Source organism: Microbispora sp. ATCC PTA-5024 (assembly GCF_000511135.2).
GTDB classification, from domain to species: domain Bacteria; phylum Actinomycetota; class Actinomycetes; order Streptosporangiales; family Streptosporangiaceae; genus Microbispora; species Microbispora corallina.
In genome coordinates, this window is sequence record NZ_KI866522.1 from 204,180 (window position 1) to 260,299 (window position 56,120).

Below are 56,120 nucleotides of genomic sequence, written 5' to 3' on the forward strand. Positions count from 1 at the left end.
AGTAGGCTCCGACGCGGGCCTCGACGGCCCGGTGCACGCCGACTGACCGCGGGCCGCGCCAGCCCGAGCGCGCCCACCCCGGCCGCACCCAGCCGGCCGCACCGGCCCGTGCGCAGCGACTCCGCACCCCACCCGCGGGGCCGCGCCGGCCCCCACGAAGCGCCAGCCGCCACCGGCCCCTATCGACCCCTATCGACGCCCACCGAGCCTCCGCGCCCCTCGCGGACGCCGACCTGTAGACGGGAGCATCCCCATGTCCCTCGACGCCTCCTTGCGGGCCCGCGCGGCCAAGGTCGTCCCCGGAGGGATGTACGGCCATCTCAACGCCGCCCTGCACGGCGAGCGCTACCCCCAGTTCTTCGCCAGGGCGGAGGGCGCCCGGCAGTGGGACGTCGACGGCCGGGAGTACGTCGACCTCATGTGCAGCTGGGGTCCGATGATCGTGGGCCACCGCAACCCGCGGGTGGAGGAGGCCGCCGCCGCGCAGCAGGCGCTCGGCGACTGCCTCAACGGCCCCGGCGCCGTGATGGTCGAGCTGGCCGAGTTGCTGGTCGACCTCATCCCCTCGGCCGACTGGGCCATGTTCTCCAAGAACGGCACCGACGCGACGACCCAGGCCCTCATGGTCGCCAGGGCCGCCACCGGCAGGACCAAGGTCCTGGTGGCGCACGGCGCCTACCACGGCGCCGACCCCTGGTGCACGCCCGGCCTGTCCGGTGTCACGCCCAACCAGCGGGCCGACACGATCGAGTTCGCCTACAACGACCTGGCGAGCGCGGAGGCGGCCGCCGCGCAGGCCGAGGGCGACGTGGCCGCCATTCTCGTCACGCCGTTCAAGCACGACTCGTTCGAGGACCAGGAGCCGGCCGACGAGGCGTTCGCGCGCGGCGTGCGCGCCCTGGCCGACCGCCTGGGCGCCGCCCTCGTCATCGACGACGTACGGGCGGGGTGGCGGCTCGACCTGCGGGGCTCGTGGGAGCCGCTGGGAGTCCGCCCCGACCTCACGGCGTGGAGCAAGGCCATGGCGAACGGCTTCCCCATCGCCGCGGTCACCGGTGTGGACGCGCTGCGGGGGGCGGCGCAGACCCTCTACTCGACCGGCTCGTTCTGGTTCTCCGCCGCGGCGATGGCGGCGGCGATCGCGACCATCGAGATCCTGCGGGAGACCGGCGGCCCGGCGCTCATGCACCGCGCGGGGACGCGCCTGCGCGAGGGCCTGGCGGCGCAGGCGGCCTCACACGGCTTCGTGATCCGCCAGACGGGCCCGGTGCAGATCCCGTGGCTGTCCTTCGAGGGCGACGCGACCCTGGAGAAGGGCATCGCGTGGGCCGGGCACTGCCTGGACGAGGGCGTGTACCTCCACCCCTGGCACAACTGGTTCCTGTCGGCGGCTCACACGGACGAGGAGATCGACCGCGCCCTCCAGGGGACCGACGCCGCCTTCGGCAAGCTCCGGGCGGCGTACGGCGCCGACTGAGGCCCCCGCCGGGGTCAGCGCGAGCGGGCCCACTGGAGGACGTCGGCCCGGGTGCCGTCCGGGCCGGGCAGCAGCCCCCTCACGAGGAGCTCGCGGGTGAACCCGGTCCGCTCCAGCACCCGGTGGGACGCCGTGTTGCCCGGGGCCGTGCCGGCGACCAGCCTCCTGAGGGGCGTGCTCGCGAAGGCCCAGTCGGCGAGCAGCCGCACGGCCCGGACGGTGAGGCCGCGCCCGCGGAACTCCGGGTGCAGGCTGTAGCCCACCATGGCCTGGTCCAGCGGGGGGACGACGTTGCTCAATTGGACTTCCCCGGCGAGCGCGCCGGTACGGGCGTCCCTGATCGCCATCTCGGCCCGCCGGCCCGCCAGCCACAGGTGCCCGTTGCGGCGGCACACGTCCAGGGTCGCGGCGTACGTGACGGGCGTGGGCGGGACCCGCGAGGCGGCGACGTCCGGCACGGTCCGCAGCCGGTGGCACTCCTCGGCATCGTCCGTCGTCAGCGGTGTGAGCCGCACGACGCCGTCGCTGAGCTCCCCGCCGGGGAATCCGCCGGGGAGGAACGGCAGGTACGGCGTGACGGGCTCGCCCGGGTCGCCCGCGAGCCGGGCGTAGGCCGCCAGGTCCACCCGCCGGCCGTCCCGGCCGCCGGCGGCCTCGCGCTGCACGCCCTCCAGGGTGAAGCCGGAGCGCATCGCCACCCGCTGGCTGGGGACGTTCTCCACGTCGGCCAGCAGCGTGATCCGCGGCAGCCCGTGGGCGAAGCCCCACGCGGACAGGGCCCGCACGGCCTCGGTCGCCACGCCGCGCCCGCGCGCCCAGGGGGCGAGCCAGTAGCCGACCTCGCTGTTGCCGAAGCGGTCCGGCGGCTTGAGGCCCACCGTGCCCAGCGTCCCGCCGGTCGCCCCGTCCGCGATCAGGAAGTCCGCTCCGCCCGCCTCCCAGGTCGCCGGCACGGCCTTGGTGATCCAGTACAGCGCGTCGTCCCGCGAGTACGGCGACGGGACCAGCGGGATGAACCGGACGACGTCGGGGTCGGCGCACGCCCGCGCCACGTCGCCGGCGTCCCCCTCGTTCGGCAGGCGGAGGACGGCGGATCCGGCGGGGATGGTCTCGAGGGGCAACATGTCCCATTGTTACCAGGGGCCCCGCCGCCGCGACCATCGGGTTTCCCACCGGCCCCCGTCGCCCGGGCGGGGGACCGGGGCGATGCCACTAGCCTTTCCAGCATGGGTTTTCGCAGGCACGGCCCGTTCCAGGCCGGAGATCAGGTTCAGCTCACCGACCCGAAGAACAAGCGGCACACGGTGACGCTGAAAGAGGGCGGCGTCTTCCACACGCACAAGGGGTCGATCCCGCACGACGACCTGATCGGGCAGCCCGAGGGCTCCGTCGTCCGCTCCTCGGGCGGCACCGTCTACCTGGCGTTCCGTCACCTGCTGGCCGACTACGCCGTGTCGATGCCGCGCGGCGCGGCCGTCGTCTACCCGAAGGACGCGGCCCAGATCGTCGCCATGGCCGACATCTTCCCGGGGGCGCGGGTCGTGGAGGCCGGCGTCGGGTCGGGCGCGCTCACCTGCTTCCTGCTCCGCGCGGTCGGCCCCGAGGGCTCGGTCACCTCCTACGAGCGCCGGGCCGACTTCGCCGAGATCGCGACCAAGAACGTGGAGAAGTTCTTCGGCGGCCCGGTGGGGCAGTGGCGGCTCGTGGTGGGAGACCTCGTGGCCGCGCTCGACGAGGCCGACGTCGACCGCGTCATCCTCGACATGCTGGCGCCGTGGGAGTGCGTCGACGCCGCCGCCAAGGCCCTCACACCCGGCGGAGTTATTTGCTGTTATGTCGCTACAACGACGCAAATGTCCCGAACGGTGGAGACCCTGCGCGAGCACGGGAGTTTCACCGAGCCCCACGCGTGGGAGACCCTGGTTCGCGACTGGCATGTCGAGGGCCTCGCCGTACGGCCGGACCACCGGATGGTCGGCCACACCGGGTTTCTCGTCACCGCCCGTCGCATGGCGGACGGCGTGACGCCCCCGCCCCGGCGCAGGCGCCCGGCCAAGGGGGCGTATGGAGAGGGGATCGAAGCAGTGTGACAATTCAGCCACAACCCGGCAAAGCCACGTGACACGGGAACATATGGGTGTGTTCCTAATGCTGACCCGAAGAAACGGTCCATAAGGTATCAAACGCCGAACACCCAACGTAACTACACGAACACTGCCCGGCCAGGTTACGTACAGCGCCAAGATAGGTAGGGTCTTGAGTAGTCGTTCTCGACGGGGAAGGAGGTGACGGGGCGTGGCAGCTCGCGACGATGCCGAGGCTCGAGCCGCGCAGCGCGAACGGGAGGTCGCCGATCTCACAACACAGGTCTCCTTCCTGCAGGAGGAGATCACCGCGTTGCGGCGGAAGCTGGCCGAGTCCCCCCGGCAGGCCAGGGTCATCGAAGAGCGTCTGCATGAGGCGCAAGCCCAGGTGGCCGCCCTCACCAGCCAGAACGAGCGGCTGGTTTCCACCCTCAAGGAGGCCAGGGATCAGATTGTCGCGCTCAAGGAGGAGGTCGACCGGCTGGCGCAGCCGCCGTCCGGTTTCGGCGTCTTCCTGGAGGCCAGGGACGACGGCACGATCGAGGTGTTCACCGGGGGCCGCAAGCTCCGGGTGAACGTCAGCCCGGCCGTGGACGTCGACTCGCTCAAGCGTGGCCAGGAGGTCATGCTCAACGAGGCGCTCAACGTGGTCGAGGCTCTGGGCTACGAGGACGTCGGCGAGATCGTCATGCTCAAGGAGCTGCTGGAGACGGGGGACCGCGCCCTCGTCATCTCCCACGCGGACGAGGAGCGGGTCGTCAAGCTCGCCCACTCGCTGCTCGACCAGCCGCTCCGCGCGGGCGACTCCCTCCTGCTCGAACCCCGTTCCAACTACGTGTACGAGCGGATCCCGAAGTCGGAGGTGGAGGAGCTCGTCCTCGAGGAGGTCCCCGACATCTCCTACGAGGAGATCGGCGGCCTCAGCCGGCAGATCGAGCAGATCAGGGACGCGATCGAGCTGCCGTACCTGCACGCCGACCTGTTCCGCGAGCACAAGCTGCGCCCGCCGAAGGGCGTCCTGCTGTACGGCCCGCCCGGCTGCGGCAAGACGCTCATCGCCAAGGCCGTCGCCAACTCCCTGGCCAAGCAGGTCGCGGAGAAGACCGGTCAGTCCGGCAAGAGCTTCTTCCTCAACATCAAGGGCCCCGAGCTGCTGAACAAGTACGTCGGCGAGACCGAGCGGCACATCCGCCTGGTCTTCCAGCGGGCCCGGGAGAAGGCCTCCGAGGGCACCCCGGTGATCGTGTTCTTCGACGAGATGGACTCGATCTTCCGCACCCGCGGCTCGGGCGTCTCCTCCGACGTCGAGAACACCATCGTCCCCCAGCTGCTGTCGGAGATCGACGGCGTGGAGGGCCTGGAGAACGTCATCGTCATCGGCGCCTCCAACCGCGAGGACATGATCGACCCGGCGATCCTGCGGCCCGGCCGCCTGGACGTCAAGATCAAGATCGAGCGGCCGGACGCCGAGGCGGCCAAGGACATCTTCTCGAAGTACCTGGTCAGTGAGCTCCCGCTGCACGGCGACGATCTGACCGAGCACGGCGACAGCCGCGAGGGCACGATCTCCGCGATGATCCAGCGGGTGGTCGAGCGGATGTACGCCGAGAGCGAGGAGAACCGCTTCCTCGAGGTGACCTACGCCAACGGCGACAAGGAGGTCCTGTACTTCAAGGACTTCAACTCCGGCGCCATGATCCAGAACATCGTGGACCGGGGCAAGAAGATGGCCATCAAGGAGTTCCTGGAGACCGGGCAGAAGGGTCTGCGGATCGCCCACCTGCTGGCCGCCTGCGTGGACGAGTTCTCCGAGAACGAGGACCTGCCCAACACCACCAACCCCGACGACTGGGCCCGCATCTCCGGCAAGAAGGGCGAGCGGATCGTCTACATCCGCACGCTCGTCCAGGGCAAGCAGGGCACCGAGGCCGGCCGGTCGATCGACACGGTCGCCAACACCGGCCAGTACCTGTAAGCGGCGCCTCCGGGAGCCGGCACGGCGTCACCTGGAGCGGCGCGATCTCCGGATCGCGCCGCTCTGGCATGTCCGGGCCCAAGCCGTTTTGTCCCGTTCCCGTCCCCGGGGCTCGTACGACCGGCGCACAGAGCGGTTGAAAAGGGTGGAACCGGGAGGGAAGCGATCGCGTCAAAGGTGCGTGATCTACCTAGGCGTGCCAGGGTGACCCCTGTGCCCTCCCCAGGTTCCCCGGCCGCCGAGCCGGGTGCCCCGGTCGTCGAGACGGCGAAGGGACCCCGTCTCGTCGAGCTGGACGCCCTGCGGTTCGTGGCCGCGTTCGCGGTGATGTCGTTCCACTTCATGGCGGCGAGCCGGTCCCTGTGGGACGAGTACCCGACCACCCTGTTCGCCCCCGTCAGCCGGCTGTCGTCGCTCGGCATCCTGGGCGTCGAGCTGTTCTTCCTCATCAGCGGGTTCGTGATCCTGATGAGCGTGTGGGGGCACACGGTCGGGCAGTTCGCCGTCTCCCGGGTGTCCCGGCTGTTCCCGGCGTACTGGTTCGCCGTGGTCGTGATCTTCATCATGTACCGCTTCAGCGGGGTCACCGCCTTCGACCCGAAGCTGTCCACCGGGGAGTACCTGCTCAACCTGAGCATGCTCCAGGGCGCGTTCGGCGTCGGGCACGCGGGCGGTGTGTTCTGGTCGCTGTGGGTGGAGCTGCGGTTCTACGTCCTCATCGGGGTGTTCGCCCTGTTCGGGATCACCCTGCGGCGGTGCCTGGCGTTCCTCGGGGCGTGGTTCGCGCTGGCCCTGGCCGCCGAGCTCACCCAGAACGACGTGCTCGTGTTCGTGTTCCAGCCGCGCCAGGCGCCGTACTTCATCGCGGGCATGGCCTTCTTCCTGATCCACCGGTTCGGGCCGCGGGCCGGGTGGCTGCTGCCGTGGGCGTTCGTCGCGGGGGGCTACGCCATGTCCCTGTACGCCGCCACCGAGCGCGTGGGGGAGCGCGTCCGGCTGATCGGGCTCAAGCACTACCCGGCGCCGCCGGAGAACGTCGTCGTCGCGATTTCGGTGATCTTCCTGCTGATGGCCGCGGTCTCGCTCGGCTGGCTGCGGTGGCTGCGCTGGAGGCCCCTCATGACCCTCGGGGCGCTCACCTATCCGCTGTACCTGCTGCATCAGACGGTCTCCGCGGTTCTCATCCCCACATATCGGGACATCGTTGATCCCTGGCTGCTCGTCGCGATCACGATGGCGGTCTCGATCGCGATCGCGTACCTCGCGTACCGGATGGTCGACAGACCAGGTCAGCGGTGGCTCAGGGCCCGTCTGGGCGCTCTGGTGGCCCGTACGGGGGGACGCCGCGGGGCCGGCGGAGCCCCTGCTTCCCCTCTCCCGCAGGCCCTCGCCGCGCAAAGTCACGAGGCATCTGTGCCGTAACTGTCTGGTAGCAGGGCATAGAGAAGGGGCTAGGCTCGGATATGACGACGACAGCCTGAAACAGGCGGGGTGCGAATGACGGTTCGGCGGGTGATGGGCATCGAGACCGAGTACGGCATCGCCGTACCAGGTCAACCGGGAGCGAACGCGATGGTGACCTCGTCGCAGGTCGTCAACGCGTACCTGGCGGCGTCGGCCGCCCGGGCTCGCCGGGCCCGGTGGGACTTCGAGGAGGAGAACCCGCTCCGCGACGCCCGAGGGTTCGACCTGGCCCGCGAGGTGGCCGACCAGAGTCAGCTCACCGACGAGGACCTGGGCCTCGCCAACGTGATCCTCACCAACGGCGCGCGCCTGTACGTCGACCACGCCCACCCGGAGTACTCCACGCCGGAGACCACGAACCCGCGGGCGTCGGTGATCTGGGACAAGGCGGGCGAGCGGGTCATGTACGACGCGGCCGTCCGGGCCTCGTCCATGCCCGGCAACGCGCCGATCCAGCTCTACAAGAACAACACCGACGCCAAGGGCGCCTCCTACGGCTGCCACGAGAACTACCTCATGCGCCGGGCCACGCCGTTCGCCGACATCGTGCGGCACCTGACGCCGTTCTTCGTGTCGCGGCAGGTCGTGTGCGGGGCGGGCAAGGTCGGCATCGGGCAGGACTCGCGCGGCGAGGGCTTCCAGATCAGCCAGCGGGCCGACTTCTTCGAGGTCGAGGTCGGCCTGGAGACCACGCTCAAGCGGCCCATCATCAACACCCGCGACGAGCCGCACGCCGACCCGGAGAAGTACCGCCGGCTGCACGTGATCATCGGCGACGCCAATATGTCGGAAATTTCGACATATTTGAAGCTAGGGACCACGGCACTCGTCCTCGCGATGATCGAGGAGGGCTTCCTCACGGCCGACCTCACGCCGGAGTCCCCGGTCGCCGCGCTCCGGGCGGTGTCCCACGACCCCACCTGCCGGTATGAGATCGCGCTGCGCAGCGGGCGCAAGATGACGGCCGTCCAGCTCCAGATGGAGTACCTGGAGCAGGCGCGCAAGTACGTCGAGGACCGGTTCGGGTCCGGCGCCGACGACATGACCAAGGACGTGCTCAACCGCTGGGAGTCCGTGCTCACCCGGCTCGCCGAGGACCCGATGCAGCTGTCCCGCGAGCTCGACTGGGTGGCGAAGCTGGAGCTCCTCGAGGGCTATCGGACCCGGGACGGCCTGCCGTGGTCGCACCCGCGCCTTCAGCTGGTCGACCTCCAGTACTCCGACATCCGTCCGGAGCGCGGCCTGTACAACCGGCTGGTCGCCCGGGGGCGGATGCAGCGGCTCGTGAGCGACGAGGAGATCGACCGCGCGGTCGAGCTGCCGCCGACCGACACCCGCGCGTACTTCCGCGGGCGATGCCTGCGGCAGTACAGCGACTCGGTCGCCGCCGCCTCCTGGGACTCGGTGATCTTCGACATCCCCGGCAGGGAGTCGCTGCAGCGCGTGCCCACGCTGGAGCCGCTGCGCGGGACCAAGGCCCACGTCGGGGAGCTGCTCGACCGCTGCCGGACCGCCGCCGACCTGGTCGCCGCACTCACCGGCGAAGGCTGAACCGCCTCCTCAGAGGGCGGGGTGGTCGGGGACGGGCCAGCCGGTCCCGGACCGGCGTGAATCTACGTTGTAAGGGCGGGCGGCCGGGAGCTCGCCCTGGCTGCGGCCGGGCGCGGCGGCCGGGATGCCCTGCCGCCGCAGCACGTCGGCCAGCAGGCGGGTCGCCGCCTCGGCGCTCAGCCGCTCCTCGGGCTCGCGCCGCAGCAGGCCGTCCAGGACCGCGCGCAGGGGTCCGGCGCGGTGCGCCGGGTCGGGCTCCCGGGTGAGCGCCAGACCGGCCGCCAGCGGGCCCACGCTCGGGTACGGCGGCCTCCCCTCGACGCCGCAGTACAGGGTGGCCCCGAAGGACCACAGGTCCGCGGCGGGTGCCGGCGCGCCTCCGCGCATGCGCTCGGGGGCGAGGTACGCCCCGGACCGCGTGAGCGGCACGGTGGTCGAGGAGCCGGGGTCCCGTTCGAAGGCCGCGATGCCGAAGTCGGTCAGCACCACGCGGTCCTCGGTCAGGACCACGTTGCCGGGGCGGATGTCGCCGTGGATGACCCCCAGGGAGTGGGCGTGCCGGACCCCCGTGAGGAGCTGGAAGCCCACCCAGGCCGCCCAGTGCACCGGGAGCCGTCCGAGGTGCCGTACGGTCTCGCTGAGCGTGAGGCCCTGGAGGAGCTCTGTCACGATCCAGAGCCTGCCCCGGTCCTCCAGCAAATCGTGCACGGTGATCACGGCCGGGTGGCTCAGCCGGGCGGCCGACCGGGCCTCGCGCAGCGCCTGCCGCCGCGCGGCCTGCAGGTCCGCCGCGTCCACCCGGTACGGCGGCTGGACCTCCTTGATCGCCACGTCGCGCTTGAGGCGCAGATCGTGGGCGTGCCACATGATCCCCCCGCCGTCACGGCGGAGGGGCGACAGCAGCCGGTAGCGATCCGCCAGCAGTTGCCGTGCACCCGTTCCCATCAGCCACCCGTGTGCTCGAAACCGCTCGACTGTACCGAGATCCTCAACATTGTGATCCGAACGGTCGCCGCCCCGCGCCGATTGGCCGTCACCAAGAGTGTGACATCGATAACGATCCGGTCTACAGCAGCCCGATGCCGAGGATCAGCGTGCCGGCCGCGAGCGCGGCGCCGCCCAGGACGGTGAGCAGGATGAGCCGGTTCGGCCGGGTGTCGGACGGCCGGGCGACCGACAGGAAGAAGCCGAGCGGCATGAGGATGGGCGCCGCGACGATCAGCAGCCGGGCGAGCGTGCGCAGGGCGTCCGGCAGGTCGGCCTGGTCGAGGTAGAGCAGCGCGACGAGGGAGAACAGGACGAGCACGCCGGCGTGGGCGTGGCCGGCCCGCCACAGCCCCCGCCGCACGGGGTTGTCCAGGTATCCGGGGACCTTGCGGAGGATGGCGGTCAGCAGCGTGAGGCCGCCGTAGCCCACCCCGGTGACGGTGATCAGCAGGATTCCGGCGGTGGTCGCGGACGCGGGGGACATCGGGTGCTCCTCCATTGGACAGCAGTGCTATCCAATTATTGGATAGCGGAGCTATCCGTCAAGTGGGTTTGCGTTGTGGCCGGTCGGAGGGTTGGCTGGCAGGGCGCGATGAGGCCCGGCAAAGATCGCGGCTCCATTCGCGCGCAATGTCGTCCGGTTCGGGGAAGATATGGGGGAGAGGCGTCCCCCCGAGCAGCGGAGGTACAGGGATGGCGACCAAGGACACGGGCGGGCAGAAGCAGGCCGGCCGCCAGGACCACGAGGTCGAGGAGACCGAGGCGCAGGCGTCCCCGGACGTCCAGGAGCGCAACGAGAAGCTCACCGACGACGTCGACGCGATCCTCGACGAGATCGACGAGGTCCTCGAGGAGAACGCGGAGGAGTTCGTCCGGTCGTACGTCCAGAAGGGCGGCGAGTAGGCCGGGCCCGACGGCCCGCGGCCGGACCGGCCGGCCACGGCGCGGTCCGGACCGCCGGTGACCGGCGGCGCCACGGGCGCGTGCCGGGAGCGGGAGCGGCGGACGTGCCGGGCCCCGGCGCGCCGGATCACCGGCTCCTCGCCGCCCGGCCCGGGGCGCACGACCGTTCTCGCGCGGCCAGAGCGCGCCGGCAGATCCGCACGGCCTTGAGGGACGACCGGTCCCGCGCGGCCGGTGCCCATGACGACTCCGGGGCACGACGGGCCGCACCGCCCAGGGCGTGAGAACGCGCGCTGGGCCCCGCATGGACCGGAATGACCGTCCGGACGACGGTCAGGCCGGCGAGGCGTCCAGCAGCGCGGTGACCCGCCGCAGGTCGGCGCCTGTCGCCGGGACCTGCAGCACCATCAGCAGATCGGGCCGCTCCACCGGGCGGAGCTGGTACATCACGAGGTCGACCCGCCCGGCCTCCGGGTGGTCGACGCCGATGGTCGCGGGCCGGAAGTACCGGTCCGGATACTCGGCCCACCACCGGCGGAACTCGGGGCTCTCCTCCGCCAGCTCGGCGACGAGACCCGCGAGCCGGGGGTCCTCCGGCCGCTCGCCCACCGCGACCCTGACCTGGTTCAGCACCGCCCGCGCGGCCGCCTCCCACCGCACCATCCGGGCGCGGGCCACGTCGTCGGCGAACATGATCCACAGCAGGTTCCGCCGGCTCTCCGGCAGGAGCGCCGGGTCGTGGCGGAGCCGCGCGTAGGCCGAGTTCCACACCACGAAGTCGAAGCGCGCGTCGTACACCGACGCGCAGTTGGGGACGGCGGCGTCCACCAGCCGCTGCAACCGGAGCAGGCCGTCCGCCCCCGCCGCGTCCGGCTCGGGCGCGGCCAGGCCGGCCAGGCGGCACAGGTGCCGGTACTGGTCGGGGTCCAGCCGCAGCGCCCGCGCCAGCGCGCCGACCACCTGGGCCGACGCCGCGATGTCGCGGCCCTGCTCCAGCCACGTGTACCAGGTGAGGCTGAGCCCCGCCAGCTCGGCGACCTCCTCGCGCCGCAGGCCGGGGGTCCGCCGCAGGCCCGGCCGGAGGTCCTCAGGGAGCCCCACGTCGGCCGGGCGCAGCCGCCCGCGCTGGGCGCGCAGGAACGCGCCGAGCTCCACGCGGCGGGACCGGTCACCGCCCATCTGGCCTGACTCCCCGTGTCGGTGGCTCCCGCGCCGACCGCCTGCCTGGCACCAACGCCACCAGGACGGGCGTCGTCGTCGTGTCTACCGTAATGATCGTAGCGATTCGGACACGACACGGAGGACACGATGAACGGGACAGAAGGGCCGGTGCTCGTCATCGGCGCGACCGGGCAGCAGGGCGGCGCGGCCGCGCGGCACCTGCTCGACGGCGGCCGCAGGGTGCGGGCGCTGGTGCGCGACGCCGGCGCCCCCGCCGCCGCGGCGCTGCGCGAGGCGGGCGCCGAACTGGTGACCGGCGACCTCGACGACGCCGCCTCGCTGGAGGCCGCCATGAAGGACGTCCACGGCGTCTTCCTGGTCCTGACCATGATGGAGGGGCCGCGGATCACGGCGGCGGGGGTGGAGGCCGAGGAACGGCGCGGCCTGCTCGTGGCGGACCTCGCCGCGCGGCTCGGCGTCCGGCACCTCGTCTACAGCTCCCTGAACGGCGCGGGGGCCGGCTCCGGCATCCCCTACTACGAGAGCAAGGAACGGATCGAGGACCGCATCCGGACGCTCGGCGTGCCGGCGACCGTCCTGCGGCCCGTGTCCTTCATGGACAACTTCGCCACCTACAACCGCCCGGTCGTCGAGGACGGTCATCTGGTGGTCGGCCTCGCCATGCCGCCGGACGTCCCGATGCCGCTGATCGCGGTGGACGACATCGGCGCGTTCGCCGCGCTGGCGTTCGAACGGCCCGGACGGTACCTGGGCAGGACGGTCTCGATCGCCGGCGACGTCCTCACCCCGCCGGAGATCGCCGAGGTGCTCGGCCGGGTGCGCGGCGTCCCCGCGCTGTTCCGGCGGGTGCCGATCGAGCGGGTGCGGGCGTTCGACGAGCAGCTCGCGATGATGTTCGCGTTCTTCTCCGAACAGCCGGCCCAGGTGCCCGACGTCGAGGCGCTGCGCGCCGACCATCCCGGCCTGATGACGCTGGAGACGTGGGCGCGGACGCGGGACCTGGCGGAGGCGGGCCGATGACCGACGGACTGCTGCTCCCGCCCGGCGGCGGACGGGCGATCCAGGCGATGACGCTGAAGACGGGCGCCGAGCGGAGCCCGGTGTGGTCGGTGTTCGAGGCCGAGGTCGCCCCCGGCTTCGACGTCGGAGCCCACCTGCACGAACAGGCGGAGGAGGTGTTCTACGTCCTCGACGGCGAGCTCGACCTGCTGGCCTTCCGGCCCGCCGGCGAGCCGGCCGGCGACTGGCGCACCTGGGAGTCGGAGGCGGGCACCCGGGTGTACCGCGGCGGGCCCGGAAGCTTCATGCACGTGCCTGCCGGCTGCCCCCACGCGTTCTTCAACCCGGGGCCGGCCCCGGCCCGGATGCTGTTCCTGGTGTCCCCCTCCGGCCACGAGCACTACCTCAGGGAGCTCACCGATCTGCTGGCCGCGCCCGGGGCGCCGGACCCCGCCGAGATCGCCGCGCTGCGCGCGCGGCACGACATCCACCAGCTCACCCCGCTGACGGTCCGGCCGCCCGCCTCGTGAGCGCCCGTCGTCGTGCCGCCGCGCGCACACGGCGGGGCCGGGGCGGGGTCAGGCCGGGTCGCCGTACGCCAGGTGCACGGTCGCGATCTCGAACGGGCGCATCGGCAGGCGCAGCGTCCCGTCCGCGACCGCCAGGGGACCGGCCGGCATCCCGAGGGCGCCGGCCCTGCGGGCGGCCGTGAAGTCCCCCCGCAGGACGGCCTCGGTCGCCGCCGGGCACTCGGCGACCAGACGGACCTCCAGCCACCCGTCTCGCTCGCGCAGCGCCGCCATCGTCACCCCCTCGCCGCTGAGGGAGAAGGCTCCGGGCGTGTCCGCCACCGCGGCCCTCGTGCCGTCCGAGGTGCCACCGGCAGCGCCGTCTTCCGCGGGGCCCGCGCCGGGGACGGCGAGCAGCCCGTGGCGGTACTCCTCGGCCAGCCGCACCAGCCCCGCCTCGTGCCACTCGCCCGCGAACGGCAGCACCGCGAACCTGGTCGCGAACGGGCCCTGGCACTGGGCGGCCGGGGTCGGCACCTGCGGACCGGCGGGCTCGTCCCGGTACGGGTTGCGGTTGCGGGACAGGTAGCCGACCGACCGCACGAGCGTCAGCGCCATCTCGGACGCCGCGGTCCCCTCCGGCCCGGCGGCCACCAGCTCGTACTCCGTCACGTGGTCGAGGAGCACCGCGAGCCCGCCCGCCGCGGCGAACGACTCGGCCGGGAACGTCGGGATCGGCCGCTCGCCGCAGCCGCCCTCGCCCGTCAGGCCGCGCCGCACCACGGCGAACTGCCCCTCGGCGTACGACTCCCGCGCCGGGCGCGCGAGCGGGGCGTGCCAGCGGATCCGATGGTCCCGGCAGCGCACGTCCATCTCCACTTGGCACCGGACGAACGGCTCCCCGGCCCGCAGCTCCACCCGCGTGACGACGGCCGTGCGCACGGTCTCCTCCGGCGCCCCGGACGGCTCCGCCCCGGCCGGCCAGTCGTAGGCCCGGGTGACCTCCAGCACGGCCGTGAGCGGCCCGTGACAGATCTCCTCCACCGTCACCGAGACGGGCGTGCCGGCGAGCCGGTCGGCGGGCGGGGGAGCGTGGTTGTAGGTGTCGCCGACGTCGCCGCCGTGCACCACGCGCCCGAAGCCGTGCGCCTCGGCGCCGTCGCGGCTCCGCAGCGACAGCGTGCCGTCGGGGGCGACCGACACCCGCAGCAGCCCGTTGTCCAGCACGCCGTCGCCGGCCTCGGGGTCGAGGGGGGCGACCGGGACGTACGGCACGGAGCCGTCGAAGACCGGCTCGCGGGCGGCGAGGACCGATCGGCCGAGCGGCGGCACGGTCACCAGCGCGGCCACGGTCACGACGGGCTCGGCCACGGTGCGGACCACCCACGGGCCGGGTCCGGCCGCCAGGATGTCCCGGCGCAGGTCCTCGTACGCGTAGGAGCCCGAGGCGTGCCGGCTGACGGTGACGGTGAAGACCCCGTCCTCCACGGCCCAGGAGACGATCTCATGGCCGAACAGCTCGCGTTCGTGGACCCGGCCGAGCAGTTGCGGCAGGTCGTCCATGACAGTCTCGTCGAGCAGCGTGGGCGCGAGCTCGAGACGCTGCACCGGCACGGGGCCCGCGGCCGCCGTCAGGCGGGCGCGGCTCTCCGGCAGGTCGGCCAGGACGAGCCCGGTCCGCTCGAACGGCGAGGGGTTCAGCACCACGAGCGACCCCCTGGGGGCGGCGGCGGCCAGCGAGGCGCTCACCAGGTCGACGACGGCCTGCCCGATCTGCTCGGCCTCGGCGATGCGGGCGGCCACCTGCTGGGCCGTCTCGTCCGAGCCGCAGCCGGTGACCGAGTCGTGCCCGCTGCACGCGACGATCCGCCGCCAGGCCGTCTCGACCATCCGCCGCGACGCGGACCGGTCGGCCGGCCACAGCGTCGACAGCGGTTCGGCGTACCGGGCCACGACCCGCTCCGCCCGCGCCATGGCCTGCTTGAGCCCGACGCGGGCCGAGATCACGCCCGGCAGGATGTTGGCCCGCGCGTGCGACCGCAGCTCGCCCTCCACGACAGGCAGCGGACCGTGGGCGTCATCCTCGGCCAGGAACTCCCCGAGCGTGGCCAGCCGCAGGCCCGACCGGGCGATGTCCGGGTCGGGGGCCGAGTGGTCCGCGCCGTACATGGCGAGCAGCCGCTCGCCCGACGCCCAGCCCTTCATCCCGGCGGCGAACGCGGCCACCCGGTCCGGCAGGCCCTCGGCGGGGCCGTTGAACAGCGCGACGGCGTTGCCGTACCCGCCGGGCAGGTAGCGGGTGCGGACCGTGGTGCCGTCCGCGCCGGTCCAGTCGAACGCGTCGAGGCCGACCGACGCCGGCACGCCCCGCCACAGGCAGGCGACGCGGAGCCCGGCCAGCGCCAGGATCTGGGGCATCTGGGCGCAGTGGCCGAACTGGTCGGGCAGGTAGCCGACCCGCATCGCGCCGCCGAGCGCCGCCGCGCCCCGCATGCCGTACTCCAGGTTGCGCAGCAGCGTCTCGCCCGAGCACAGGAACTCGTCGGCGAGGATCAGCCACGGCCCGGCCGCGAAGCGGCCCTCCGCGACGAACCGGGCGAGGTCCTCCCGCCGCTCCGGCCGGATCTCCAGGTAGTCCTCCACCGCGGCGAGCTGGCCGTCCATGGTGAACCGCTGGCGCGGGTCGGCGGCCATCGCGTCGAGGACGTCGTCGAGCATGCGGACCAGCCCCATCCGGAACCGCTGGAACGGCAGGTACCACTCCCGGTCCCAGTGGGTGTGCGGCACGACGACGATCTCGGGGGCGCCGCGTCCGGGCTCGTGTCCGGGTTCGTGTCCGGGCTCGCGGCCGGGCTCGCGGCCGGGCTCGCGGCCGGGCTCATCGTCCAATCAGGGTCTCCTCCTTCGGGGAACGGCCCGGGTCCTCCTCGGCGCACTCGCCGCTCACGGGGATCCCGGCCCATTGGGCGTACCGGCGGACCATGCGCTGGGCGGTGACGATGTCGCTGAGGCCGCCGGCGAGTCCGGTCAGCGGCGGCTCGCCCGCGGTGACGAAGCGGTGGAAGGCGACGAGCTGCCGTTCGAACGCCTCGGCCACGTCGCGGTAGACGGTGGTCCGCTCGGTGGTGCCCACCCGGCAGCGCACCGTGAGCTCGGTCGGGGCGTTCATCAGGTACGGCGAGGGGAAGACCAGCTCCAGCGAGCCGTGGTCGTGATGGAGCGTCACGGTCTCCCGGTAGGCCGGGTAGCCGGGCAGGTAGTGCCAGCGCAGCCCGTACCGGCCGCCCTGCGGCAGGGTCCCGCTCACCTCGACCGAGGGCGGGAAGACGTCCGCGGGCCACACGGCCACGTGGTCGACCGTGTCCGGCGCGCCCACGAGCAGCCGCATCAGCGACATGTCGTGGCAGACGCTGCCCAGCAGCACGTCGGCGTACAGCCGCCGCAGGCGCCGCGACGCCGGGCCGACCGCGGTGGTCAGCGCCGCCTCGTCCGCCTCCGCGTACGGCGCGACCGCCTCCGGCGACGGGCGGGACGCCCGGGCGCGCGCGAACAGCAGCTGCGACTCGCCGGAGGGGTGCAGCACGGTCACGTCCAGCTGGCGCACGTTTCCCGGCCCGCCAGCCTCGGGGAGCGTCTCCAGCAGCCGCTGGGTGGCGGGGTCGTACTGCTTCATGTAGCCGACCATGAGGCGGCCGTCGTCCGGGAGGCCCTCCAGCTCGGCGCGGCTGTAGGCGAGCGGCTTCTCGCACAGCACCCACAGGCCGCGCTCCAGCGCGGCCCGCACGAGCGGCCCGTGGGAGCCGGGGGTCAGCACGAGCAGCGCGTCGAGGCCGCCGGCGTCGAGCATCCGCCCGGGGTCGGCGAACGCGGGAGCGCCCAGCTCCCGGCCGAACCGGGCGGCGTGCTCCCCGTCCAGGTCGCACACGGCGGCGACGGTGAACATGTCCCGCCGCCTGGCCAGCAGGGGCAGGTAGACGACCTGCGCGACGACACCCAGTCCGGCGACCCCCACCCTCAGCGCGTCCACTCCATCACCCTCCCTCGATTCGGGCCGGAACGTCAGGCGATTCCGGTTTCAGGGGTTTTGTCCCTGTGACGCACATCCCCGCCGCCTCAGCCGGGCAACCCCGTTCAGCCGCACAGGGCCATCACCTGGTTGGCCGGCGTCTCCAGCCGGTGCAGGCCCGGCCGGGCGGGCAGCCGCACCCGGTCGCCCCGCACGACCGTCCGGGTGTCCGGGCCCCACAGGACGAGCCCGTCGGCGTCCACCGCCAGGAACTCGTCGCCGTGCCGCAGCAGCAGCGGCCCGTCCGGCGAGGCGGACACGGCCGTGCGGCCCTCGGCGACGGCCGCCACCACGGCGTCGGCCGCCTCGGGCCCGCGCCCGCCCGCGGTCTCGGCGAGCACCCAGGTGGTTGGGTCGCCGGGCGGGTGCCCCTCCTCGGGGCTGTGGTAGTCGCCGCCGCCCACGGGCACCAGATCGTCGGCCCAGGCCCGCCCCCAGGCGAGCGGCGCGCCCCAGGTGCGGTCCCACCAGCTCCAGTGCCACAGCTCGGCCACGCGCGGGCGGCCGGTCATCGGGTGCCGCCAGGCGCAGTCGCCGGCCACCGGGTGGTTGACCGACAGCACGCCGCCGGCCTCCCGCACCCGGTCCGCCCACTCGTCGGGCGGCCGGCGGAAGTCGACCCAGCCGATCCGGCCGAACGCGTTGGCGTGGCCGAGGTCGGTCGTCACCTCCTGCCCGGGCACGAGCAGGATCCCGGCCAGGGCGGAGGCGGCGGGCAGCTCGGCGTGGTGGCTGACCGTGTTGTGGTCGGTCACCGCCAGGTAGTCGAGCCCGCGGTCGGCCGCCACGCAGGCGAGCTCGTACACGTCGAGGGAGCCGTCCGAGTGGGTCGTGTGGGCGTGCAGGTCGCCCGCCAGCCACCGCATGCCGCCGACGCCCGGCAGCCCCCGCCGTACGGCCGCCGGGTCGCGGTGCGGCGAGCGGGGCGTGCGGACGCACCGGCTCGGATGCCGCCGCGGCACGGCCGGGGCCCGCCGGTGGCGGATCACCCGGACCTCGTACGGCAGGCCGGCGAGGGGCACGCGGTACAGGCCCAGCACCACCTTCCACACCCCGGGCTCCGGCTCGCCCGGCAGGTAGCCGGGGGTGGCCCAGGTGGGCGCGATCGTGTACTCGGAGCGGGCGCCGCCGGACCAGCCGCGGAAGCCGCCGGGGCCCTCGCAGCCGAGGTCGAGCACGCCCGCCGAGCGGTCGTAGGAGAGCCGGACGGTCACCGCGGCCGTGCCCGGCGGCACCTCGAACTCCAGCTCCTTCACCGGCCCGTCCAGCCGGTCGTCCAGCGTCCACACGCCTGTGATCGCGGCCATGGTCAGGCCGCCGTGAGGAGCGCGTCGTCCCGGTAGATCAGCGCGCGCCCCGGGCGGGGGACCACCCAGGCGAGCGCGCCGAGCGCCGGCTCCTCCCCCTCGGGCGCGACCGCCTGCACGAGGTGGTCGCCGCACTCCAGCGTGACGAGGTGGGCGGTGCCGAGGTTCTCCACGACCGCTACCTTCCCCGAGAACGCGTCCCCGTCCCCGGACGGCGGGGGCGACGCGGACAGGTCGGCGTACTCGGGCCGCAGGCCGTACACCACCGGCCCGTCGGGCACCTCGGACGGCAGGGGGAGCACGGCCCCGGCCACGCGGAGCCTGCCGCCCTCGGCCGTGCCGGGCAGCAGGTTCATCGGGGTGGAGCCGATGAAGCCGGCCACGAACGTGGTCGCCGGCCGCCGGAACACCTCGGCCGGCGTGCCGAGCTGGGTGATGCGCCCGGCCGACATGACGGCGATCCGGTCGGCCAGGGCCAGCGCCTCGCCCTGGTCGTGGGTGACGAAGACCGTGGTCACGGCCAGCTCACGCTGGAGGCGTTTGAGGAACGTCCGGGCCTCCAGCCGCAGCCGCGCGTCGAGGTTCGACAGCGGCTCGTCGAACAGGAACACCTTCGGGTGGCACGCGATGGCCCGCGCGAGCGCCACCCGCTGCTGCTGGCCGCCGGACAGCTGGCCGGGCCTGCGGGCGAGCAACTCCGTCAGGCTGAGCCGGGCCGCCGTCTCGGCCGCCTTCTCCTCCCGCCGGGCCCGGGGGACCTTCCGGATCCGCAGCGGGTAGGCGATGTTGGCGGTCACGTCCATGTGCGGGAACAGGGCGTAGTCCTGGAACACCATGGCCACGTCCCGGCGGCCCGGCGGCAGCCGGGTCACGTCGGCGCCGCCGATGGCGACCGTCCCGGACGTGGGGGTCTCCAGGCCGGCGATCGTCCGCAGCAGCGTCGTCTTGCCGCAGCCGGACGGCCCCAGCAGCGCGAAGAACTCCCCGTCGCCGATGTCCAGGTCGAGGGCGTCGACCGCCCGCACCCCGCCCGGGAACTCCTTGGTCAGGCCGCGTAGCGAGATCACCTCTTGATCCCTCCGTGGAAGCGGAAGCCGTACCTGCGGCTGACGAACACGTACATCACGACCACCGGCAGCGAGTAGAGCAGCGAGAACGTCGAGATCAGGTCGAGGCGCGGCGAGCCGCCCTCGGTGTAGAGCGTGTAGAGGATGACCGAGCCCGGCGCCTTGTCCGGGTCGCGGAGCAGGATGAACGGCTGCAGGAAGCTCCCCCACACGTTGGCCACGGCCCAGACGGCGATCGTCGCCAGCCCCGGCCGCACGAGCGGGATCACGATGTGGCCGAGGATCTGCAACGGCGACGCCCCGAACACCCGGGCCGACTCCTCGTACGACGTCGGCGTGGCGTCCATGAAGTCCTTCAGGATGAAGATCGCCGCCGGCAGCAGCCCGCCCGACAGCGTCAGCACCACCCCGAGATGGGTGTCGATCAGGTTCAGCCGGGTCGCCAGCTCGAACAGCGGCACCATCGCCGCCGTCCCGGTCACTACCGACGACAGCAGCAGCAGGACGTACAGCAGCGCGTCCCGCCCGGGCACCCGCACCCGCGACAGCGCGTACGCGGCGAGGGCGGCCAGCACCACCACGAGCGCGGCGCTGGCGGCCGCCTGGATCACGGAGTTGCGCAGCGAGCTGAGGACGTACGGGTTGTCCAGCAGCGACCGGAAGTTCGCCAAGGTGAGGCTCGGGACCGACGCCGTGATCGTGGGATGGGCGTCGAACGGCGCCGAGGCCAGCCACAGCAGCGGCAGCGAGAAGAACCCGAGCACGGCCGCCAGGAACGTCGCCCGCATGATCACGCCCACCGCGCGGCGCGCGTCGGTCATGGGACGACCACCTCGCGGCGGCCGCGGAGGATCCGCAGGTAGGCGAAGGCGAAGACCAGGTTGATCAGCAGCACGAGGAACGAGATGGCCGCGCCGAACCCGAGGCGGCCCCCGCTCAGCGCGACGTTGTAGATGTACATCGGCAGGATCTCCGAGCGCCCCTCCGGCCCGCCCGCGGTGATCTGGAAGGCCGTGAAGTCGTTGAACGTCCACAGGCTGATGAGCAGCAGGTTCGTCAGCACGTGTCCCCGGATCCGGGGCAGCACGACGTCTCTGAGCTGCTGAAACGTCGACGCCCCGGCGAGGCGGGCCGTCTCCAGGTGCGACGGGGGCACGTTCTCCAGCGCCGCGCCGTACAGCATCATCGAGAAGGCCGTGCCCCGCCAGACGTTGAACACGATGATCGACGACATGGGGTGGTCGAGCAGCCACGCCGTCCCGGGCGTGTGCAGGATCGCGTTGAGCGTCCCCTCGTCCCGGTCGAGCAGGGCGATCCACAGGAACGCCACGACAGAGGAGGGCAGGATCCACGCGAGCAGCACCAGCCCCTCGGTGATCCGCTTGACCGGCCCCGGCCGGTTCCGCAGGGCCCACGCGAGCGCGAACCCCAGCACCGCCTGGCCGACCACCGCCGAGCCGAGCACGTACTGGACGGTGAGCCACAGCGACGAGCGGAACCGGTCGTCACCGAGCGCCTCGGTGAAGTTGGCGGCGCCGACGACCTGCGGGTCGGCCGCCGCCAGGCCGGTGAGGCGGTAGTCGGTCAGCCCCAGGTAGATGGTCCACAGCGCCGGGAAGACCAGGAAGACCCCGATCAGCACCAGCGCCGGGAGCATGAACCCGACGGCGCGCCCCCGCCCCAGACCGGCCGGCGAGACGGCCGGGTCAGCCCGCGACATGCGCCGCGCCGCCGACAAGGGACTCCACCTTGCTCTGGTAGCCGGCCGCCGCCTCCTCCACGCTCCGGCCCGACACGATCGCCGCCGTCGCCTCCTGCAGCGCGACCGACACCTGCGGGTAGACCGCGAGCGGCGGCCGGTACGCCGTGATCGGCAGCACCTTGTCCGACACGAACTTCAGCATCGGGTCGGCGCCCAGCACCGCGTCGTTGACGTCCTTGCGGGAGGTGATGCGGGCGGCCCCGGCGAGCTGCGAGGTGGTCGCCTCGGCCGAGTGCATGAACGACAGCAGCTCCCACGCCAGGCCCGGGTTCTTCGAGTTCGGGTTCAGCACCCGGACCGCGCCGCCCGACATGCTGACGAAGTCCTGCCCGCGGATGCCGGCGCCGGGACGCTCGGCGGGGATGAGGGCGTACCCGACGACGGCGTCCCGGTTCTGCATGGGAGCGACGCCGGCCTTGGGCTCGACCACCGACCGCCAGAAGTAGTCGCTCTCCGCCAGGATCCCGATCTTGCCCTGGGCGAACTCCGCGAACGACTTGTCGCGGCCCTGGGCCTCCTGCTGGAGGCGGGGGTCGCCGAGCCCGGTCGTGTAGATCTGCCGGTAGAAGTCCAGCACGTCCTTGAGGGGTTGCGAGGCGCCCGTCCACTTGCCGCCGGCGTAGATCTCCGCCCCCGCGCCCGCGAGCAGCGGCAGGACGCCCTGCATGGTCGTCGCCTCGCCCATCGCGGTGCCCGCGTCGAGCTGGATCGGGATCTGGACGCCCGCCTTCTTCAGGGCGGTGCCCGCGTCGATGATCTCCTGCCAGCTCTTCGGCTGCCACGGGTCCGGCAGGCCGGCCTTCCTGAACAGGTCCTTGTTGTAGAACAGCACCCGGCCGTCGGTGCCCTGCGGCAGGCCGTACCGCTTGCCGTCGAACGTGCCGAGGCCCTGGACGGCCTGGGGGATCTGGTTCCAGCCCTCCCAGGAGTCCACGCCCGCGCCGGCCACGTCGGACAGCGGCTTGATGTACCCGGCCTGGGCGAACTCGCCGACCCAGATGCCGTCGAGGTCGATCACGTCGGCCCCGGCCCGGGACTTCAGGTCGAGCGCGATCTTCGTCTTGTACTGCTCGTCGTCGACGCCGCTCGGCTGGAACCGCACGTGGACGGTCCGGCCCTTGGCCTTCTGGGCGGCCTCGAACTTCGGGATCACCCACTTCGCGGTCCAGTCCGCGGTCTCCGCGTTCTTGCCGCCCGAGATGGCGTTGGAGGTGATGGTGAGGGTGACGCCGTCGTCCTGGGAACCGCCGCCGGTGCCGCACGCGGCGAGCGCCAGTACGGCCCCCGCCAGCACCGCGAGTGCAGGTCTCATGCCGACCTCCCCGTCAAGTCATGACGTACAGACAAAACGACACTCGCACGTGATAACTAACTCGTAAAGAAACGGTTTGGTGAAGGAGTTAGTGCGCCCGTGGCGGGTCCGGACGGATGTCCGGTTCGCGCTGAGCTGATCGGGAAGAGTGCAACCAGTGCGGAGACATGAGTAGGGTCGGGCGTAACAACGCACGCTTGGAGGGAGTCGCGTGGCATCTCAGCCAGCCTGGATGAACAGCCTCTTCACACATACGGGGTCGTCGTCGTTCACCGAGTTCCTCGGCGCGCACGCGCCGAACCTGCTGCCCACGCGTGCCGAGACGCTGGCGGCGCCGGTCGGCGACCAGATCCCGCACGCGACCACGATCGTCGCGGCGACCTGCGCCGGAGGCGTGGTGATGGCGGGCGACAGGCGTGCGACCTCCGGCAACATGATCTCCCAGCGGGACATGGAGAAGGTGTTCCGCGCCGACGACTACTCGTGCATGGGCATCGCGGGCACCGCGAGCACCGGCATCGAGGTGGCCCGGCTGTTCCGGGTCGAGCTTGAGCACTACGAGAAGACCGAGGGCCGCTCGCTGTCCACGGAGGGCAAGGCCCACCGGCTGGCCACCATGATCCGCGGCAACCTCGCGATGGCCATGCAGGGCCTGGTCGTCGTCCCGCTCTTCGCGGCCTACGACCCGGCCGCCGACGGCGGCCGCATCTTCAGCTACGACGTCGGCGGCGGGCCGTACGAGCAGCACGACTTCCACTCGATCGGCTCCGGCTCGATCTTCGCCCGCGGCGCGCTGAAGAAGCTCTACCGGCCCGGCGCCAGCCCGCAGGACATGGTGCTCGCCTGCCTGCAGTCGCTGTACGACGCGGCCGACGACGACTCGGCCACCGGCGGGCCGGACGTCACGCGGAAGATCTGGCCGGTGGTCGCCGTCATCACCGCCGACGGCTTCCGCCGCCTGCCCGACGAGGAGGTCGGCGAGTTCGTCCAGTCGTTGCTGGAGGCCCGCATGACCGACCCCGACGGCCCGACCGCCCCGCTGCGCTAACGGACAGAGAGGAACACCCCCGGTGTCCATGCCCTTTGGATATGCCTCACCCGAGCAGATCATGCGGGACAGGGCGGAGTATGCGCGTAAGGGCATCGCGCGAGGCCGCAGCGTGGTCGTCATGCAGTATGCCGACGGCATCCTGTTCGTGGCGCCCAACCCGTCGAAGGCGCTCCACAAGATCAGCGAGATCTACGACCGGATCGGCTTCGCGGCGGTCGGGCGGTACAACGAGTTCGAGTCGCTGCGCCTGGCCGGCATCCGGTACGCCGACATCAACGGCTACACCTTCAACCGGACCGACGTCACCGGCCGCGGGCTCGCCAACCTGTATGCCCAGCAGCTCGGCATGATCTTCACGGACTCGATCAAGGCGCTGGAGGTGGAGATCGTCGTCGCCGAGGTGGGCGACACCGCTCAGGACGACCAGATCTTCCGTCTCACCTTCGACGGCTCGGTCTTCGACGAGCAGGGCATGGCCGTGATCGGCGGCCAGGCCGAGGCCGTCGCGGGCCGGCTCAAGGAGCGCTACAGCGAGGGGCTGGAGCTGCCGCAGGCGCTCGACGCGGCGCTCAGCGCCCTCACCGAGCCCGGCGGGGAGCGGCCCCCGGCGGGGCAGCTCGAGGTCGCGGTGCTCGACCGCGGCCGGGAGCACCGCAAGTTCCTGCGTCTCGCCGGCCCCCGCCTGGAGCGGCTGCTGGAGAGCGCCGCGGCGCCCACGGAGACCCCGGCGGCGCCCGAGTCCGGCGAGGAGGGTGCGCCGCCCGCCCCCGAGACCGGCCCGCCGATCGCGCCCGAGGGCGACATCGACACCGGCTCCGCCGGCTGACGTCCCGCCCCGGACCCCCTCCAGGGTCCCTCTCGGATCGTCCACGACGCCGCCGCGGCCCTCACCGGGCCGCGGCGGCGTCGACGTGAGGGGCCCCTGCGGTGAAGATCACAGGTTCCGGGCCCAACCAAACCCCGGTTTCGCTAGTCTCATCCGGTTGTGACGACTTTCGACCTTTTCCGGCGCGCGGGGGTTCCCGCGGCGGCCGTCGCCCTCTTCTCCCTGGCCGCCTGCTCCGGCACGGCCGGCTCCGCGGCCGGCCCCACCGCCACGGTCACGGTGACCGCGACCCCGGCCGCCCCGGCCGAGTCCTCCGCCCCCGCCGCGCCGACCCCCTCCGTGAGCGCGGCGCCGTCCGTCCCGGTGGCCGACCCCACCGGCGACGACAAGTGGCCCCCGATCTCCGACAAGACGCCGCCCGTCTTCGGCGGCGTCTTCCAGTCCGACCCGGGGCACGACTTCACCCGGGGGATCAGCCCGAGCCGCGACGGCGTCCTCCGGGGCGAGCTGCGGACCATGCAGGACGCCAACGTCGTCGAGTACGTCCCCGTCCGGTTCGTCCGGGACGTCGGCGGCCAGACGACGGGCCACTTCGAGGGGCCGCCCGAGGGCGACGCGATGGCCTTCGCCGCCCAGATCGACAAGAACGTGGTGTTCCTCAGCGCGGTCGGCTGCGACGGCAACGACCAGACGATCAACGGCGACTACGTGGGCACCCAGCGGTGCTCCCGCAACAAGCTGATCCTGCGGGCCGACAAGGGCGAGCTGTACGCCCTCATCACCGTCAAGGGCGGCCACATCGTCAAGGTGGTGGAGATCTACACCCCCTGACCTCGTTTCCCCCGTATCGCCGGAGCAATAAGCCGCGTGATCCCTGTTGAGTTGTCGGTTTCGGGGAATAGGGTGAGGTGATGGATCGACGCATCTTCGGGCTTGAGAACGAGTACGGCGTCACCTGCACGTTCCGCGGGCAGCGGAGGCTGTCGCCGGACGAGGTGGCGCGGTACCTGTTCCGGCGAGTGGTGTCCTGGGGCCGATCGAGCAACGTCTTCCTCCGCAACGGCGCCCGGCTGTATCTGGACGTCGGCAGCCATCCCGAGTACGCCACCCCTGAATGCGACAACGTCGTGGAGCTGGTCACCCACGACAAGGCGGGGGAGCGGATTCTCGAGGGTCTCCTCGTGGACGCCGAGAAGCGGCTCCGCGAGGAGGGCATCGCGGGAGACATCTACCTGTTCAAGAACAACACCGACTCGGCCGGCAACTCCTACGGCTGCCACGAGAACTACCTCGTCGGCCGGCACGGGGAGTTCGGACGGCTGGCCGACGTCCTGATCCCGTACCTCGTGACCCGGCAGATCATCTGCGGCGCCGGCAAGGTGCTGCAGACGCCGCGCGGCGCCGTCTACTGCGTGTCCCAGCGGGCCGAGCACATCTGGGAGGGCGTCTCCTCGGCGACCACCCGCTCGCGCCCGATCATCAACACCAGGGACGAGCCGCACGCCGACGCCGAGCGGTTCCGCCGCCTGCACGTCATCGTCGGCGACTCGAACATGAGCGAGACGACGACGCTGCTCAAGGTGGGGGCCACCGACCTGGTCCTGCGCATGATCGAGGCGGGCGTCGTCATGCGCGACCTGTCCCTGGAGAACCCGATAAGGGCGATCCGCGAGGTGTCCCACGACATGACCGGCCGCCGCCGGGTCCGCCTCGCCAACGGGCGGGAGGCGTCCTCGCTGGAGATCCAGCAGGAGTACCTCACCAAGGCCCGCGACTTCGTCGACCGCCGCGGCGGCGACGAGACCAGCAAGCGGGTCTTGGAGCTGTGGGAGCGCACGCTCCGGGCGGTCGACACCGGCGACCTCGACCTCGTGGCGCGGGAGATCGACTGGGTCACCAAGTACCAGATGATTGAACGTTACAGGCAGAAGTACGACCTTCCGCTGTCGTCGCCGCGGGTCGCGCAGCTCGATCTGGCCTACCACGACGTCCACCGCAAGCGGGGCCTGTTCTACCTGCTGCAGCGGCGGGGGGCGGTCGAGCGGGTCGCCGGCGACGTCCGGATCTTCGAGGCGAAGTCGGTCCCGCCGCAGACCACGCGGGCGAAGCTGCGCGGCGAGTTCATCCGCAAGGCCCAGGAGAAGCGCCGCGACTTCACCGTCGACTGGGTCCACCTGAAGCTCAACGACCAGGCCCAGCGGACCGTCCTGTGCAAGGACCCGTTCCGGGCCGTGGACGAGAGGGTGGACAAGCTGATAGCGGGGATGTGATCGGCTTACACGGTTCTGACGGCGGGTTCGGGTAGGGTTACCCGGACCCGCTGTCTGTCTGAGGATTCCCACATGCGCCGCCGTACGGCCGTAGTCGCCGCCATACCGTTGTTGCTCGCCGCCGCCTGCGGAACCGCGCAGAAGAGCGCCCCCAGCGCGAGCCCCGGCCAGCAGGCCGCCGCCTCCGGAATCAAGGTGACCGGAGACGCGGGCAAGAAGCCCACGCTCACCTTCCCGGCCGGGAAGCCGTCGCTGACCTCCTCCGCGCAGAAGGTCGTCGAGGGCTCGGGCACGCCCGCCAAGGACGGCGACGTCCTCACCGCGAACGTGACGGTCTACAACTGGGACGGCAAGCAGAACAAGTCGCCGGGCTCCGACTACGACCAGGGCAAGTCGGAGTTCGTCACCGTCAGCCCGCAGCTGCCGAAGGCGCTGCACGAGGCCCTCGTCGGCGCCAAGCCGGGCGGCCGCGTCCTCGCGGTGATCGCCAAGGACAACCTGTCGGCCGACCAGATCAACCAGGCCAAGCAGCAGGGCACCGACTTCAACACGTCGTCGCAGGTGCTCGTCGTCGACATCGTCTCGGCCGCCGCCAAGGCCGCCCAGGGCGCGGCGGTCGACCCCGGCCTCAACGGCGTGAAGCTGGAGAACCCGGGCGGTGACAAGGCCCCCACGCTGACCACGAAGACGGCCGCCAAGCCGCCGAAGAAGCTCGTGGTCAAGACCGTGATCAAGGGCGACGGCCCGGCCGTGAAGGCCGACCAGACGGTGCTCGCGCACTACATCGGCAAGATCTGGGGCACCGACAAGAAGTTCGACTCCAGCTGGGACCGGGGCGAGCCGGCCTCGTTCGCCCTCAACCAGGTCGTCAAGGGCTGGGCCCAGGGCCTGACCGGCGTCCCCGTCGGCAGCCGCGTCCTGCTCACGATCCCGCCGGACCTCGGGTACGGCAAGGAGGGCAACTCGCAGGGCGGCATCAAGGGCACCGACACGCTCGTGTTCGTGGTCGACGTCCTCGGCGCCGCCTGATCGCGGCGCCGGCCGTCCCGAGCGCAGGCGCAGAGCTCCCAGGCACGACACGCGGAACGGCCTCTCCCGCCCTTGTCAGGGCGCGGAGAGGCCGTTCGTCTATCGGGGGCCCGGCTCAGCTCTTGATCTCGTAGCTGTCGCCGTAGACCTTCCACTTCAGCGGCGGGTTGAGGTCGAGGTTGCCGTTCTTGAGGAACACCCGCTGCTCGGTGTCGACCCGGCTGGTGTCGCTGTGCGCCTCCTCGGTCTTCATCGCGGCCTTGCGGGCGTCGAGGAACGCGTTGAGGTAGGCGACCTCGTCGCCGCCCTGCGCCGGGGTCTTCGCCTTCTTCATGGCCGTCTTGCGGATGCCGCCGAAGCTGACCGGGTCGGTGCCCGGGCCGTGCATGACGATGGCGTCGTAGTAGATGAACTGCCCGAGCGCCCGCAGGCCGTCGGCCTTCGCCTGCTTGACCGCCGGGTTGAAGTAGACCCGGTCCCGCTCGTCGTTCTGGGCCTGCTGGAAGACCTTGTCGGACGCCGCGGTGCGCCAGTCCTTCGGGAAGTTCGGGTCGAGGCCCTTGTGGGAGTCGGTGCCGTCGACCTTCCGCAGCGCGGGGAGGTACTTGGCGAGCACGTTGTCCGGCTTGCGCTGGGTGTAGAGCTCGACGAGGTCGAGCATGTCGCCGGTGCCCGAGCAGAACCCGATGATGCCGGCCGTGTAGCCGCGGCCGTCGTCGATGTCCTCGATGTACTTGTACTGGGCCTTCCAGTCGAGGGAGGAGTTCTCCGCGCTGGAGACGAGCTCCATCGCGATCTCCTTCTTCTTCGGGTCCGTGAGGTCCGCCGAGGCCCGGGCCGCCGAGGCGTGGGCCGCGCCGGCGGCGCTCGCCTGCGAGGCGAGCCCGGCCTGGGCCGACAGCGCGACCGCGCCCGCGGCCAGCAGAAGGACGGCGGCGCGCCGGGACGCGCGTCCGGGCAGCAGGTTCTTCACGTCGTGATCTCCGTTTCTCCGCCTGTCTCGCCGACGGGCGGCCCGCGTGGAGTGCCGCGGGCGATGGGGGTGCGCCGTCGAGGAGGGGGTGTGGCGGGTCACCCGAGGAGGGGGATCCCTTCGGGGTTAGTTAGGAAGGTTTCCTAATGAAAGCAGCTCGATCACGGCGGTGTCAACGCCCGGAATCCGGCGGTCCGCGTGCCCGTCTGGCCCTCGGCGGCGGTCCCCGCCGGGCGTGAGCGGGGCGGTTCTAGACTCCGGGCTGTGAAGAGCGACGACCTCGAGTCGATGAGCGTGCTCGCCGATCCCGTCCGCCGGGAGCTGTACCGCTTCGTGGCGTCCCAGGGGCGGGACGTGGGGCGCAACGAGGCGGCCGAGGCCGCCGGGGTGCAGCGCACGCTCGCGGCCTTCCACCTGGACAAGCTCGTCGGCGCGGGCCTGCTGGAGGCGGGCTTCCGCCGGCTCACCGACCGCACCGGGCCGGGCAGCGGACGGCCGGCGAAGGTCTACCGCAGGGCCGCCGGCGAGCGGGCCGTGAGCCTGCCGCCGCGCGACTACCGGACCCCGGCCCTCGTCCTGGCGGAGGTGGTCGGCCTGCTCGGCGGCGACGAGCAGGCCGAGGCGGCCGCCCGGCGGGCGGGCGAGCGGATGGCCGCCGGCACGGAGGGCGCGGACCTGGTCGAGGTGCTGGACGCGCGCGGCTACGAGCCGTACGAGGAGGGTGGGCGGATCCGGCTGCGCAACTGCCCCTTCCATCTGCTGGCCGAGGAGCACCCGCTGCTCGTGTGCTCGATGAACCTCGCGATGTGCGAGGGGCTGCTGGCCGCCCGCGACGAGCGCGGCGTCACGGCCGCGCTCGACCCACGGCCGGGGGAGTGCTGCGTCGCGTTCACCCGCGACGCCGGGTCTTCTAAAAATAATCAAGACTGACATAGAATCCGGGCATGCATCTCGCGCAGCTCAACGTCGCCCATCTCCTGGAGCCCATCGAGTCCGCACGGCTGGCGGGGTTCGTCGCCGCCCTCGAGCCGATCAACGCCGTCTCCGACGTCGCGCCCGGGTTCGTCTGGCGCATGAAGGGCGGAGACCTGCCGACCGACGTGGTCCGCCACGAGTACGGCGACCACCTGCTCATCAACCTGTCGGTGTGGGAGTCCCGCACGACGCTGTGGAACTTCGTCTACCGCAGCCCCCACCTGGGCGTGCTGAGGCGGCGCAGGGACTGGTTCCACCGGGCGGCCGAGCCGTACAGCGTGATGTGGTGGGTCCCCGAGGGGCACCGGCCGCCGCTGGACGAGGCGATGGGACGCCTCGGCCTGCTCCGCTCCCAGGGGGCCGGGCCGGAGGCGTTCACGTTCAAGGAGTTCTACGAGCCGAGCAGCCCGGCCGCGTCCCGTCCCGCCGCCGCGGAGGCGAGGAAGTAGGCGAGGTCCTCCGCCAGGCCGCGGCCCATCGTCGACAGGCGGACCGGCGACGCCTCGAGCGCGCCGAGCAGCCCGTCCACCGGCACGGTGACCAGCTCGTGCCGCGCGCCGAGGGGCGCGGCCTGCTCCCGGACCCGGTCGCCGAACTCGCCGGGCAGGTCGGGCACCGCCACCCGCGCCTGCGTGAGCGCGACCCGCCCGTACGCCGTGAGCGAGTGGTGCGAGACGCCGCGGTGGCGGTCCCGGGCGTCGCCCTCGCTCACCCGCAGCGCCGCCACCGGGCGTCCGCCGAGGACGGCGGCGGCGTTCACCGCCTCCCCGGCCGACACGCCGGAGAAGCCCCACCGGGTGCCCGTGCCGAGGTTGCCCGGTCCCTGGGTCACGACGGCGACGTCGGCGCCCAGCACGTGCCGGGCGGCGAGCAGTCCGGTGTGCGTCGTCACGGCCTCCACGTCGCCGCCGAAGGACTGGCCGGTCGTCACGACCCCGCACAGCCACTCGCGCGCCCGCAGCTCGGCGCAGGACATGGAGAACCAGGCGGGCAGGGCGCCGCCGTCGAGCATCACGTACGCCACGCGGGGCCGCCCGGCGGCCGAGGCGTACAGGCCGCACAGGATGGCGGGCAGGGCGGAGTGGAGGTCGGCGACCACGACGGGCATGCCGTCGAGCGAGTCGGCCTCCCGCAAAACGTCGTGATGGGGGGAGTCCTGCTCGTCGGCGCCGAGCACGGTCGCCTGCAGCGGGGTGTAGCGCGCCTTCACCAGATGGCCCGGGCCGGCGGGATCTTGCGGCAAACGGTCCGGAACCGCCACCACCATGGCGTACCCTCCCGTACCGAGGCCCATGGCGAGCGCGGTCGTGTTGAGCAGCACGGCGTCGCCCGGCTCGGGCCGTCCGACCAGCGGGGGATAGGCGAGGGCGCGGCACTCGCCCTCGGCGAGGGCGACGTCGAGCTCCATCGCCCCCGGCCACTCGCGCCGGACCCGGACCACCTCGCCCTTGCGCCATCTGATCACGCCGAAAAGGGTAGCGTTCTCGATTGGAGGGGAGGCCCGATGTCGCGGCGGAAGACCGAGCGGCTGCTCAATCTGGTGATCTGCCTGCTCGCGACGCGGCGGCCGCTGAGCGCCGAGCAGATCCGGCAGGCCGTCCCGGGGTACGACCCGGACAACGACGAGGCCTTCCAGCGGATGTTCGAGCGCGACAAGAACGAGTTGCGCGAGATCGGCATCCCGATCGAGGTCCACAAGGACCCCTGGGAGGACGACCCCGGCTACCGCATCGTGCGGGAGGCGTACGAGCTGCCCGAGATCACGCTGGAGCCGGACGAGGCCGCGGTCATCGGCCTGGCCGCCCAGGTGTGGCAGCGGGCGAACCTCGCCGAGGCGGCAGGCGGCGCCCTGCTGAAGCTGCGCGCCGGAGGCGTGCGCACCGACCAGGTGGAGAGCCCGCTGGAGCTGCGGGTGGACACCCGCGACCCGGCGTTCCCGGCCCTGTGGGAGGCCGTGCGCGACCGCCGGGCCGTCCGCTTCGACTACCGCTCGGCGGGCAGCGAGTCGGTGCTCACGCGCACCGTGGAGCCGTGGGGGGTGGTGAGCCGCCGCGGCCGGTGGTACATGGCCGGCCACGACCGCGACCGCGGCGCCGCCCGGGTCTTCCGGCTCAGCCGCATCACCGGGCCCGTCGCGACGCTGGGCCGCCCCGGGGCCTTCGCGGTCCCCGAGGGCCTGGACCTGCGGGCCATGGTCGGCTACCAGGAGGTCCCCAACGAGCGGACCGCGCTCGTGCGGATCCGCCAGGGCTCCTGCCTCGGCCTGCGGCACGCGGCCCAGTCCGTACGGCCGGGGACCGACGGGTGGGACGAGGCCGAGGTGACGTTCGCCGACCCCGAGCGGCTCGCCGGGTGGATCGCCAGCCTCGGCCCGGACGCCGTCGTGACGGACCCGCCGGACGCGCGGGAGGCCGTGATCCGCCGCCTGAAGGGGGCCCTGCAGTGAGCGCGCGACCCGACTCCGGGAAGGCGGGGGGACGATGAGCTCCGACCGGCTGCCGCGCCTGCTGGCGCTCGTGCCGTACCTGATGTCGCATCCGGGCGCGCAGGTGCCGGAGGTGGCCCGCCTGTTCGGGCTGTCGGAGAAGCAGCTGATCGACGACCTCCAGCTGGTGTGGATGTGCGGCCTGCCCGGTCACACGCCGGGCGACCTGATCGACGTCTCCTGGGACGGCGGTGAGATCCTCATCGACAACGCCGACGCGATCGCCCGGCCCCTCAAGCTCGGCGTCGACGAGGCGAGCGCGCTGCTGGTGGCGCTGCGCATGCTGGGCGAGCTCCCGGAGTTCCAGGACCGCGACGTGCTGGGCCGGGTCATCGCCAAGCTGGAGCAGGCCGCCGGCGAGGGCGCGGCGACCGTCAGCAGCCAGGTCCAGGTCGAGATCGGCGCGGCGCCCGACGCCCACGCCGTCATCACCGAGGCCGCGCGCCGGGGCAGGCGGCTGTCGCTGCGCTACTACGTCCCGGGGCGGGACGAGATCACCCCGCGCGAGGTCGACCCGCTCCGCGTGGTCCTGGTCGACGGGCACCACTACCTGGAGGGGTGGTGCTACCGGGCCGAGGCGATGCGGATGTTCCGGATCGACCGGATCATGGAGGTCGAGGTCCTCGACGTCCCGGCGGACCCGCCGGCCGAGGCCGAGCCGATGGACGTCACCCAGGGCGTGTTCCGGCCGTCCGAGAGCGACGAGCTGGTGGAGCTGGAGCTGACCCCGGCCGGGCGGTGGGTCGCCGAGTACTACCCGTGCGAGGAGGTCACCGAGCTGGGGGAGGGCCGGCTGCGGGTGGCGCTGCGCGCCCGCGACCAGTCGTGGGTGGTCCGGCTCGCGCTGCGCCTGGGAGACGGCGGGCGGGTGCTGTCCCCGGCCTCGCTGGGCGAGCGGGTCGCGCAGACGGCGACGGCGGCGCTGGCTAACTACGAATCCGCCTGCTGACCGCGCGACGGCCCGCGACGGCGGCTAGCATGGCCGCCATGACGTGGATCTTCGCGGCTGTCGGCCTGGCCGTGGCGGGGCTCGCCGTCCTGGCCGTGCCGGCGGTGCGGGTGTTCGCCGCGGCCCGCGGGCTCGGCGCCGAGCTGGACAGGGCGAGGCGACGTCTCGGGCTACCGGAGGATGAATTTCCGGCGGCCGGCAGTACGCTCCGGGCCGAGCGCGGGTGAAGACCGGCCTGTGGTGCGCGTACGATCGGTGATGGTACCTCCCTGCGTGTGAAGGAAGCGGTCATGTCCCAACTCGGTGTGCCGGAACTGCTCATCATCGGAGTCGTCCTGATCCTGCTGTTCGGCGCCAAGAGGCTGCCCGACACCGCGAAGTCGCTCGGGCAGTCGCTGCGGCTGTTCAAGAAGGAGACCTCCAAGCTGCGCGAGGAGGACGACGCCGCGACCGTGGTGAAGGCGGAGGCGGCGCCCCCGCAGCAGATCGCCCCGGCGACGCCGTCCGTCGAGGACCGGCTGCGCGTCCTGGAGGAGGAGAACCGCCGTCTGCGCGCCGCCTCCGAGCCCACCGTGAACGGTGTGCCCCTGTCCCAGACGCAGAACGACCAGCGGTCGAGCTGATCCGTCCGGGCGTCCTGATGGCCCCTTTACCGAGCAGGATCAACAGATGGCGCTGCTGAAGCGGTCCAGCCCGGAGCCGTCGTTCGACGACGGGCGCATGACGCTCATGGAGCATCTCCGTGAGCTGCGCAACCGCATCGTCAAGATGCTCCTGGCGGTCGTGGTCGGCACCGGCATCGGGTTCGCGTTCTTCGGCCCGATCTGGACCTTCATGACGGCCCCGTTCTGCCGGCTGCCCGAGGCGTACAAGATCACGAACGGGCAGAGCTGCACGCTGGTCGTGCACGGCGTGCTCGACGGCTTCATGATCAACCTCAAGGTCGCCGTGATCTTCGGCGTGGTGGTGACCGCGCCCCTGTGGCTGTACCAGATCTGGGCGTTCGTCACCCCGGGGCTCTACCAGAACGAGCGGCGCTACACGATCGCGTTCCTCGGCCTGGCGATCCCGCTGTTCGGCGCCGGCGCCGCCCTCGCGTACCTCACGATGGACCGCGGTCTGTCGCTGCTGCTGGGGTTCGTCCCCGGCAACGCGCTGGCGCTGATCGACGTCGACGACTACCTCACGTTCCTGATCCTCATGCTCGTCATCTTCGGCATCTCGTTCCTGATGCCGTTGCTGATGGTGTTCCTCAACGTGATCGGCGTGCTGAAGTACCGGACGGTCGCCAAGCACCAGCGCATGATCGTCTTCCTGCTGTTCGTGTTCGCCGCGGTGGCCACGCCGAGCCAGGATCCGTTCACCATGCTGGCGCTGGCGCTGCCCATGGTCGTCCTCTTCTTCGTGGCCGAGGTCTTCATGCACGTCCACGACAAGAGGCGGGACGCGGCGGACGAGATCAGGGCGCGGGCGATCGAGGAGGAGCTCGACGGGCCGCAGGAGTCCTCGCTGGACTCGCTCGACACCAGGGACTGAGCGGGCGTCCAGGGCCGCGGACTCTGGCGCTGTCCGATCGGTGCCGCTATGTTCCGGATGTGTCTGGTGAGCTCGTCGTCCTGGTGAACCCCGCCGCCCGCGGCGGCCGTACCCTCCGTCTCCTCGACCCGGTCCTGCGGCGGCTGCGCGAGGGCGGGCGCCCCGTCTCCGTGATCGTCGGCACGTCGGCGGACGACGCGCTGGCCCGGGCGCGCGAGGCCGTGGCGGCCGGCCCGGACGCGCTGGTCGCGTTCGGCGGGGACGGGCTCGTGCACCTGGCCGTCCAGGCGGTCGCCGGGACGCCGGTGCCGCTCGGCATCGTGCCCGCGGGCACCGGCAACGACATCGCAGACGCGCTCGGCATCCCCCGCAGGGACGTCCTGGCCGCCGCCGCGATCGTCGCGGACGGCCGGGTCCGGGTGGTGGACGCCGCGCGCGTCGGGCCGTCCGAGTGGTTCGCGGGGGTGCTGGCCTGCGGCTTCGACTCCCGCGTCAACGAGCGGGCCAACGTCATGACGTGGCCGCCGGGGATGGCCAGGTACCTGCTGGCCCTGGTGGAGGAGCTCCGCTCGTTCACGCCGATCCCGTTCCGGATCACCCTGGACGAGGGGGAGGTGGTCGAGCGGGAGGCCATGCTGGTCGCCGTGGCCAACACCCGCTCCTACGGCGCCGGCATGCGGGTCTGCCCCGACGCCAGCCCGGACGACGGCCTGCTCGACGTGCTGGTCCTGGGTGCGGTGCCGAAGGCCGACTTCCTGCGCACCTTCCCCCGCGTCTACCGCGGCAGCCACGTCACGCATCCCGCCGTGTCCGTGCGGCGGGCAAGGACCGTGACGCTGGAGGCCCCCGACGTCGTCGCGTACGCGGACGGGGAGCGGATCGGCCCGGCTCCCGTCACGTGCGCGGTCGTGCCGGGCGCGCTGCGGGTGATCGTGCCGCGCTGACGCCTCTCGCGCGTGGCGCCGGCCGGTCAGGTCGTCTCGGCGCTCAGGGCCTGGGCCACGGACCGGCGGGCCGCCACGCGTGCGGGAACGGCGGTGAGCGCCGCCGTCGCCAGTACGGTCGCGATCGCGGCGCCGGCCATCGAGGCGATGGGGAGTGTGCTCGCGCCCCCGACGGTCACGTACACGCCGATGCCGAGGATGACTCCGGCGACGGCGCCGGGCAGGGCGGGCAGGACCTGGGCGACGGACAGCCCGGCCGTGATCTGCCCGGGAGTGGCGCCGAGGGTGCGCGCGACGGCCATGGTCGCCCGGGCTTCCATCGCCGTGCTCCAGGTCATCGTGATGGTGTTCACGAGGGCGAGCGCGATCGCCAGGACGGTCACCGACAGCAGCAGCCTGCCGCTCTGGTCGTCCCGCAGGTTGGGCAGGCCGGACAGGCCCGCCCCCCAGCCCCCGCGGTGCTGGGCGTAGCCCCAGCGCGGCTGGACGTTGAAGGTCAGCAGGGCGTCGACCGCGATCAGTGTGGCGGCGGTGGAGCAGCCGTGCAGCACGGCCCGGCCCGGCCGGCGGGCGGTCAGCCGCAACCCGAGCAGCAGCGGGGCCGGCAGCAGCGCGGACAGCGCGGTGAGCAGGGGACGGCGGCGGGGCCGGTGGGCGGTGACGGTCAGCGCGTCGACGGTCGCGGTGCGCAGGGCGAGCAGCGTGGGACGCAGCGAGGAGACGGCCGCCACCGCCACGGCCAGCGCGGTCGCCGCGACGACGACGCCGGCGGTCGGTCCGGCGACACTCCCGATCCGGCTGGCGGTGGGGCTGGCGACGGCCGGTTCCGCCAGGCGGGCGACCGTCAGCCCCAGCGCGTCGGCCAGCAGCACCAGCCCGAGATGTTCGGCGAGCAGTACGGCGGCGATCAGGCCGGGGGTGGCGCCGACGGCCTTGAGTAGTCCCGCCCGGCGCGTCTGCTCGGCGGTGCGTCCGGCGGCCAGGGCGGCCACCCCGGCGACGGCCAGGAAGCCGAGCAGCCACCCGCCGATGACCAGGATCGGCTGGGAGTCCCTGAGCATGACGGAATCCTGCTGGGCGATGAACTGCGCGGTGTGGTAGTTCATGCTGACGGTGGAGTCGCGGTGGGCGTCGATGAAGGCACGGGCCGCGGCGGGGTCGCTCAGCTTGAGGTCGACGGCCATGGCCAGCGGGAGATCACGCGATGCCAGCGCCGTGGCGTCCGCGTGGGTCAGCCAGACGAGGCCGCCCCCGTCGCTCGGGCCGCCGTACGGGCCGATCCCCGGCGCCCACGGGAAGACGGAGGCGGCCGCGGTCACGGCGATCCCGACGACGGGGTACGTCCGGCCGGAGACGGTGACGCGGTCGCCGACGCGGGCGCCGAGCGCGGTGGCGAAGCCCCGTTCGAGGACCGCGCCGCCCGGGCGCACCCAGTGGCCCGAGGTCACCAGCGGGCGGTCGACCGCGCCGGGCCTCTCCGCGGCGCCGTGCACCACCACGAGAGAGGCCAGGCCGCGTGAGGTGAGGGTGGCGAAGACGATGCGGTACGGGCCGTTGTGGCCGGCGACCCCGGGGGCGCGCGTCAGCTCCTCCAGCGCCGGGGCCACGGGAGTGCCCAGCTCGGGGGCGTACACCACGATGTCGGGCCCGGCGGTGGCGGCCCGGGTCTGCTCGTAGAGCGCCTCGCTCGCCCCGCCGAGGGACAGGCCCAGGGCGACGGTCGCGGTGGCCGTGGTCACCGCGAGCAGGAGCATGGCGGCCTGGGCCCGGTGGCGGCGGACGTCGGCCAGGACGAGGCGGAAGACGAGCACGGCGCGGCCCACGGCGGTCAGCCCCCCAGCCCGGCCAGGCCGCCGAGCCACCCGGTGGCGGCGCCGGTCAGGCGGGTGTCGTCGACGAACATCCCGTCGCGCATCGAGATCAGCCGGTCGGCGGTGGCCGCCACCCGTTCGTCGTGCGTGACGATGACGAGGGTCTGCCCCGCGGCCCGCAGGTCCTCGAAGACGCGCAGCACGTCGAGCGTCGCCGCGCTGTCGAGGTTGCCGGTGGGCTCGTCGGCCAGCACCAGCCGCGGCCCGTTGGCCAGGGCGCGCGCGACGGCCACCCGCTGACGCTGCCCGCCCGACAGCTCCGACGGCAGGTGCCGGGCCCGCGCGGTCAGCCCGAACCGGTCCAGCAGCACGCGCGCGCGGCGCCTGGCCTCACGCCGGGAGTGCCCGGCCAGCAGCACGGGCAACTCCACGTTCTCGGCCGCCGACAGCTCCTCCACCAGATGGAACGCCTGGAAGACGAACCCCACCGATCGGCGTCGCAGCCGCGCGAGCGCCCGCTCGCTCAGGGTGTCGACGCGCCGCCCGGCCAGCCACACCTCCCCCTTCGTGGGACGCTCGAGGCCCCCCAGCAGGTGCAGCAGGGTGGACTTCCCGCAGCCGCTCGGTCCCATCACCGCCAGCGTCTGGCCCTCCGGCACCTCCAGGTCGACCGCGTCGACGGCCGGCACCCGGCTCTCCCCCCGGCCGTGCACCTTCGTCAGGCCGCGGGCCTCGGCCACAGCACTCGTCACGCTCACGCACCCTCGTTCTCGTCATCGCCCGTGGACCAGGCCTGCTCGCAGGCCGCCAGCCAGCGCAGGTCGGCCTGCAGCCGCAGCGCGACCCCTTCCAGCAGCACGACGGCGGCCGACTCCGGGGGCTCGGCCAGCGCCGCCCGCTGCGTCTCACGCAGGCGGCGCATGAGCTCCCGGCGCTGGGCGGCCACGAGCTCGACCGGGTCGGCCAGCCGGGCGGCGGCCGCCGCCACGAGCTTGAGATGGAATTCCGCCAGGTCGGGTTTCGGCCAGCCCACCTCGGTCAGCCAGGCGGCCACCCGCTGCTGCCCGGCCGGCGTCAGCGCGTAGACCTTGCGCTCCGGCCGCTCGGGAAGGCCGTCCGCCCGCTCGCAGACGACGAACCCCGCCTTCTCCAGCCGGGCCAGCGTCACGTAGATCTGACCCTGGTTCATCGACTCGCCCAGGGGGCCGAGACTCCGCCGCAGCCGGGCGCGCAGGTCGTACCCGTGCGACGGCTCCTTGGCCAGCATCGCCAGCACCGCGTCCTGCACGCCCACCCCCTAACGGTTACCCAATAGATAGCGGTTAGCTGTACGGGGTGTCAAAACGGATCTACTTTGTCAAGGCGGGGACCGGGCCCACCCGCTCGGCGCGCCGTGCCCGCAGGAGCACGGCCAGGGCCAGGGCGACGAGCATGACGCCGGCGGCCGTGAGGAACACCGCGTCGACGCCCGAGACGAGGGCCTCGGCCGCCCGCCGCCGGGCCGCGGGCGGCAGGGCGGCGGCGATCGAGGGCCTGGCGTCCCCGCTCCCGGAGTCCGTGACGCGGGTGAGGATCACCCCGAAGACCGCCGTGCCGACCGCCGAGCCGAGGGTCTGCGCGAACCGGATCGCGGTGGTGGCGACGCCGAGGCGGGACACGGGGACGGCCTCCTGCACCAGCATGACGACGGTGCCGACCACCTGGCCCTGGCCCACCCCGAGCAGGAACAGATCGGCGAGCAGGACCGGAGTGGCCGTGCCGGTCCGCAGCAGGCTCAGCAGCCCCACGGCGACGGCGGTGACGGCGGAGCCGGTCACCAGGAACGTCGTCATGCCGGCCCCGCGGCCCTGCAGCACGCCGGACACCAGACCCGCCGCCGTCATGCCCGCGGCGAGGGGGATCAGATAGAGGCCGGCGTCGGCCGCGGCGACGCCCTTGACGGCCTGCAGATAGATCATCGTGTACACGATCGGCCCGGTCAGCCCGGCGAACGCGGCCAGGAACTGCAGCGGCAGCGCCGTGCCCACGACGCGGTCGCGGAACAGCCCGAGCGGGAGGATCGGCTCGGCCGCGCGGGCCTGCCGCCAGACGAAGGCGCCCACGAGGACGGCGTCCGCCGCGACGAGCGACAGGATCGTGGGGGAGCCCCAGGCGTAGTCCCGGCCGGCCCACTCGGTGACGAGCAGCAGGACGACGGCGGCCGCGGCGGACAGGGCCGCGCCGAGGTAGTCGATGCGGCGCCGCGTCCCCTGGCGCGGCAGGCGCAGGGCCAGCGCGCCGGTCACCAGCACCACCAGCCCGAGCGGCAGGTTGACGTAGAAGATCCAGCGCCAGGACAGGTGGTCCACGAGCAGGCCCCCGAGCAGCGGGCCGGCGACGATGCCGACGCCGGCCACGATCCCGCCCATGCCGCCCGCCCTGCCCCGGTCCTCCGGCGGAGCCAGGAAGGCCAGCACGACGATCGTCACGCTCATCAGCCCGCCGCCCCCGATGCCCTGCAGGGCTCTGAAGACGATGAGCCACGTCATGCTGCCCGCCGTCCCGCACAGCGCCGAGCCGGTCAGGAAGAGGGCGACGGCGGCGAGGTAGACGGCCTTGGCCCCGTAGACGTCGCACAGCTTGCCGTACAGGGGGAGGGCGGCGGTGGCGGCCAGGGCGTACGCGGTGACGAGCCAGGCCAGGTGGTCGAGCCCGTGCGCGGGGTCGAGGTCCCGCACGATGGCGACGGTGGCGGTGGACACGATGTTCATGTCCAGGACCGCGAGGACGAGCGTCAGCAGGCAGCCGAGCCCCGCCAGTGTCTTCTGGATGTCGGTCATGCGGCTTAGACTGAGCCAAACTTTATACTCAGTCAATAGATTGACCGAGATTAGAATTCGACCTGGTACAGTCTTCCCATGGAACCCGGGCTGAGGGAGCGCAAGAAGCTCAAAACACGCCGGCACCTGTACGACGTGGCGATCCGGCTGTTCCTGGAGCGCGGCTTCGACGCCGTGTCCGTGGCGGAGATCGCCGAGGAGGCCGGGGTCTCCAAGATGACGGTGTTCAACTACTTTCCGGCGAAGGAGGACATCGTCGCCGGCCCGATGGAGGAGCACGCCGACGAGCCGGCCAGGGTGGTCCGCGACCGGCCGCCGGGCGAGACGGTCGTGGGCGCGCTGCGCACGCACTTCCTGGCCGCGCTCGCCGGGCGCGACCCGGTGACCGGCCTCAACGACGTCAGGCGCCTCATCGAGGTGCGCAGGATGATGACGGAGAGCCCGGCGCTGCTGCGGCGCGTGCTGGCCTTCCGGGCCCGCCGCGAGGAGCTGCTGCGCGACGTCCTCGCGAGCGAGACCGGCTCCGCGCCCGGCGACCTCACGCCGAAGGTCGCGGCGGCCGTGATCACAGGGGTGCTCGACGCCCTGACCATGGAGAACTTCCAGCGGATCGCGGACGGCGCGTCGGCCGACGAGCTCTACGCCTCCGCCGTACGGGCCGCGGAGCACGCGTTCGGCCTCCTGGAGAACGGGCTCGGCGATTACGGAAGGCGATGAAGGACGCCCGCAATCCCGTTATCGGTAGTGTTGACGTATGAGTACGCCAGCGGAACGCTACGCCGCATTCCGTGAGCGGCACACCGGCAACGGCCCCGCTCTGACCTCGTTCCGCAAGCTGTACGACTTCGAGCTGGACGAGTTCCAGCTCGACGCGTGCGAGGCGCTGGAGGCGGGCGACGGCGTCCTCGTGGCGGCGCCGACCGGGTCGGGCAAGACGGTGGTCGGGGAGTTCGCCGTCCACCTCGCCCTCGAGCAGGGCCGCAAGTGCTTCTACACCACGCCCATCAAGGCCCTGTCGAACCAGAAGTACAACGACCTCGTCCGCCGGTACGGCGCCGCCAAGGTGGGCCTGCTCACCGGCGACAACAGCGTCAACGGCGAGGCGCCCGTCGTCGTCATGACGACCGAGGTCCTGCGCAACATGCTGTACGCCGGGTCCGGCACGCTGGCCGGCCTGGCGTACGTCGTGATGGACGAGGTCCACTACCTGGCCGACCGGTTCCGCGGCGCGGTGTGGGAGGAGGTCATCATCCACCTGCCGGAGTCGGTGCGGGTGGCGGCCCTGTCGGCGACGGTGAGCAACGCCGAGGAGTTCGGCGAGTGGCTCGGCGAGGTGCGCGGTGACACCACCGTCATCGTGGACGAGCACCGGCCCGTGCCGCTGTGGCAGCACATGCTGGTCGGAAACCGGCTCTACGACCTGTTCGTGAACGAGGGCGACGACACGCTGCGGATCAACCCGTCGCTGATGCGCGTCGCCCGCGACGAGTCCCGGCTGGCCCAGACGCGGGGGAGGCGGGGCTACTCCCGTCCCCGGGCGTCCGCGCCCAACCGCGCCGACGTCATCGAGAAGCTGGACGCCGAGGGGCTCCTGCCCGCCATCACGTTCATCTTCTCCCGCGCCGGATGCGACGCGGCCGTCATGCAGTGCCTGTACGCCGGCCTGCGGCTGACCACCGAGCGCGAGCGGCACGAGATCCGGCAGATCGTCGACGAGCGGACGGCCCACCTCCCGGACGAGGACCTGGCCGTGCTCGGATACCTGGAGTGGCGCGACTGCCTCGAGCGGGGCCTGGCCGCCCACCACGCGGGCATGCTCCCCGCCTTCAAGGAGGTCGTGGAGGAGCTGTTCACCAAGGGCCTCGTCAAGGCCGTCTTCGCCACCGAGACGCTGGCGCTGGGCATCAACATGCCCGCCCGATCGGTGGTCATCGAGAAGCTCGACAAGTGGAACGGCGAGACCCACGCCGACCTCACGCCGGGGGAGTACACCCAGCTCACCGGGCGGGCCGGCCGGCGCGGCATCGACGTCGAGGGCCACGCCGTCGTCGTCTGGCAGCCGGGCATGGACCCGCTGGGCGTCGCGGGGCTGGCCAGCACCCGCACCTACCCCCTGCGCTCCAGCTTCCAGCCGTCGTACAACATGGCCGTCAACCTGGTCGGGCAGGTCGGCAGGGAGCGGGCGCGCACGCTGCTGGAGGACTCCTTCGCCCAGTTCCAGGCCGACCGCGCCGTCGTCGGCCTCGCCCGCCAGCTCCGCAAGTCCGAGCAGGCCCTGGAGGGCTACGCCGAGGCGATGACCTGCCACCTCGGCGACTTCCAGGAGTACGCGGCCATCCGCAGGCGGCTGTCGGACCGGGAGGCCGAGCTGTCCCGCCAGCGCGGCGCGGCCCGCCGCGCGCAGGCCGTGCAGTCGCTGGAGGTGCTCAAGCCGGGCGACGTCATCCGCGTCCCGGGAGGCCGGAGGGCCGGGATCGCCGTCGTCCTCGACCCGGGCACCGGCACCCGCGGCGACGGCCCGTCCCCGCTGGTCCTGACGATCGGCAAGCAGGTCAAGCGTTTATCGGCCGCGGACTTCCCGGTGCCGGTCGAGCCGGTCGACACGATCAGAATCCCGAAGGGCTTCAACCCGCGCTCGCCGAAGGAGCGGGCCAACCTGGTCTCCACGTTGCACGCCAAGCTCGGCGACCGCGACCTCGGCAAGCCCGTGCGGGCACGCGACCACGCCGCGGAGGACGAGGAGATCAACCGGCTGAGGCGCGAGCTGCGCCAGCACCCCTGCCACGGCTGCGACCAGCGCGAGGACCACGCCCGCTGGGCCGAGCGGTACTACAAGCTGCTCAGGGAGACCGAGTCGCTGCGCCGCCGGGTCGAGGGGCGCTCCCACGTCATCGCCCGGACGTTCGACAAGGTCTGCGGGGTGCTCGACCAGCTCGGCTACCTGGAGGACGAGACGGTCACCGAGGAGGGCCGGCGGCTGGCCAAGCTCTACACCGAGCTCGACCTGCTGACGGCCGAGTGCCTGCGCTCGGGCGTCTGGAACGGGCTCGACCCCGCCGAGCTGGCCGCCTGCGTCTCGTCGCTGGTGTACGAGGCGCGGCAGTCCGACGACGCGCGCAGCCCGAAGATCCCGGGCGGGTCCGCCAAGGAGGCGCTGGCCGAGATGGTGCGCCTGTGGGGCGAGCTGGAGGGCATCGAGCAGGACCACGGCCTGTCGTTCCTCCGGGAGCCCGACCTGGGCTTCGCGTGGGCGGCGTTCCGGTGGGCGAAGGGCCACAGCCTCGACGCGGTGCTGACCGACTGCGACCTCGCGGCCGGCGACTTCGTCCGGTGGGTCAAGCAGCTCCTCGACCTGCTCGGCCAGCTCAAGGACGCCGCGCCCAAGGGCAGCAAGGTGGGCGAGGCCGCCGGGCGGGCCATCGAGGCCATGCGCCGCGGCGTCGTCGCCTACTCCTCCGTCAGCTGACCGGGCGTCGCCGGCCCCGCCCGTCCGGACGGCGGGGCCGTGCGTCAGGTGGCGACGGCGAAGCGGACCTCGCGGGTGGCGGGGTCGGCGCGGACCAGCCGCACCGGAACCCGCCCGCCGAGCGGCAGGCCGTCCCCGTCGCAGCGGGCGATCACGGCGGGGTCGGCCAGCTGGACGTGCCCGCCCGGCTTGACCTCGTCCACGTCGATCACCACGGCGTCGAAGACCTCGCCCACCCGCGGGCGCAGGACCGCGGCCTCCACCAGGTCGACGCACGCGCGCTCCACCCCGGCCGTGCGCCGCCCGGCCGACGCCATGTGCTCGGGCACGTGCCGAGGGCGGCCCGTACGGGCTCGGGCACCTCGGCCCCGGCCGCGAGGGCCAGGCAGACCTCTGTCGCGTAGCGGTCGACCAGGCGCCGCAGCGGCGCCGTGACGTGCGCGTACGGCGCGGCCACGGCGGCGTGGTCCGGCTGGGCGGGCGGGGCGCCGTCGAAGGCCGCGTAGGCGGCGCCGCGCAGCAGGATCGTGGCCTCGTGCAGGAACGCGGCGGTGCCCGGGAGCGCAGGGTCGAGGTCGTGCACCACGTCCCCGAAGGAGGCGCCGTCCGGCCAGGGGACGCCGAGCCCGGCGGCCGCCCTGCGGACCTTGGCCATGTCCGCGGGCCCGGCCGGCGGCAGGACCCGCAGCACCCCGATCCCCGCCTCCAGCATCATGGTCGCCGCCGCCATGCCGGTCATCAGGGAGATCTGCGCGTTCCAGCCCTCGGAGGGGAGGCTGGTGCGGAACTCCAGCGCGTACCCGTCCCCGGACGGGACGACCTGCTGCTCGGGCGTGGGCAGGGACACCCCGCCCCTGGCCCGCTCCAGCGCGAGCCGCAGCGGCCCGACCTCGGCCAGCAGCGCGACCGTGCCCTCGGCCGTGCCGCCGTCGACCGCGGCCTGGACGGTGTCGTAGTCGAGGCGCTCGCGGCTGCGTACCAGCGCGCGGCGCAGGTCCACGGCCGTGACCCGGCCCTCGGCGTCCAGGTCGAGCCGCCACAGCGCCGCCGGGCGGGTCTGACCCGGCAGCAGGCTGGCCGCCCCCTCCGACAGGACCGGCGGGTGCAGCGGCACCCGCACGTCCGGCAGGTAGACCGTCTCGCCCCGCACCCGCGCCTCGGCGTCGATCGCGCCACCCGGCCGGACGAACGCCGCGACGTCGGCGATCGCGTACCACACGCGGTAGCCGCGCTCGCGCCGCTCGATGCACATCGCCTGGTCGAGGTCCATCGAGCCCGGCGGGTCGATGGTCAGCAGCGGCACGTCGGTGCGGTCCTCGGACGGCAGGGCCGGGGCGGCGGCCACCCGCTCCGCCTCCTCCGCCACAGCCGGCGGAAAGCCGTCCGGCAGGTCGAAGTCGCGGCGGACGCGGGCGAAGCCGGGCGCGAGCCCCGCGGCGGGCTCGTCCTGCTCGGCGGGCTTCAGGCGGATCGTCGTGTACGGCACGCGATCAACCTACTCCTGACCGTAGGTCCCGGTGGCGCGTGGTGTGAACCGATATGCGCTCAGGCGGCGGCAAGGACCCCGAGGAGCCGGTTGAGGGGGCCGTCGAGGCCGTAGCGGTCGGCCAGGGCGACCAGCCGCTCGGGGTCGCGGGGCTTGGCCGGGCAGGTGAGGTCGATCTCCGGGATCGGCGCGTCGTGGGCCACCCGGACGACGGCCAGTGCGACCTCCAGGTAGTCGCGGGCCGCGGCCAGCTTCGCCCGCGCCCCGGCGGGGAAGCCGTCGGCCGATCCGCTCTCCAGGGCCTCCAGCAGCCCGGCCAGCGAGCCGAACCGGGTGATCAGGGCCGCCGCCGTCTTCTCCCCGATGCCCGCCACGCCGGGGAGGCCGTCGCTCGGGTCGCCGCGCAGCGTGGCGAAGTCGGCGTAGGCCCGCCCCGGGATGCCGTACTTCTCCCGGACGAACGCCTCGTCGACCAGCTGGAGGTTCCGAATCCCCCTTACTGTGTAAAGGGCCCGGCACGGCTTGCCGTCGTCGACGAGCTGGAAGAGGTCCCGGTCGCCGGTCACGATGTCGACGGCCCCGGTGGCGCGGATCGCGAGGGTGCCGATCACGTCGTCGGCCTCGTAGCCGGGCACGCCGATCCGGGCGAAGCCCAGCGCGTCGAGGACGTCCTCGATCACGGGCACCTGCGGGACCAGCGCGTCGGGGACCGACTCCTCCTGCCCGCTCGCCACCCGGTGGGCCTTGTACGACGGGATGGCCGCCACCCGGAACGCGGGCCGCCAGTCGGCGTCCATGCAGGCCGCCAGCTCGGTGGGGGAGTGCTGCCGGATCAGCGTGGCCATCATGTCGATGAGCCCGCGGACGGCGTTGACCGGCGTCCCGTCGGGAGCGGTCACCGACTCGGGGACCCCGTAGAACGCGCGGAAGTAGAGCGACGGGGTGTCGAGAAGCATCAGCACCCGTCCATTGTCACGCCTGTCCGGCGAGGTCGCCGCCCCCTTCCGAGACCTGGACGGCGAGGAGACAGGTGTCGTCCTCGGGGTTGGGGCCGCCGATCGCCTCCACGAGCCGGTCGAGGCCCGCGTCGAGGTCGCCGTCGGCGCCGATGATCGCCCCGGCGGCGCCCTCGATCAGCGAGAGCCCCTCCTCGATGTCCCGCGTGCGCCTCTCCACCAGCCCGTCGGTGAACATCAGCAGCACGTCGCCGGGCAGGAGCCGGACGTCGGCCACCGCGTACCGCACGTCGGGGGAGGCCCCGAGGACGACACCCCGTGGCGCCGAAAGCCGGCGCGCGCCCCCGCGCCGCACCAGGATCGGCGCCGGGTGACCCGCCTGTGCCCACGTGAACAGGCGGGTCTCCGCGTCGAAATGCCCGCACACCACGGTCGCCGTGGTGTCGTCGAGCCGGTTGAGCACGAGCGCGTTGAGCCACGCGAGCAGCAGCCCGGGGGAGGCGCCCGTCATGGTGAGCCCGAGCAGCGCGTGGCGCAGCTGGGCCATCTCCGCGATGGCCGGAAGGCCGTGGCCGGACACGTCGCCGACCGCGAGGAACATCCGGCCGTCCGGCAGCGCGGCCGCCTCGTACCAGTCGCCTCCCAGCCCGGCCGGCTTGCCCGCCGGGACGTACCGCACCGCGATCCGGGCGTACGGCAGCTCGAACGAGCCTCCCGGCTCGGGCAGGACGGCCTGCCGGAGGGCGAGCGCCACGTGGCGTTCCTCGGCGGCCTTCTCCCGGGTCTCGGCGAGCACCCTCCGGGAGTCGGGCAGCCGCCACTCGGCCCACCCCATGTCGCCCAGCCGCTGGGCCTGCGCGACCAGGGAGCCGTACGCCTGCGCGAGGGGGACGCGGGCCCGCGCCCGGGACCTGACCCCGCCGGCCTTGTGGGCCGGGAGAACGGCCGGGACGGCCGCGGGAAGCGCCGCCTGTACGGCGGCCTGGGTGTGAGCCGGGGCGTGGGCCTGGAGCGGCGCGGGCGGGGCGGCCGGATCCGGGCGGCCCGCCCCGGGGAGCGCGCCGGAAAGGATCTCCCCGGGCGGCCCGGCCACGACGAGGCCGTCCGTACCGGGGGTGCCAGTGGGGGGGAGGGTGCCGGCCGCGGCGCCCGGGGGCGCCGTGTCCGGCTCGCGGTCGTCCGCGGGGGGAAGGGGTGGCTGCGCGCCGCCCACTACGCCGACCATCTGACTCGCTCTCGACATGACCAGTGCGGATGCTTGTACGAACGGACGGTGATCGTCCTAGCGCGGAGCGTAGCAGCAGGCCAATCCACCGGGGTGGGTTTTCTTCTCTCGCGTGGGATAAAGCGGCACCTCCGGGGGGAGTCCGTGTCGTCCCGGCGTACACCCTTGGCGGGGAGGCGCCCCGCGTGCCGCGGGAGCACCTGACTGTGCCGCGCGGCGTCCTCCTCGATAGGTTTGTCCCGTGACAACGACGTCCTACGAGTCCGGCGAGCTGTACCCGACGACCCGGCTGGCGGCCGTGCGCGAGGCCACGGCCCGGTCCGGCCTCGGCGCGCTCCTGCTGACCCCCGGCCCCGACCTTCGCTACGTCACCGGCTATGAGGCGATGCCGCTCGAACGGCTCACCTGCCTCGTGGTCCCGGCGTCGGGGGAACCGTTCCTGATGGTGCCGCGGCTGGAGCTGCCCGCGGCCGAGCACTCGCCGGCGGCCCGCCTGGGGATCGAGTTCACGGCCTGGGACGAGACCGACGACCCGTACGCCCAGGTGGCCCACCGGCTCGGCGCGGTCGAGCGGGTCGGCCTGGCCGACCGGATGTGGGCGCTGCAGTCGCTGCGCTTCCGCGACGCGATGCCCGGGGCGGAGCAGGTGCTGGCCGGCAGCGTGCTGCGGGACCTGCGGATGCGCAAGTCGCCCGCCGAGGCCGCGGCGCTCGCGGAGGCCGGGGCGGCCATCGACGCCGTCCACGCCCTGGTCCCCGGGCTGCTGAAGGCCGGGCGGACCGAGCGCGAGGTCGGCAAGGACATCGCCGAGGCCATCGTGGCCGCGGGGCACGCCCGCGTCGACTTCGTGATCGTCGGGTCCGGCCCGAACGGCGCGAGCCCGCACCACGAGCTGTCCGACCGGGTCATCCAGGCGGGCGAGCCGGTGGTGGTCGACATCGGCGGGACCATGCCGAGCGGCTACTGCTCCGACTCCACGCGGGTGTACAGCGTGGGCGAGCCCCCGGCCGACTTCGTCCGCTACTACGAGGTGCTCCAGCGGGCCCAGGAGGCCGCGTGCGCCCACGTGCGCCCCGGCGTGACCTGCGAGTCGGTCGACGCCGCCGCCCGCGAGGTCATCGCCGAGGCCGGGTACGGCGAGCTGTTCATCCACCGGACCGGTCACGGCATCGGCCTGGAGACCCACGAGGAGCCGTACATCGTGTCCGGCAACGCCGAGCCGATGGCCCCGGGCTTCGCGTTCTCCGTCGAGCCGGGGATCTACCAGCCGGGACGGCACGGCGCCCGCATCGAGGACATCGTCATCTGCGGCGAGACGGGCGGCGAGCGGGTCAACCACACCACGCGCGATCTCGTGGTCGTGTAGTCCGGGCCCTGTGGAGGGCGGCGAAGTTCGGGAAGAATGTCACGGCGGCCGGCGATCCCGGCCCCGTTCCCGAACAGCCGTACCCCACAGGGTAGGAGTGCACCCGCGATGAGCGTCGACCGAGTTCTGCCCACGCCTGAGGCCCGCGAGCTGCTGGAGCTCGTCCGTGAGCTGGCCGCGAAGGAGGTCGCCCCGCGGGCGGCCGCCGGCGAGGCGGCGGAGCGGTTCCCCCGCGACCTGTTCCTGCTGCTCGGCGCGTCGGGCCTGCTCGGCCTGCCGTACCCGGAGGAGCACGGCGGGGCCGGCCAGCCGTACGAGGTCTACCTGCAGGTCGTGGAGGAGCTGGCGGCGGCCTGGCTCGCGGTGGGGCTCGGGGTGTCGGTGCACACGCTGTCGTGCTTCCCGGTCGCGGCGTACGGCTCGCGCGAGCAGCGGGAGGCGCTGCTGCCCGCCATGGCCGGCGGCGACCTGCTGGGGGCGTACTGCCTGTCGGAGCCCCAGTCCGGCTCCGACGCGGCCGCGCTCAGCACGCGGGCGGTGGCCGACGGGGACGGGTACGTCGTCGACGGCGTCAAGGCGTGGACCACCCACGGCGGCGTCGCCGACTACTACACGCTGATGGCCCGCACGTCGCCCGAGGGCGCCCGCGGCGTGTCCTGCTTCCACGTCCCGGCGGGCCTGGACGGCCTGTCGTACGGGACGCCCGAGCGCAAGATGGGCATGCGGTCGTCGCCCACGGCCCAGGTGCGGTTCGACGGGGTGCGGCTCCCGGCGGACGCCCTCATCGGATCGCCCGGCGAGGGGTTCCGCATCGCGCTCGCGGCCCTCGACGGCGGCCGGCTCGGCATCGCCGCCTGCGCGGTCGGCGTGGCCCAGGCGGCCTTCGACGTGGCGTCCGCGTACGCGCGGGAGCGGCGCCAGTTCGGCTCCCGGATCGCCGACTTCCAGGGGCTCGGCTTCATGCTGGCCGACATGGCCACCTCGATCGCGGCGGCGCGGGCGCTCTACCTCGACGCCGCCCGGCTGCGCGACGCCGGCCGGCCGTACGGGACCCGGGCGGCCATGGCCAAGCTGCTGGCCACGGACATGTGCATGCGGGTGACCACGGACGCCGTGCAGGTGCTCGGCGGGTACGGGTACGTGGAGGACTTCCCGGTCGAGCGGCACATGCGGGAGGCCAAGGTGCTCCAGATCGTCGAGGGCACCAACCAGATCCAGCGGCTCGTCATCGCCCGGTCCATCAGCCGGGAGTGACCCCCGGGGGCGCCTCGGCGGCGACTTCGGGAATTCCCAGCGGATGTTCACCTCCAGGCCCACCGGCCTTCCTAGGTTGCCAGCCATGCCATGGAAGAGCAGGGTCAACGCGGCCATCGAGGGGATCACCGGATACAACATCACGCGCGCGCAGGCCCGGCCGGTGCCGACACCGCCGGCGCCGGTCGAGCCGGCCCGGCCCCCGGCGGACCCGGCGGCCGACCGGCTGCTGCGCGCGCCGGTGTTCGTGCTGTCCCCGGTGCGGTCGGGCTCGACGCTGCTCCGCGTGCTGCTGAACAGCCACTCCCGCGTCCACGCGCCGCACGAGCTGCACGTGCGGCGGATCGCCGTCACGCTGACCACCGACCCCGTACGGCAGGCCATGGCGGCGCTCGGGCACCGGACCACCGACATCGAGCACATCCTGTGGGACCGGATGCTGCACCGCGAGCTGGTCAGGAGCGGCAAGCAGGTCATCGTGGACAAGACGCCCAGCAACGTCTTCGCGCACCGGCGCATCGCGACGTGCTGGCCCGACGCCCGCTTCGTCTACCTGCTGCGCCATCCCGCCTCGATCGCGCGCTCCTGGCACGAGGCCGACCCGGTCACCCGCCCGATGGAGGAGGCGGTCCGGCTCACCGCCCAGTACATGCGCCACATGAACGAGGCGAGGAGGGCGCGCGCCGGCGTCGAGGTGCGGTACGAGGCGCTGGTGGCCGACCCGGAGGGCGAGCTGCGGCGCGTCTGCGCGTTCCTCGGCGTCGGCTTCGAGCCGGACATGCTCGCGTACGGCGAGAAGGACCACGGCGAGTTCGTGAAGGGCATCGGCGATTGGCGCGACAAGATCCGCAGCGGCCGCGTCCAGGAGGGCAGGCCGCTTCCCGCTCCCGAGGAGGTGCCGGAGGACCTGCGCGAGTTCTGCGCGGCCTGGGGCTACCTGTGACCCCGGCCGCGCCCCCCGCGCGGCCGGCGGCGCGGGGGCGGCGGTCAGCGGCGCGGGGGCGGCGGTCAGCGGCGCGGGGGAGCGGTGGACCTGCGCTCCACCAGGCGGACGCCGAGCACGGTGTCCCGGCTGGTCGTCTCGGGGCGGCGGACGCGCTGCACGAGGTGCCAGACGGCCTGCGCGCCGAGCAGCTCCTTGTCGGAGGCGATCGTGGTGAGGGGCGGGGAGGCGTGGGCGGCCATCGCGACGTCGTCGTACCCGATCACGCTCACGTCGCCGGGCACCCGCAGACCCCGCTCCCGCAGCGCGTCGAGGGCGCCGATGGCCGACACGTCGTTGGCGCAGAACACCGCCGTGGGCGGGACCGGGAGGTCGAGCAGGGCCGCCATCTGCTCGTACCCGGTGCGCGCGCTGAAGTCGCCGCGCCGCACGTACGCCGGGCCGGCGGCCAGGCCGTGCTCGGCGAGCGCCCTGCGGTACCCGGCCAGCCGCCGGGACGCCGGCACGATGTGCTCCCCGGCCGTGATGATCGCCGGCGGCGGGGCGGTGTGGCCGAGGCCGATCAGGTGACGGGTGGCGAGGTACCCGCCGGTCTCGTCGTCGTGGCGCACGTAGTCGACCGGGAGGTCGAGGACGGCGTGCTCCAGGAGGACGCAGCTCACCCCCGCGTCGAGGATCCGCGCCAGGTAGTCCCTGCTCACGCCGACGTTCAGCACGAGCAGGCCGGCGACCTGGCCGCGCTCGACGCACAGCGGGAGCCGGTCCTCCTGCGGCTGGATGACCTCGTACGTCATCGACAGGTCGAGCTCGGCGCAGGCCTGCTGCGCGCCGTACAGGACCGGGGCGTAGTAGAGGTTGTCGGGGGAGAACAGCTCGCTGACCCAGGAGACGAAGCCGATCATGCCGGTCTCCGCCGGCTTGCGGCCCCGGGGGCGGTAGCCGAGCTCCTCGGCGGCCCGGCGGACCACCGAGCCGGTGGCGGACGACACCCAGGGCTTGCCGGCGAAGACCGCCGACGCCGTGCCGATGGAGACGCCGGCCCGCTCGGCCACCTCCTTGAGGGTGGACCGTCCCGTCATCCGCCCCATGCGCCCTCCATGGAGCACAACCTACCGGTGGCGGCGCCGGTCAGCGCGCGCCGATCCTCCTGAGATGCTCGAAGCTGAGCGCGGCCGACTCCCTCGGGGTGAGGACGGGCCGGTCGCGCTCCACGACGAGCCAGCCGTCGTACCCGTCCCGCTCCAGCGCGGACAGGTACGCGGGCAGGTCGAGCCCGGCGTCGCCCTGGCCGATCTCGGCGAAGAACCGGTCGCGCCTGCTCCAGTCCTTGAGGTGCGTGTGCACGACCCGGCCGGGGTGGGCCGCCACGACCCGGGCGGGGTCGGACCGCACGGCGGTCAGGTGGCCGGTGTCGACGCAGAGCCGCAGGTCGGGCAGGTGGCGCAAGAGCAGGTCGATCTCCTCGTGGGTCTCCACGATGGTGCCGGTGTGCGGGTGGAAGGCGACGGTCTGGCCGTTGCCCGCCGCGTGCTCGACGGCGGCCGCCAGGCTCTCGGCGAAGCGGGCGTAGTCGTCGTCGAAGGTCGTCCGGCGCCCGGCCTCGCCAAGCCAGCCACCGCACACCATGATCGTGGTGATCCCCAGCCCGGCCGCGAAGTCCATCTCGGCCTTGTGCTCGCTGTCGTCCTCGATCCTCGCCGGGACGAGGGTGGCGTAGGCGGCGGCCGCCAGGTCGTGCGCGGCCAGCCGGTCGGCCACCTGCCGTGCCGGGCCGAACGAGGCGGCCCGCATGAGCTCCACGCCCTCGTAGCCGGTCGCGCGGATCTCCTCCAGCATCGTGTCGAGCTCCAGCGGGGCGCCGTCCCGGTGCCAGTCGAGCCAGGTCAGCATGTGGTGGGCGATGCGCATGCGGTCATCCCGTTCTGCTACTGAAATTTCAGTGAAAACGTCCTCCATGCCTGACGCTAGGCCGAGCGATCGCGGCGCGTCAAGGTGGGAAATCTGGTGAAAAGTCCATCTTCACGAGCCCATTGACCGGTCCGTGTGGGCGGCGTACCGTCCCAGCGGAAGTGCGTAGTTTCACTGAAATCCGAGGAGAGCGATCGTGACTTCCGACAGCACCGGCGTGGCGATCGTCGGCTGCGGCAACATCGCCACGCGGTACGCCGCCGACCTGGCCCGCTACCCGGAGATGCGCCTGGCCGGCGCCCACGACGTCCTGCCGGAGCGGGCGGAGGCGCTGGCGGCGCCGCACGGGGGCCGGGTGTACGGCTCGCTGGACGAGGTGGTCGCCGATGACGCGGTGGACATCGTGGTCAACCTGACCGTGCACCGGGCGCACTACGACGTGATCCGGCGCTGCCTGGAGGCCGGCAAGCACGTGCACAGCGAGAAGCCGCTGGCGCTGACGCGCGAGGAGGCGGCGGACCTCGTGGAGATCGCGGAGAGCCGGGGCCTGCGGCTGGGCTGCGCCCCCGCGACCTTCCTCGGGGAGGCCCAGCAGACCGCGCTCAAGCTGCTCAGGGAGGGCCGCGTCGGGCCCGTCCGGCTCGTCTACGCCGAGGTCAACTGGGGTCGGATCGAGGCGTGGCACCCCGAGCCTGACGGCTTCTACGCCGTGGGGCCGCTGTTCGACGTGGGGGTCTATCCGCTCACGATCGTCACCGCCGCCCTGGGCCCCGCCCGGCGGGTGACGGCGTTCGCCTCGGTCGTCCACCCCCGGCGCCGGCGCCTGGACGGGGCGGAGTTCACGATCACCACGCCCAACTACGTGGTCGCCAACGTCGAGTTCGACGGGGGCGTCCTGCTGCGCCTCACCTGCTGCTTCTACGTCGGCAACGACTCCACCCGGCAGAAGGGCCTGGAGTTCCACGGGGACGACGGCTCGCTGCTGCTGGAGAGCTGGCACGACTTCGACCCGACGCTGGAGGTCCGGGCGCCGGGACGCGACCCCGAGCCGATCCCCCTGCTGCGGGAGCCGTACCGGGGGGTCGAGTGGGGCCGGGCCGTGCGCGACCTGGCCGCCGCGATCCGCGAGGGCCGCCCCCACCGGGCCACCGGCCGCCAGGCCGCGCACGTCGTGGAGATCCTCTGCGCCGCCAAGGAGTCGTACGAGAACGGGAAGCCGGTCGACCTGACGTCGGACTTCACCCCGCCCGCGCCGATGGACTGGGCCGTCTGACGCCCTCCCGCCGGCCCGGGGTCTCCGGTTCCGGGCCGGCGGGAGGTCCGGTCAGCGGAGGGTCAGCGCGTACTCCACCTGGGTGATCGGGTGGCCGTCGCCGAAGTCGTGGTCGCGGACCTCGCCCGACTCCGCGAAGCCGCACTTGGCGTAGAAGCGGCGCGACCGGGGGGTGTCGCGCAGCGTCCACAGGTGCACCCGCCGGACGCCGCTCTCCCGCATCTCGTCCAGGGTTGCGGTCATCAGCGCGCCCGCGACGCCGCTTCCCCAGCCGGCCGGGTGCGCGTAGAAGCCGAAGATCTCCGCCGACTCCGGCGCCGCCGGCGCGGAGCCGAAGTAGGAGAAGGCGAGCGGCCGCCCCCCGGCCGCGGCCAGCAGGACCGTGCCGCCCGTGTCCCCGCCCGTGTCCCCGCCCGTGTCCCCGCCTGGGTCACCCTCCGTGTCCCCGCCTGGGCTCCCGGCCGCGGCGAGCACGTCGTGCCACTTGCCGCGCCGGTGGCGGACCGCCTCCGCGAAGAACCGCGGGGCGAAGAAGCCGGCATAGGCCGCCTTCCACGACTCGGCGTGGATCTCTCCCACGACGTCCCCGTCGCCGGCGGCCGCCGGGAACACGGTGAGGTCTCTCATCATGGAGATCACCGTACGCCAGTTGCGAGTGATAGGTAAGTGCGAATAGTTCGCAGTACTGTCCCGGAATGGATGGAATCATGCCGTGACCCGCAACGAACCCGAGCCGGTCCGCCGCGCCGCTACCGTTGCAGGGGTGGAGGAGATCGATCGCCGAATCGTCACCCTGCTGGCGAGGGACGGCCGGATGAGCTTCACCGACCTGGCCAAGGAGACCGGCCTGTCCGTGTCCGCGGTGCACCAGCGGGTCCGCAGGCTGGAGAAACGCGGGGTCATCCGGGGCTACTCGGCGCTCGTCGACTACGACGAGATCGGCCTCCCGCTGACCGCGTTCGTCTCGATCAAGCCGAACGACCCGGCCGCGCCCGACGACGCGCCCGAGCGGCTGAGCCACCTCAGCGCCATCGAGGCCTGTCACAGCGTGGCGGGCGACGAGAGCTACATCCTCAAGGTCAGGGTCGCCTCGCCGCTCGCGCTGGAGGAGCTGCTCCAGCAGATCCGCGCGTCCGCGCACGTCAGCACCCGGACGACGGTCGTGCTGAGCACGCCGTACGACTACCGGTCGCCGGCGGTCGCGCCGGAGCCGGAGGCGGACGCCCTCGGTCCCGGCGCGGCGGCCGCCGGCCAGAAATGAGCCCTCCCGGCCCGGGGAGGGCGTGAATCTTTCAGCGGATGCGGGAGAGATCAGCCCGCCGGAGCGGTCAGCATCTCCTCGCCGGGCCCGGGGTCCGTGCTCGGCTCCGGCGTGAAGTGGGCCCGGACCCGCGCGTACGCGTCGGGGGCGGCGCCGAACCGGTCGAGCCCGAGCAGGGCGGCCCCCACGATGGGCGGGACGTCGGCGACGACCAGCCGGGCCGCCGGCGCCTCCCGCGCGTACCGCTCCTCGACGAGCGACGTCAGCAGCGGGTCGCCCGAGGTGAGCACGCCGCCGCCGAGCACGACCTCGCAGGGCTCGCCCAGCAGGCCGATGCGCCGCATCGCGACGACGCCGAGCACCACGACCTCCTCGGCCTGCCGCTCCACCAGCGAACGGGCGACCGCGTCGCCCGCCCCCGCCGCGGCGAGCAGGGGCGGCACCAGGGTGTGCAGCCGGTCCACCCGCAGCTCACCGAGGTGCAGCCCGATCACCACGTCCTCCACCGTCGGCCGGGCGAAGCACGAGCGGACGACGTCCACCAGGGCCGTCGCCGGCCCCCGTCCGTCCTCGGCCCGCATGGCGTGCCACAGGGCCTCCTCGCCCAGGTGGTAGCCGCCGCCCCAGTCGCCGCTCAGCCGCCCGAGGGCGGGGAACCTGGCCACCTCG

At 73.1% G+C, this 56,120-nt stretch carries 53 protein-coding genes (1 of these 53 only partly in view); 28 read left to right on the plus strand and 25 right to left on the minus strand.

What is annotated here, in order from left to right; translation table 11 throughout:
- The first annotated feature begins 253 nt into the window (after nt 1–253).
- Nucleotides 254–1,477 (plus strand): aminotransferase class III-fold pyridoxal phosphate-dependent enzyme, encoded by a 1,224-nt coding sequence (locus tag MPTA5024_RS00900; protein ID WP_036318718.1) that lies wholly within the window; start codon nt 254–256, stop codon nt 1,475–1,477.
- 14 nt (nt 1,478–1,491) lie between these two features.
- Here the strand turns inward: MPTA5024_RS00900 and MPTA5024_RS00905 are convergent, their stop codons facing one another.
- Nucleotides 1,492–2,601, minus strand: a complete 1,110-nt coding sequence (locus MPTA5024_RS00905; RefSeq protein ID WP_036318720.1) for a GNAT family N-acetyltransferase — start codon at nt 2,599–2,601, stop codon at nt 1,492–1,494.
- Nucleotides 2,602–2,703: 102 nt separating this feature from the next.
- On the opposite strand from MPTA5024_RS00905, the gene MPTA5024_RS00910 reads away from it, so the two are divergent.
- The 4 genes from MPTA5024_RS00910 (at nt 2,704) to dop (ending at nt 8,551) form a co-directional block, all read left to right on the plus strand.
- The gene (locus MPTA5024_RS00910) at nt 2,704–3,567 is read left to right on the plus strand and encodes a tRNA (adenine-N1)-methyltransferase (protein ID WP_036318722.1); all 864 of its coding nucleotides are present in this window, start codon (nt 2,704–2,706) and stop codon (nt 3,565–3,567) included.
- A gap of 205 nt (nt 3,568–3,772) precedes the next feature.
- Nucleotides 3,773–5,536: a proteasome ATPase gene (gene arc / locus MPTA5024_RS00915; RefSeq protein ID WP_036318726.1), complete on the plus strand. Its 1,764-nt coding sequence runs from the start codon at nt 3,773–3,775 to the stop codon at nt 5,534–5,536.
- A 213-nt stretch (nt 5,537–5,749) separates the two neighbouring features.
- On the plus strand, nt 5,750–6,958 hold the full coding sequence (locus MPTA5024_RS00920) for an acyltransferase family protein (RefSeq protein WP_051457569.1): 1,209 nt from the start codon (nt 5,750–5,752) through the stop codon (nt 6,956–6,958).
- 75 nt (nt 6,959–7,033) lie between these two features.
- Nucleotides 7,034–8,551 carry a depupylase/deamidase Dop gene (dop, locus tag MPTA5024_RS00925; RefSeq protein WP_084369349.1) on the plus strand — a complete coding sequence of 506 codons (1,518 nt, stop codon included), beginning with the start codon at nt 7,034–7,036 and terminating at the stop codon, nt 8,549–8,551.
- Nucleotides 8,552–8,560: 9 nt separating this feature from the next.
- Here dop and MPTA5024_RS00930 read toward each other — a convergent pair whose 3' ends face one another.
- Nucleotides 8,561–9,496 carry a serine/threonine-protein kinase gene (locus tag MPTA5024_RS00930; RefSeq protein ID WP_051457570.1) on the minus strand — a complete coding sequence of 312 codons (936 nt, stop codon included), beginning with the start codon at nt 9,494–9,496 and terminating at the stop codon, nt 8,561–8,563.
- Between the two features lie 121 nt (nt 9,497–9,617).
- A complete protein-coding gene (locus MPTA5024_RS00935; protein WP_036318731.1) occupies nt 9,618–10,022 on the minus strand; it encodes a hypothetical protein in 405 nt (134 codons plus the stop codon).
- Between the two features lie 209 nt (nt 10,023–10,231).
- On the opposite strand from MPTA5024_RS00935, the gene MPTA5024_RS00940 reads away from it, so the two are divergent.
- Nucleotides 10,232–10,441, plus strand: coding sequence for a ubiquitin-like protein Pup (locus tag MPTA5024_RS00940; protein WP_036318734.1), 210 nt, complete (start codon nt 10,232–10,234; stop codon nt 10,439–10,441).
- A gap of 333 nt (nt 10,442–10,774) precedes the next feature.
- On the opposite strand, the gene MPTA5024_RS00945 is transcribed toward MPTA5024_RS00940, so the two are convergent.
- Nucleotides 10,775–11,620 (minus strand): helix-turn-helix transcriptional regulator, encoded by an 846-nt coding sequence (locus MPTA5024_RS00945; RefSeq protein ID WP_036318737.1) that lies wholly within the window; start codon nt 11,618–11,620, stop codon nt 10,775–10,777.
- 129 nt (nt 11,621–11,749) lie between these two features.
- Between MPTA5024_RS00945 and MPTA5024_RS00950 the strand changes: the two genes are divergently transcribed.
- Nucleotides 11,750–12,643, plus strand: a complete 894-nt coding sequence (locus MPTA5024_RS00950) for an NmrA/HSCARG family protein (protein WP_036318740.1) — start codon at nt 11,750–11,752, stop codon at nt 12,641–12,643.
- On the plus strand, nt 12,640–13,152 hold the full coding sequence (locus MPTA5024_RS00955; RefSeq protein ID WP_036322679.1) for a cupin domain-containing protein: 513 nt from the start codon (nt 12,640–12,642) through the stop codon (nt 13,150–13,152). The genes MPTA5024_RS00950 and MPTA5024_RS00955 overlap by 4 nt, the downstream gene beginning before the upstream one ends.
- Nucleotides 13,153–13,200: 48 nt before the next feature.
- Here MPTA5024_RS00955 and MPTA5024_RS00960 read toward each other — a convergent pair whose 3' ends face one another.
- The 7 genes from MPTA5024_RS00960 to MPTA5024_RS00990 form a co-directional block, all read right to left on the minus strand.
- Entirely contained in the window at nt 13,201–16,020 is a 2,820-nt protein-coding gene (locus MPTA5024_RS00960; RefSeq protein ID WP_084369350.1) for a glycoside hydrolase family 38 C-terminal domain-containing protein, read from the minus strand.
- Complete coding sequence (locus tag MPTA5024_RS00965; RefSeq protein WP_232326095.1) at nt 16,010–17,158, minus strand: Gfo/Idh/MocA family protein; 1,149 nt, start codon at nt 17,156–17,158, stop codon at nt 16,010–16,012. Before MPTA5024_RS00965 ends, MPTA5024_RS00960 begins: the two co-directional genes overlap by 11 nt.
- Before the next feature lie 104 nt (nt 17,159–17,262).
- Nucleotides 17,263–18,504, minus strand: a complete 1,242-nt coding sequence (locus MPTA5024_RS00970) for a CehA/McbA family metallohydrolase (RefSeq protein WP_036318743.1) — start codon at nt 18,502–18,504, stop codon at nt 17,263–17,265.
- A 2-nt stretch (nt 18,505–18,506) separates the two neighbouring features.
- On the minus strand, nt 18,507–19,571 hold the full coding sequence (locus tag MPTA5024_RS00975; RefSeq protein WP_036318746.1) for an ABC transporter ATP-binding protein: 1,065 nt from the start codon (nt 19,569–19,571) through the stop codon (nt 18,507–18,509).
- Nucleotides 19,568–20,392, minus strand: a complete 825-nt coding sequence (locus MPTA5024_RS00980; protein ID WP_036318750.1) for a carbohydrate ABC transporter permease — start codon at nt 20,390–20,392, stop codon at nt 19,568–19,570. The genes MPTA5024_RS00975 and MPTA5024_RS00980 overlap by 4 nt, the downstream gene beginning before the upstream one ends.
- Nucleotides 20,389–21,291 (minus strand): carbohydrate ABC transporter permease, encoded by a 903-nt coding sequence (locus MPTA5024_RS00985; protein WP_036322688.1) that lies wholly within the window; start codon nt 21,289–21,291, stop codon nt 20,389–20,391. The genes MPTA5024_RS00980 and MPTA5024_RS00985 overlap by 4 nt, the downstream gene beginning before the upstream one ends.
- Nucleotides 21,278–22,645 (minus strand): extracellular solute-binding protein, encoded by a 1,368-nt coding sequence (locus tag MPTA5024_RS00990; protein ID WP_036318754.1) that lies wholly within the window; start codon nt 22,643–22,645, stop codon nt 21,278–21,280. The genes MPTA5024_RS00985 and MPTA5024_RS00990 overlap by 14 nt, the downstream gene beginning before the upstream one ends.
- A 232-nt stretch (nt 22,646–22,877) precedes the next feature.
- Between MPTA5024_RS00990 and prcB the strand changes: the two genes are divergently transcribed.
- The 5 genes from prcB to MPTA5024_RS01015 all read left to right on the plus strand — a co-directional run bounded on the left by prcB (nt 22,878) and on the right by MPTA5024_RS01015 (nt 27,821).
- Entirely contained in the window at nt 22,878–23,693 is an 816-nt protein-coding gene (gene prcB / locus MPTA5024_RS00995) for a proteasome subunit beta (RefSeq protein WP_036318757.1), read from the plus strand.
- Nucleotides 23,694–23,721: 28 nt separating this feature from the next.
- On the plus strand, nt 23,722–24,522 hold the full coding sequence (prcA, locus tag MPTA5024_RS01000) for a proteasome subunit alpha (protein ID WP_036322690.1): 801 nt from the start codon (nt 23,722–23,724) through the stop codon (nt 24,520–24,522).
- A 159-nt stretch (nt 24,523–24,681) separates the two neighbouring features.
- Nucleotides 24,682–25,353 (plus strand): hypothetical protein, encoded by a 672-nt coding sequence (locus tag MPTA5024_RS01005; RefSeq protein ID WP_051457571.1) that lies wholly within the window; start codon nt 24,682–24,684, stop codon nt 25,351–25,353.
- Between the two features lie 80 nt (nt 25,354–25,433).
- Complete coding sequence (pafA, locus tag MPTA5024_RS01010; RefSeq protein WP_036318760.1) at nt 25,434–26,792, plus strand: Pup--protein ligase; 1,359 nt, start codon at nt 25,434–25,436, stop codon at nt 26,790–26,792.
- Nucleotides 26,793–26,864: 72 nt separating this feature from the next.
- Nucleotides 26,865–27,821: an FKBP-type peptidyl-prolyl cis-trans isomerase gene (locus MPTA5024_RS01015; RefSeq protein ID WP_036318763.1), complete on the plus strand. Its 957-nt coding sequence runs from the start codon at nt 26,865–26,867 to the stop codon at nt 27,819–27,821.
- Between the two features lie 115 nt (nt 27,822–27,936).
- Here MPTA5024_RS01015 and MPTA5024_RS01020 read toward each other — a convergent pair whose 3' ends face one another.
- On the minus strand, nt 27,937–28,794 hold the full coding sequence (locus tag MPTA5024_RS01020; RefSeq protein WP_036318765.1) for a chitosanase: 858 nt from the start codon (nt 28,792–28,794) through the stop codon (nt 27,937–27,939).
- Between the two features lie 264 nt (nt 28,795–29,058).
- Between MPTA5024_RS01020 and MPTA5024_RS01025 the strand changes: the two genes are divergently transcribed.
- Together MPTA5024_RS01025 and MPTA5024_RS01030 are read left to right on the plus strand one after the other, a co-directional pair.
- Entirely contained in the window at nt 29,059–29,724 is a 666-nt protein-coding gene (locus tag MPTA5024_RS01025; protein WP_036318769.1) for a helix-turn-helix transcriptional regulator, read from the plus strand.
- Between the two features lie 14 nt (nt 29,725–29,738).
- Complete coding sequence (locus tag MPTA5024_RS01030; RefSeq protein WP_036318772.1) at nt 29,739–30,218, plus strand: DUF3291 domain-containing protein; 480 nt, start codon at nt 29,739–29,741, stop codon at nt 30,216–30,218.
- Here MPTA5024_RS01030 and MPTA5024_RS01035 read toward each other — a convergent pair.
- A complete protein-coding gene (locus MPTA5024_RS01035) occupies nt 30,161–31,234 on the minus strand; it encodes a DUF3866 family protein (RefSeq protein ID WP_036318775.1) in 1,074 nt (357 codons plus the stop codon). The two genes, MPTA5024_RS01030 and MPTA5024_RS01035, sit on opposite strands and share 58 nt — an antisense overlap.
- A gap of 39 nt (nt 31,235–31,273) precedes the next feature.
- Here MPTA5024_RS01035 and MPTA5024_RS01040 point away from each other — a divergent pair, with 39 nt between their 5' ends.
- From MPTA5024_RS01040 to MPTA5024_RS01065, 6 genes are all read left to right on the plus strand, one after another.
- Nucleotides 31,274–32,215 carry a helix-turn-helix transcriptional regulator gene (locus MPTA5024_RS01040; RefSeq protein WP_036318777.1) on the plus strand — a complete coding sequence of 314 codons (942 nt, stop codon included), beginning with the start codon at nt 31,274–31,276 and terminating at the stop codon, nt 32,213–32,215.
- A gap of 34 nt (nt 32,216–32,249) precedes the next feature.
- Nucleotides 32,250–33,203, plus strand: a complete 954-nt coding sequence (locus MPTA5024_RS01045) for a helix-turn-helix transcriptional regulator (protein WP_036318779.1) — start codon at nt 32,250–32,252, stop codon at nt 33,201–33,203.
- A 38-nt stretch (nt 33,204–33,241) separates the two neighbouring features.
- A complete protein-coding gene (locus MPTA5024_RS01050) occupies nt 33,242–33,430 on the plus strand; it encodes a hypothetical protein (protein ID WP_157099239.1) in 189 nt (62 codons plus the stop codon).
- A 63-nt stretch (nt 33,431–33,493) separates the two neighbouring features.
- A complete protein-coding gene (gene tatA, locus MPTA5024_RS01055; RefSeq protein WP_036318785.1) occupies nt 33,494–33,826 on the plus strand; it encodes a Sec-independent protein translocase subunit TatA in 333 nt (110 codons plus the stop codon).
- A 46-nt stretch (nt 33,827–33,872) separates the two neighbouring features.
- Nucleotides 33,873–34,739, plus strand: coding sequence for a twin-arginine translocase subunit TatC (gene tatC / locus MPTA5024_RS01060; protein ID WP_036318788.1), 867 nt, complete (start codon nt 33,873–33,875; stop codon nt 34,737–34,739).
- A 59-nt stretch (nt 34,740–34,798) separates the two neighbouring features.
- Complete coding sequence (locus MPTA5024_RS01065) at nt 34,799–35,683, plus strand: diacylglycerol kinase (protein ID WP_036318791.1); 885 nt, start codon at nt 34,799–34,801, stop codon at nt 35,681–35,683.
- 26 nt (nt 35,684–35,709) lie between these two features.
- On the opposite strand, the gene MPTA5024_RS01070 is transcribed toward MPTA5024_RS01065, so the two are convergent.
- The 4 genes from MPTA5024_RS01070 to MPTA5024_RS01085 are packed head-to-tail and all read right to left on the minus strand — an operon-like array spanning nt 35,710 to nt 40,313.
- Nucleotides 35,710–37,506, minus strand: coding sequence for an FtsX-like permease family protein (locus MPTA5024_RS01070; protein ID WP_036318794.1), 1,797 nt, complete (start codon nt 37,504–37,506; stop codon nt 35,710–35,712).
- Between the two features lie 5 nt (nt 37,507–37,511).
- Nucleotides 37,512–38,252 carry an ABC transporter ATP-binding protein gene (locus MPTA5024_RS01075; RefSeq protein WP_036318797.1) on the minus strand — a complete coding sequence of 247 codons (741 nt, stop codon included), beginning with the start codon at nt 38,250–38,252 and terminating at the stop codon, nt 37,512–37,514.
- A complete protein-coding gene (locus MPTA5024_RS01080; protein WP_232326097.1) occupies nt 38,249–38,788 on the minus strand; it encodes a PadR family transcriptional regulator in 540 nt (179 codons plus the stop codon). Before MPTA5024_RS01080 ends, MPTA5024_RS01075 begins: the two co-directional genes overlap by 4 nt.
- A 55-nt stretch (nt 38,789–38,843) precedes the next feature.
- Nucleotides 38,844–40,313 (minus strand): MFS transporter, encoded by a 1,470-nt coding sequence (locus MPTA5024_RS01085; RefSeq protein ID WP_036318800.1) that lies wholly within the window; start codon nt 40,311–40,313, stop codon nt 38,844–38,846.
- A gap of 78 nt (nt 40,314–40,391) precedes the next feature.
- Here MPTA5024_RS01085 and MPTA5024_RS01090 point away from each other — a divergent pair, with 78 nt between their 5' ends.
- Entirely contained in the window at nt 40,392–41,030 is a 639-nt protein-coding gene (locus MPTA5024_RS01090; protein WP_036318803.1) for a TetR family transcriptional regulator, read from the plus strand.
- 37 nt (nt 41,031–41,067) lie between these two features.
- A complete protein-coding gene (locus MPTA5024_RS01095) occupies nt 41,068–43,779 on the plus strand; it encodes a DEAD/DEAH box helicase (protein WP_036318806.1) in 2,712 nt (903 codons plus the stop codon).
- Between the two features lie 44 nt (nt 43,780–43,823).
- Here MPTA5024_RS01095 and MPTA5024_RS43170 read toward each other — a convergent pair whose 3' ends face one another.
- The 4 genes from MPTA5024_RS43170 to MPTA5024_RS01110 are packed head-to-tail and all read right to left on the minus strand — an operon-like array spanning nt 43,824 to nt 47,446.
- The gene (locus MPTA5024_RS43170; RefSeq protein WP_232326099.1) at nt 43,824–44,015 is read right to left on the minus strand and encodes a hypothetical protein; all 192 of its coding nucleotides are present in this window, start codon (nt 44,013–44,015) and stop codon (nt 43,824–43,826) included.
- Nucleotides 43,988–45,265: a ribonuclease catalytic domain-containing protein gene (locus MPTA5024_RS01100; protein ID WP_232326100.1), complete on the minus strand. Its 1,278-nt coding sequence runs from the start codon at nt 45,263–45,265 to the stop codon at nt 43,988–43,990. Before MPTA5024_RS01100 ends, MPTA5024_RS43170 begins: the two co-directional genes overlap by 28 nt.
- Nucleotides 45,266–45,324: 59 nt before the next feature.
- Nucleotides 45,325–46,221: a 5'-3' exonuclease gene (locus tag MPTA5024_RS01105; protein ID WP_036322700.1), complete on the minus strand. Its 897-nt coding sequence runs from the start codon at nt 46,219–46,221 to the stop codon at nt 45,325–45,327.
- A gap of 16 nt (nt 46,222–46,237) precedes the next feature.
- Nucleotides 46,238–47,446 carry a PP2C family protein-serine/threonine phosphatase gene (locus tag MPTA5024_RS01110; protein WP_051457572.1) on the minus strand — a complete coding sequence of 403 codons (1,209 nt, stop codon included), beginning with the start codon at nt 47,444–47,446 and terminating at the stop codon, nt 46,238–46,240.
- A 241-nt stretch (nt 47,447–47,687) separates the two neighbouring features.
- On the opposite strand from MPTA5024_RS01110, the gene MPTA5024_RS01115 reads away from it, so the two are divergent.
- From MPTA5024_RS01115 to MPTA5024_RS01125, 3 genes are all read left to right on the plus strand, one after another.
- Nucleotides 47,688–48,812 carry a M24 family metallopeptidase gene (locus tag MPTA5024_RS01115; RefSeq protein WP_036318809.1) on the plus strand — a complete coding sequence of 375 codons (1,125 nt, stop codon included), beginning with the start codon at nt 47,688–47,690 and terminating at the stop codon, nt 48,810–48,812.
- A gap of 108 nt (nt 48,813–48,920) precedes the next feature.
- The gene (locus MPTA5024_RS01120; RefSeq protein ID WP_036318812.1) at nt 48,921–50,066 is read left to right on the plus strand and encodes an acyl-CoA dehydrogenase family protein; all 1,146 of its coding nucleotides are present in this window, start codon (nt 48,921–48,923) and stop codon (nt 50,064–50,066) included.
- Between the two features lie 85 nt (nt 50,067–50,151).
- The gene (locus MPTA5024_RS01125) at nt 50,152–51,009 is read left to right on the plus strand and encodes a sulfotransferase family protein (protein ID WP_036318815.1); all 858 of its coding nucleotides are present in this window, start codon (nt 50,152–50,154) and stop codon (nt 51,007–51,009) included.
- A gap of 65 nt (nt 51,010–51,074) precedes the next feature.
- Here the strand turns inward: MPTA5024_RS01125 and MPTA5024_RS01130 are convergent, their stop codons facing one another.
- Nucleotides 51,075–52,097 carry a LacI family DNA-binding transcriptional regulator gene (locus MPTA5024_RS01130; protein ID WP_036318818.1) on the minus strand — a complete coding sequence of 341 codons (1,023 nt, stop codon included), beginning with the start codon at nt 52,095–52,097 and terminating at the stop codon, nt 51,075–51,077.
- A 40-nt stretch (nt 52,098–52,137) separates the two neighbouring features.
- Nucleotides 52,138–52,917 (minus strand): sugar phosphate isomerase/epimerase family protein, encoded by a 780-nt coding sequence (locus tag MPTA5024_RS01135; protein WP_036318821.1) that lies wholly within the window; start codon nt 52,915–52,917, stop codon nt 52,138–52,140.
- Between the two features lie 196 nt (nt 52,918–53,113).
- On the opposite strand from MPTA5024_RS01135, the gene MPTA5024_RS01140 reads away from it, so the two are divergent.
- Nucleotides 53,114–54,190 (plus strand): Gfo/Idh/MocA family protein, encoded by a 1,077-nt coding sequence (locus tag MPTA5024_RS01140; protein WP_051457573.1) that lies wholly within the window; start codon nt 53,114–53,116, stop codon nt 54,188–54,190.
- Between the two features lie 51 nt (nt 54,191–54,241).
- On the opposite strand, the gene MPTA5024_RS01145 is transcribed toward MPTA5024_RS01140, so the two are convergent.
- On the minus strand, nt 54,242–54,820 hold the full coding sequence (locus MPTA5024_RS01145; RefSeq protein ID WP_198166898.1) for a GNAT family N-acetyltransferase: 579 nt from the start codon (nt 54,818–54,820) through the stop codon (nt 54,242–54,244).
- Nucleotides 54,821–54,953: 133 nt separating this feature from the next.
- Here MPTA5024_RS01145 and MPTA5024_RS01150 point away from each other — a divergent pair, with 133 nt between their 5' ends.
- Nucleotides 54,954–55,451 (plus strand): Lrp/AsnC family transcriptional regulator, encoded by a 498-nt coding sequence (locus tag MPTA5024_RS01150; RefSeq protein ID WP_084369353.1) that lies wholly within the window; start codon nt 54,954–54,956, stop codon nt 55,449–55,451.
- 50 nt (nt 55,452–55,501) lie between these two features.
- Here MPTA5024_RS01150 and MPTA5024_RS01155 read toward each other — a convergent pair whose 3' ends face one another.
- Nucleotides 55,502–56,120 carry the 3' portion of an N-acetylglucosamine kinase gene (locus tag MPTA5024_RS01155; protein ID WP_063794652.1) on the minus strand. It continues 467 nt past the right edge of the window, so the window shows 619 of its 1,086 coding nt (coding positions 468–1,086); the start codon falls outside the window, past its right edge; it ends in the stop codon at nt 55,502–55,504.

Coding starts and splice junctions, on each gene's coding strand:
- MPTA5024_RS00900 (WP_036318718.1), top strand. CDS start 254: ATGTCCCTCGACGCCTCCTTGCGGGCCCGCGCGGCCAAGGTCGTCCCC.
- MPTA5024_RS00905 (WP_036318720.1), bottom strand. CDS start 2,601: ATGTTGCCCCTCGAGACCATCCCCGCCGGATCCGCCGTCCTCCGCCTG.
- MPTA5024_RS00910 (WP_036318722.1), top strand. CDS start 2,704: ATGGGTTTTCGCAGGCACGGCCCGTTCCAGGCCGGAGATCAGGTTCAG.
- dop (WP_084369349.1), top strand. CDS start 7,034: ATGACGGTTCGGCGGGTGATGGGCATCGAGACCGAGTACGGCATCGCC.
- MPTA5024_RS00930 (WP_051457570.1), bottom strand. CDS start 9,496: ATGGGAACGGGTGCACGGCAACTGCTGGCGGATCGCTACCGGCTGCTG.
- MPTA5024_RS00935 (WP_036318731.1), bottom strand. CDS start 10,022: ATGTCCCCCGCGTCCGCGACCACCGCCGGAATCCTGCTGATCACCGTC.
- MPTA5024_RS00940 (WP_036318734.1), top strand. CDS start 10,232: ATGGCGACCAAGGACACGGGCGGGCAGAAGCAGGCCGGCCGCCAGGAC.
- MPTA5024_RS00945 (WP_036318737.1), bottom strand. CDS start 11,620: ATGGGCGGTGACCGGTCCCGCCGCGTGGAGCTCGGCGCGTTCCTGCGC.
- MPTA5024_RS00950 (WP_036318740.1), top strand. CDS start 11,750: ATGAACGGGACAGAAGGGCCGGTGCTCGTCATCGGCGCGACCGGGCAG.
- MPTA5024_RS00955 (WP_036322679.1), top strand. CDS start 12,640: ATGACCGACGGACTGCTGCTCCCGCCCGGCGGCGGACGGGCGATCCAG.
- MPTA5024_RS00970 (WP_036318743.1), bottom strand. CDS start 18,504: ATGGCCGCGATCACAGGCGTGTGGACGCTGGACGACCGGCTGGACGGG.
- MPTA5024_RS00980 (WP_036318750.1), bottom strand. CDS start 20,392: ATGACCGACGCGCGCCGCGCGGTGGGCGTGATCATGCGGGCGACGTTC.
- MPTA5024_RS00985 (WP_036322688.1), bottom strand. CDS start 21,291: ATGTCGCGGGCTGACCCGGCCGTCTCGCCGGCCGGTCTGGGGCGGGGG.
- MPTA5024_RS00990 (WP_036318754.1), bottom strand. CDS start 22,645: ATGAGACCTGCACTCGCGGTGCTGGCGGGGGCCGTACTGGCGCTCGCC.
- prcB (WP_036318757.1), top strand. CDS start 22,878: ATGAACAGCCTCTTCACACATACGGGGTCGTCGTCGTTCACCGAGTTC.
- prcA (WP_036322690.1), top strand. CDS start 23,722: ATGCCCTTTGGATATGCCTCACCCGAGCAGATCATGCGGGACAGGGCG.
- pafA (WP_036318760.1), top strand. CDS start 25,434: ATGGATCGACGCATCTTCGGGCTTGAGAACGAGTACGGCGTCACCTGC.
- MPTA5024_RS01015 (WP_036318763.1), top strand. CDS start 26,865: ATGCGCCGCCGTACGGCCGTAGTCGCCGCCATACCGTTGTTGCTCGCC.
- MPTA5024_RS01030 (WP_036318772.1), top strand. CDS start 29,739: ATGCATCTCGCGCAGCTCAACGTCGCCCATCTCCTGGAGCCCATCGAG.
- MPTA5024_RS01040 (WP_036318777.1), top strand. CDS start 31,274: ATGTCGCGGCGGAAGACCGAGCGGCTGCTCAATCTGGTGATCTGCCTG.
- MPTA5024_RS01045 (WP_036318779.1), top strand. CDS start 32,250: ATGAGCTCCGACCGGCTGCCGCGCCTGCTGGCGCTCGTGCCGTACCTG.
- MPTA5024_RS01050 (WP_157099239.1), top strand. CDS start 33,242: ATGACGTGGATCTTCGCGGCTGTCGGCCTGGCCGTGGCGGGGCTCGCC.
- tatA (WP_036318785.1), top strand. CDS start 33,494: ATGTCCCAACTCGGTGTGCCGGAACTGCTCATCATCGGAGTCGTCCTG.
- tatC (WP_036318788.1), top strand. CDS start 33,873: ATGGCGCTGCTGAAGCGGTCCAGCCCGGAGCCGTCGTTCGACGACGGG.
- MPTA5024_RS01085 (WP_036318800.1), bottom strand. CDS start 40,313: ATGACCGACATCCAGAAGACACTGGCGGGGCTCGGCTGCCTGCTGACG.
- MPTA5024_RS01090 (WP_036318803.1), top strand. CDS start 40,392: ATGGAACCCGGGCTGAGGGAGCGCAAGAAGCTCAAAACACGCCGGCAC.
- MPTA5024_RS01095 (WP_036318806.1), top strand. CDS start 41,068: ATGAGTACGCCAGCGGAACGCTACGCCGCATTCCGTGAGCGGCACACC.
- MPTA5024_RS01105 (WP_036322700.1), bottom strand. CDS start 46,221: ATGCTTCTCGACACCCCGTCGCTCTACTTCCGCGCGTTCTACGGGGTC.
- MPTA5024_RS01110 (WP_051457572.1), bottom strand. CDS start 47,446: ATGGTCGGCGTAGTGGGCGGCGCGCAGCCACCCCTTCCCCCCGCGGAC.
- MPTA5024_RS01120 (WP_036318812.1), top strand. CDS start 48,921: ATGAGCGTCGACCGAGTTCTGCCCACGCCTGAGGCCCGCGAGCTGCTG.
- MPTA5024_RS01125 (WP_036318815.1), top strand. CDS start 50,152: ATGCCATGGAAGAGCAGGGTCAACGCGGCCATCGAGGGGATCACCGGA.
- MPTA5024_RS01130 (WP_036318818.1), bottom strand. CDS start 52,097: ATGGGGCGGATGACGGGACGGTCCACCCTCAAGGAGGTGGCCGAGCGG.
- MPTA5024_RS01135 (WP_036318821.1), bottom strand. CDS start 52,917: ATGCGCATCGCCCACCACATGCTGACCTGGCTCGACTGGCACCGGGAC.
- MPTA5024_RS01145 (WP_198166898.1), bottom strand. CDS start 54,820: ATGATGAGAGACCTCACCGTGTTCCCGGCGGCCGCCGGCGACGGGGAC.